This is a genomic window from Fundidesulfovibrio putealis DSM 16056 (genome assembly GCF_000429325.1).
Lineage (GTDB): Bacteria > Desulfobacterota > Desulfovibrionia > Desulfovibrionales > Desulfovibrionaceae > Fundidesulfovibrio > Fundidesulfovibrio putealis.
Genome location: NZ_AUBQ01000004.1, coordinates 171,595 through 228,262 on the forward strand (window position 1 = coordinate 171,595; position 56,668 = coordinate 228,262).

Sequence of the window (56,668 nt, forward strand, 5' to 3'; positions counted from 1 at the left end):
AATTTTTCGGCGACGAGATCGAGGCCATGCTGGAGACCGATCCGCTGACCGGCGAAGTCTTCGGCAAGATGAAGAAGACGGTCATCTTCCCCAACTCGCACTACGTTTCCGACCGCGACAACTTGAGCCGCGCCATGTCCGACATCCGCGACGAACTGCGCGAGCGCCTTGTCTATTTCAAGGACAGGCAGATGCACGTGGAGGCCCAGCGCATCGAGCAGCGCACCCTCTACGACCTGGAGATGATCGAGGAACTGGGCTACTGCAACGGCATCGAGAACTATTCGCGCCACCTGGACGGCAGGAAGCCCGGCATGCCCCCGGCCACGCTCATCGACTATTTCCCCGAGGACTTCATCCTGTTCGTGGACGAATCGCACATCACCGTGCCGCAGATAGGCGGCATGTTCAACGGAGACCGCTCCCGCAAGACCACCCTGGTGGACTACGGCTTCCGCCTGCCCTCCGCCCTGGACAACCGCCCGCTCGATTTCAAGGAATTCCAGGGGCGCATCGGGCAGGCCGTGTACGTGTCGGCCACGCCCGGTCCGTGGGAGATGGAGCGCGCCCAGGGGCTCGTGGTCGAACAGATCATCCGTCCCACGGGCCTTTTGGACCCAATCGTGGAAGTGCGCCCCACCAAGGGCCAGGTGGACGACCTGCTCTCGGAGTGCAAGAAACGCGTGGCAGTGGGCGAGCGCGTGCTGGTCACCACCCTGACCAAGCGCATGGCCGAGGAGCTGACGGATTACCTCAACAAGTTCGGGGTAAGCACCCGCTACCTGCACTCGGACATAGACACCCTGGAGCGCGTGGCCATCATCCAGGCCCTGCGCGCCGGGGAGTTCAACGTGCTGGTGGGCATCAACCTGCTGCGCGAAGGCCTGGACATCCCGGAAGTGTCGCTGGTGACCATCCTGGACGCAGACAAGGAAGGCTTTTTGCGCTCCACCCGCTCGCTCATCCAGACCTTCGGACGCGCCGCGCGAAACGTGGAAGGCCGCGTCATCTTGTATGCGGACAAGATCACCAACTCCATGCACGAGGCCATGGGCGAGACCAGCCGCCGCCGGGAGCGCCAGGAGGCGCACAACCTGGAGCACGGCATCGTCCCCACGACCATCCACAAGGAGATGGACAACGTCCTGGACGCCATCTACGCTCAGGGCAAGTCGGAGAAGGACGCCAAGACCAAGGGCGTGAGCTTCATCGACGAGATCATGCTTCAGGCCCAGGACGCCGAGACTGTGGAAAAATTCGTCAAGCGCCTGGAGCGAGACATGCGCGCCGCCGCCAAGGACATGGCCTTCGAGCGCGCCGCCGAACTGCGCGACGCCATCGTGGCACTGCGCAAGAGGGGCGGCGAGAATGAATAAGTTGAATCCCCGCCGCCATCTGCGTCAACGTCTGAGGCGCATATCCGCCATACGCCGGGGCCTGGGGGTTTTGTGGCCTGTGATGGCGGGCCTTGCCGCCGTGGCGATCATTTTCGTATCCGGCGTTGTCGGCTACATGTGGATCGAAGGCTGGGACTTCTTCGACAGCTTCTACATGGTGGTCATCACCTTGACCACGGTGGGCTACGGCGAAGTCCACCCGCTCACCCGCCCCGGTCGGATTCTCACATCCATAGTGCTGCTCACGGGTGTCGGAACATTTTTCTATCTTGCAGGCGCAATCGTGCAGCTGGTGATTGAAGGCCACATACAAAACATCTTCGGGAGACGCTGGATGCAGCGCGACATTGAAAAAATGATGAATCACACCATCGTCTGCGGCTACGGCCGCATCGGGGCCATTGTGGCACGCGAGATCATCGCGGAAGGGCACGACGTGGTGGTGGTGGAGCGCTCCCAGCCGCTCATCGACGAACTGACCCAGAAAGGCGTCCCATTCGTGGCCGGAGACGCCACCAAGGACGATGTCCTGCTGGCTGCTGGTCTCAATAACGCCAAATCGCTGGTGTCCGCCCTTACCGATGAGGCTGCCAACGTCTACGTGACGCTGACTGCACGCCAGTTGAACCCCGACATCTACATCGTGGCCCGAAGCGACTCGCCGGACCACTCCCAGCGCCTGAACCGGGCCGGGGCCAACCAGGTGCTCTTTCCGCATCTGTACGGCGGAATCCGCATGGCCCAGTCCGTGCTGAGGCCCACGGTGCTCGGATTCATGGACCTGGCCATGCGCGGCGACATCGAGGACCTCCAGATGGAGCAGCTGACCATCTCCACCGAGTCGCCCGTGGCAGGCAAGGATTTGATATCCTCGCAGCTTCGGCAGCGCTTCAACATCATCGTCATCGGCATCAAGAAGCCCGACGGCAAGCTGCTGTTCAACCCGCAGCCCCAGGTGATCCTGGAGGCCGGGGACACGCTCATCCTGGTAGGAGGAAAGCAGAATCTGGCGGCTATGCAGCGGGAGATTTCGTGACTCCGGGGGAGGAGCCGCCTTCGGTCGAGCTGCCGTCCGGGTTGCCGGTTGAGCTGCCAGTCGAATTGGTAATCGCCCGGTACCGGGAGGACGTCGGCTGGCTTCAGGACGTCCCTTTCCCGCACGTGGTGTACGACAAGTCCGGCCAGTCCGGCCCGAACGCGCTTCCCAACATCGGGCGCGAGTCGCACACCTATCTTACCCACATCCTGCGCCGCTACCCGGATTTTCCGGAGTACACGGCGTTTCTGCAGGGCGACCCCTTCGGCCACATGCAGGAAGGCGCGGGGCCTGAGTGGCTCGCGCAGCGCATCGGGCAGAACGTGCGCCTTGGCGTGAAGTTCACCGGATTCGCCTGGTTCAAGCTCAAGTGCGACCGGCTGGGGCGTCCCCACGGCATGGCCGACCCTGAAAAGAAAGGGCGCTGGAAAGGCTGGGGCAAGGACATCCCCGTGGGGGAGGTTTATGGAGAGCTGTTCGCAGGGGACGTGCCGGAATCGTTTCTAGTAACGGCTCCCGCAGGGATGCTCTTCGTGGCTCGCGAGCGAATATTGGCGAGGCCTAAAGACTTCTTTGAGCGTTGCTTGAAACTGATTGAGGCCGACCCGGAAGATGAGTACAACACCGGGCACGCTTTCGAGAGGCTATGGCAGGTTATTTTCGGCGGAAACTCCGCCCTGAACAAAGAGGCCTATTCATGACCGGCACCGGACAGGACAGCGCGACGGCGCGCTCCCGCGCATTGATGCTTCGCGCGCAGCTCGAACACCACAATTATCAATATTACGTCCTCGACGCGCCGGAAATCTCCGACGCCGAGTACGACGTCCTGCTGCGCGAGCTCCAAACCCTGGAAGCCGCGTACCCCGAACTCGCCGATCCCAATTCCCCCACGAAACGCGTGGGCGGGGCCGTGGCCCAGGGATTTACCTCGCGCAGGCACCGCCAGCGCATGTTCAGCCTGGACAACGCCCTTAGCCTCGACGAATGGCGGGCCTTCCTGGAGCGTCTGGCCCGCGTGCTGCCGGAGCGCGATTTCACCTTCTGGGCCGACCCCAAGTTCGACGGTCTGGCCCTGGAGGTCATTTACGAGGACGGGCGCTTCGTCAGCGCCCTCACGCGCGGCGACGGCGAGACCGGCGAGGATGTCACCGACAACATCCGCACGGTGCGAAACCTCCCCCTGGACATCACGGCGCGCGCCGCCAAGGCCCGTCTGCCCGTGCCCAAACTTCTGGAAGTGCGCGGCGAGGTGGTCATCACCAAGGCCGACTTCCACGCCTTGAACGATGCCCAGGACGAGGCCGGAGGCAAGGTGTTCGCCAACCCCCGCAACGCCGCCGCCGGGAGCGTGCGCCAGTTGGATTCGCGCATCACCGCCTCGCGCCCCTTGAAATTTTTCGCTTACGGCATCGGCCAGACTGAGTGGCCCTTGGGCGACCCCTGGCCCACCCAGCGCGCCCTGATGGAGGGGCTGGCCGCTTTCGGCTTCCAGACAGCGAAGCAGGGCAGGGCGGTGGACGCCGCCGGAGTCGAGGCCCTGTACGCCGAGCTGGAAGAGGGTCGCGACAAACTGCCCTTCGAGATCGACGGCATGGTGGTCAAGCTGGACCGCCTGGACTGGCAGCGCGAGGCCGGGTTCACGGCCCGCGCCCCCCGCTGGGCAATCGCCTGGAAGTTTGCGCCGCATCAGGCCGAGACGGTGCTCGAACGCATCGACATCCAGGTGGGGCGTACTGGTGTGCTGACTCCTGTGGCCATTTTGACTCCCGTGCAACTGGCTGGCGTCACCGTGTCGCGGGCCACGCTGCACAACGAGGACGAGATACGCGCCAAGAACCTGCACGAGGGTGACACCGTGGTGGTGCAGCGTGCGGGCGACGTCATTCCCGAGGTGGTGCGCTCCGTGCCGGAGAAGCGCCCTGAAGGCGCGCGCGAGTTCGTCTTCCCGCACATCTGTCCCTCCTGCGGCTCGAAGGCCGAGCGCCTCTCCGGCGAGGCGGCCTGGCGCTGCCTGAACATCTCCTGCCCGGCGGTGCTGCGCCAGGCCATCGTGTTTTTCGTGTCCAAGGCGGGGCTTGATATCGAGGGAGTGGGCAAGCGCTGGATCGAGATCCTGGTGGACAAGGGCATGGTGAAGTCCCCGGCGGATCTCTTCGGGCTGACCATGGACGACCTCATGAAGCTCGACCGCATGGGCGAGAAGCTGGCCGGAAACTTCCTGGCCGCCATCGAGCAGGCGCGGCTGAACACGCCGCTTTTCAAGCTGATCGGGGCGCTGGGCATCCGGCAGGTTGGCGCGCAGACCGCCCGAACGCTGGCCGGGGCCTTTGCCGACCTGGACGCCCTGAGCGAGGCAACCGCCGAGGACTTGCAGGCCCTGCCGGACATCGGGCCGGAGGTGGCCGCGTCCATCCGGGCCTTCTTCGGCAATCCGGCCAACCACGAACTGCTGGCGCGCTTCAAGTCCATCGGCCTGTGGCCGCGCAAGGCCGTGGCCGAAACTGATGGCGATGCCCCCAAGCCCTTCGCGGGCAAGCGGTTCCTGTTCACGGGCGCGCTTTCCGGCATGACCCGCTCCCAGGCAGAGGCGGAAGTGGAGCGCCTGGGCGGCGTTGTGTCCGGTTCCGTCTCCAAGAAGCTCAATTTCCTGGTGGTGGGTCAGGACCCCGGCTCCAAGCTGGATAAAGCCCGCACACTTGGTGTACGGGTGATCTCTCAAGACGATTTTGAACGCCTGACACGGGGCGAAACCGTTTCATCCGAGTGAGGACACTATGAGCGTGTGCGATGTCATCATCATGGGCGCGGGCGGTCGCATGGGCCAGACCCTGGCCGGACTGGCGATCAATGACCCTTCATACAGGCTGGCGGGCGTGGTGGAGCGTCCCCAGAACGCGGCCTCCCTGGACCGTTACGACTGCGTGAAAGGGACCGAGATGGAGAACGTGTTCGCCAAGTGCCCGGGCGCGGTGATCATTGACTTCACCGCCCCGGAAGCGAGCCTCAAGGTGGCCAATCTGGCCGCGCGCATGGGCAATCCGGCGGTCATCGGCACTACCGGGTTCAGTGCGCCCCAGATGCAGGAGCTTGAAGCCGCAGCCAAGCAGGGTCCGCTGTTCTGGGCTCCCAACATGAGCGTTGGCGTCAACTCTCTGCTGCAAGTGCTGCCCAAGCTCGTTGAGGCACTCGGTCCCGGCTACGACCTGGAGATCATGGAGATCCATCACAACAAGAAAGCCGACTCGCCCAGCGGCACCGCCCTGAAGCTCGGACAGGCCATCGCGGCCGCGCGCGGCGAAAAAATTGACGACGTGAAGGTCTGCTCGCGCGACGGCATCATCGGCGCGCGCACCCCCAAGGAAATCGGCATCGTGGCCGTTCGCGGCGGCGACGTGGTCGGCGACCACACCGTGTATTTCCTGGGCCAGGGCGAGCGCATAGAGGTGACCCACCGGGCGCACTCGCGCGAGACCTTCGCCCACGGCGCCATGCGCGCCGCCCTGTGGATGAAGGGACAGAAGGGCGGAAAACTGCTCACCATGTCCGACATGCTGGCATGAAGATCGGTCTTCTCCAGGTGAACACCGTGGTGGGCGACCTGTCCGGCAATGCCGGGCGCGTCGCCCGCGCCGCGCGTCAGGCCGCCGAGGCCGGGGCCAGCCTGTGCATCACGCCGGAGCTGGCCCTGACCGGCTATCCGCCGCGCGACCTGCTGCTGACTCCCGCCTTCGTGGACAAGGCCCGCAAGGAACTGGAGCGCTTGGCCCGCGAATTGCGCGATGGCCCGGTCCTGCTGGTGGGCACCGCCGCTCGCACCGTCAATCCCGGAGGCAGGCCGCTCATCAACTGTGCGGCCCTGTTGTCCGGAGGCGGCGTTGGCGCGCTTCTGCCCAAGAAGCTCCTGCCCACCTACGACGTGTTCGACGAGGACCGCTACTTCGAGCCGGGCGGCTGCCTGGGGTTCATCGAGCTTCACGGCCTGCGCCTGGGCGTGACCATCTGCGAGGACATCTGGAACGACAAGGATTTCTGGCAGCAAAGGCGCTACCCCGAGGACCCCGTGGAGCGTCTGGCCGAAGAGGGCCTGGACGCCATCCTGAACCTCTCCGCCTCGCCGTTCACGCTTGGAAAGCAGGTGCAGCGCGAGAAGATGCTCGCCACCATGGCCCGCAAATACGGCCTGCCCGTGCTCTACTGCAATCAGGTGGGCGGCAACGACGACCTGGTGTTCGACGGGCGTTCCATGGCCCTGGACGCCTCGGGCGCGCTGGTTGCCCGCGCGTCCGGTTTCGAGGAGAGCGTGCTGGTTGTGGACGTGGCCGAACTCGTCGAGACGGTTGGTTCCGCTTCCGGTAATGCCGCCAGCCGTCCGGTTCAGCTGGCGCAGGACGATTATTCCGAAGAGTCCGAGGCGTGGCGCGCCCTGGTGCTTGGCGTGAAGGATTACGCGGCCAAGTGCGGCTTCAAGGGGGCCATCCTGGGCCTCTCCGGCGGCATCGACTCCGCCCTGACCGCCGTGATCGCCGCCGAGGCCCTAGGGGTTGAGAACGTGCTGGGGGTCCTTATGCCAAGCCCTTATTCCAGCCAGGGCAGCGTGAACGACTCGCTGGAGCTGGTGAAGCGCCTGGGCATACGCAGCATGACGACCCCCATCTCGGACATCATGGCCGCCTTCGAAAAGAGCCTCGCCCCGGCCTTCGTTGGCCGCAAGCCGGACGTGACCGAGGAGAACATCCAGTCGCGCATCCGGGGAAACCTGCTCATGGCCATGTCCAACAAGTTCGGGCACGTGCTTTTGACCACGGGCAACAAGTCCGAGCTGGCCGTGGGCTACTGCACCATCTACGGGGATATGTCCGGCGGCCTGGCCGTCATCTCCGACGTGCCGAAGACCATGGTCTACCGTCTGGCCGAGTACGTGAACGCCCAGCGTGGCGAGGTGATCCCGCGCGCCATCATCGACAAGGCTCCCTCGGCGGAACTGCGCCCGGACCAGACCGACCAGGACAGCCTGCCTCCCTACGAGATCCTGGACGCCATCCTGAAGCTTAGGGTGGAGCGCCACCAGTCGGTGGAGGAGATCGCCCACGCCGGGTTCGACAGGGCCATGGTGGAAAAGGTGTGCAAGCTGGTGAAGGGGGCGGAGTTCAAGCGCCGGCAGGCCGCTCCCGGCATCAAGATCACGGATCGTGCCTTCGGAACCGGCTGGCGCATGCCGGTGGCGTGCAGGATCGAATACTGAGGCTCTGCGTGGAGTGCGGAGTTCTCACGATACGTGAGGCTTGCGTCGTTCGCAGCTGGGGCGCAGTTGGGGAACGCCTCCGGCGGCCAAAGGGCTGCGCCCTTTGGGAACCGCAATTATCCCAGATCTTTGCCGACTTGCCCTTCTGCTCGGGTGACGGCTTGCGATGAATATTGAAAATTCCTCTGCCTCACGCCCATACACTGTATGAGCCTGAACCGAGGGAACCATATCTTTTGTCGTTGAAAAACATGGTCGTGTTTTTCAAAAGCGCGTCGCTAGTGCGTCCTGCCGTGCCCGTTCTGCTCTTCCTTCACCGTCTGCTGCGGATGCAGGTGCAGCTTCATCTCCTGTCCGGGGAGCTCTTCCAGCGTGTAGGAGCCTGAAAGCCCCAGGTCCAGTCCGAGTTCCTCGGCGCGGGCATAGAGCGTGAGCGCCGCAAGCGCCGCCTTGTCCGACGGGCACTCCTGGTTGAAGCACAGGAGCAGCAGCCCTTCTTCCTTGGAATCAATGATGATGAAGAGATTGTGCTCCACGAAATAGATGTCCTCGAAGGAATGGGTCACCTTGAGGCCAAGTGTGGAAAGCAGGGAGTTTACTGTGTCGAGGGCGGAAGACATACTCACTCGGGAAGTCCTTGCGAACCGGGAAAGTGAATGGCGGAGAGGGTGGGATTCGAACCCACGTGCAGGCTATTAACCCACAACTCGATTTCGAGTCGAGCCCGTTACGGCCACTTCGGTACCTCTCCGCACCGTTGGGGAAGCGGAACTTAGTTGAATCCGGCCCAGTTGGCAAGTCTTCCTTTATCAGTTTTGTGGGCTTAGTCAGACTTGATGGAACTCAGAAACGTCAGGACATTCGTCTCCGTGGCCGGGCTTTTGAGCTTTCGCCGGGCAGCGGCGGTGCTCAACTACGCTCCGTCCACCGTTTCCGCTCAGATTCAGTCCCTTGAGGACGAATTGCGCCTGAAGCTGTTTGACCGGTTGGAAAAAGGAATCCGGCTCACCGAAGCGGGCGAACGCTTCCTGCCCTACGCCCTGAAACTTCAGGAGTTGGCCGCAGAAAGCGTATCCGCTGCCGCTGGCGAGCACGCCCGCAAGGGCATGCTGACCGTCCGCATGCCGGAGACCCTGGCCGCGTACCGGTTTCCCGGACTGCTCTCCCGCTTCAGGCGAGAGCATCCCAATATCGGTATACGGCTGCGCGGAAGCTCCACCCACAACATTCAGCGCTACCTGGAAAAAGGACTCGATCTGGCCTTTGTCGTTGGCGAGCCCAGGCCGTGGGACAACTGCCACATCGAGCGCATCGGCGCGGAGGCGTTTGTCCTGGTCGGCCATACGTCCGAGTGGGGATCTGGGAGCGTTGCGGTTACAGCCTCGGACTTCGCCGGACGCCTGATCTTGTCCGCAGCGTCCGACTCGTCGAACCGCGTAGTGCTCGAGCGATGCCTCGCCAGACAATACGCGCAGGAGAATGTGTGGATCGACTTCAGCAGTCTCGCTGCGGTCAGGAACTCGCTCCTGGCGGGGAGGGAAGGCTGCGCGCTGCTCCCTCGTTCGGTAGTCCGGCAGGATATTTTGTCGGGCGAGTTGGCGGAACTGATCCTGGACGAGGTGCCGGAAGAGCTTCCGGTACACATGCTGTGGCACAGGGAAAAGTGGATTTCCCCACCACTTGAATCCTTCATGCAGTTGTGCCGCGACATCTGGAAGGAGGCCGTCCCTTCGTAGAAACGGCCCCCGATTGATTGGGCGGTGTTCGTACTCAGGCCGGACAGCGGGTCCGGCCCAGTGTCGGACGGGTGCGCCTTCATCCCGCAAGGATGGCTGAGCATTTACGGCTGGATGTCAGGCGCCCGCCGTGATTGTCCCCGCGAGGTAGCGCGCTGCCAGGACGCAGCTGTCCTTGCAGGGAAGATTGAGCAGGCCTTTGGCCGTGGCTTTGTCGCGGCCCTCCTCAGTGCGCAGGTCGATGCCGATGATGTCCGGGCAGTTGACGCTTCCAAACCGTTTCTGGAATTGCTCGGCCAGTTCCTGCACGTGTATGGCGCAGGGGAAAGGGTCCTGGTCCGGCGTGCTGCGGCCGAACGCGAGACCGAGTGCCAGCACGGCCCCGGTCAGGGCGCCGCAGACGTCGCCCGTGATGCCGATTCCCCCGGCGAGGCCGGTCGCGATCGCCGGGATGCGATCCCAGGAAACGCCCAGGTATTCGGCTGATGCCTTGATTACGCTTTCCGAACATAAAAAACCCTGTTCAAGATTTTCGATCACCATTTCTTCAAGACTTGAGGACATAGCGAACTCCTTGTGGTGTGTCCGGCCAATTGCCGGATTGAGATCGCAGATATCCCTGGAAGTCGTTTTTTGGCGAACGAATTGAATGGAACGGGGTGTTCGGAAGAGTCGATCAGCCGCGCTTTTCCTTGCGTCTGCCCGCAAAGAATCGCGTCAGCGTGGCCCCGCACTCTCCGGCCAGGATGCCGGACAACACCGGGAAGCGGTGGTTGAGAAACGGCAGGGCCAGCCCGTCCATCTGCGAGAACACCGCTCCGGCCTTGGGGTCCGGCGCGCCGATGACCAGGCCCCCGATGCGCGCGTGCACCATGGCTCCCAGGCACATCAGGCACGGCTCCAGAGTAACGGCCAGGATGGCCCCGTTCAGGCGGTAGTTGCCGATGGCCGCACTCGCCTGGCGAAGCGCCAGGATTTCGGCGTGGGCCGTGGGGTCGTTTGCGCCGATGGGGCCGTTGCAGGCTTCGGCCAGTACGCGCCCGGTGGCGGCCTCGATCACCACCGCGCCCACCGGGGCCTCGCCGCGCCGTCCCGCCAACCAGGCCTGCTTCAGGGCTCGCGTCATGACCAGACGCCAGGAGCTCCAGCCCGGAGGCGGCTGGTTGAGAATCGGCGACAGGGGAGGGGAGGCGGCGTTCATCAGGGGCTCGTGGCGTCGGAGTTGAGGTCGAAGTCTTGTTGATGTGCTGGTGGCCGGTCTGGTGATGCGCGGCGGAGAGCCTCCGGCGGCCAAAGGGCTCCGCCCTTATGGAATCCCTTGCAGCGGCTTGGACTTATTTGCACTGGTGCGCGTCGCATTGTCAGTGCGAAGACTTAGTTTGAGATCCGGGTAATAAGAGACCGGTGCAATTGCGCCGTTATCCCCGGAAGCCAGCGCCTTGGAAAAAGAAGGGCAAGAGGGACAGCCCTCTTGCCCGATGACTGCTAACCGTTGGCCTTCAGATACTGGACTGCGTTCTCCAGGATGGAGATGCCCAGTTTGGGCGTTTCGCCACGGGTCCAACCGGGGTGGTTTGTGGGGTCGTTGAAGGCCTCGGGGTGGGGCATGAGCCCAAGGATCCGACCCGTGGGGTCGGTAAGCCCGGCGATGGCCATGGGCGATCCGTTGGGGTTGGCCGGATACTCCATGCTGGGCTTCCCGGTGGCCGGGTCGGCGTATTGCAGCGCGATCAGGTTCTCGGTGACGATGCGCGACAGTGTCGCGTTGTCATGGGGGATGATCATGCCCTCGCCGTGGCGCACGGGCAGGTCCAGGCGGTCGAGCCCCTTGGTGAACACGCAGGGGCTGGCCTGGTTCACACGCACCGTGACCCAGCGGTCCTCGAAACGACCGGAATCGTTGTTGGAGAGCGTGACCTGACGCTCAAAATAATTGTTGTCCAGGGCGGGCAGCAGGCCTAGCTTCACCAGGAGCTGGAAACCGTTGCAGATGCCAAGGATCAGGCCGCCTTCCTCGAAGTAGGTTTTCAGCTGCGCGAGCAGCGATTCACCCTGGGCGCTCTTGGCGTATTTCCAGCGGATTGCCCCCGCCTGGCCTGCGCCGAGATCGTCGCCGTCGAGAAATCCGCCGGGAAAAATCAAAAAGTTGTAGCCGGGAAGACGAACTCTTCCGGCTGTGATGTCGGAAAAGTAGACGATATCGGTCTGGTCTGAACCGGCCAGATTGGCCGCGTGGGCGGACTCCGCCTCGCAATTGGTGCCGTAGCCGGTGATGACCAGAGTCTTGACTTGGGCCATGAACAACGCTCCAGGGGTTTCTTGAAAAAAGTGGGCCAGTCGCTTAGACGTATCCGCAGACATTACGTGCCCCCGCGCGAAGCGTCAACCGGGCGGGGGTTTTCCTTCTATTTTCACAGCCCCCAGGAGGCAGGGCTCTTTTATGAAAACCAAATTTATATTCGTCACCGGAGGCGTGTTGTCCTCCCTGGGCAAGGGACTGGCCGCCGCCTCCATCGGCGCGCTGCTGCAGGCGCGCGGTCTGCGCTGCACCATCATGAAGCTGGACCCCTACATCAACGTGGACCCCGGCACCATGAACCCCTTCCAGCACGGCGAAGTCTACGTCACCAACGACGGGGCCGAGACCGACCTGGATCTGGGCCACTACGAGCGCTACCTGGGCGTGGCCATGTCCCAGAACAACAACGTCACCTCCGGGCGCATCTACAACAACGTCATCCAGAAGGAGCGCCGTGGCGACTATCTGGGCGGCACCGTGCAGGTGATCCCGCACATCACCGACGAGATCAAGCGTTCCATCCTGAACGTCGCCAAGGACGAGGACGTGGCCCTGATCGAGATCGGCGGCACCGTGGGCGACATCGAAGGCCAGCCCTTCCTGGAAGCCATCCGCCAGCTGCGCGGCGACCTGGGCAAGGAGAACGTCCTCTACATCCACCTGACGCTCATCCCCTACATCCGCGTGGCCGGTGAACTCAAAACCAAGCCCACCCAGCACAGCGTCAAGGAGCTCCGGTCCATCGGCATCCAGCCCGACATCATCATCTGCCGCTCCGAGATCGAGCTGGACCAGTCCCTCAAGACCAAGATCGCGCTCTTCTGCAACGTGGACCCGGACGCCGTGTTCAACGCCGTGGACGTGAAGAATATCTATGAGCTGCCCCTGAAGCTCTACGCCGAGGGCGTGGACCAGAAGATAGCCATCCTGCTGCGCCTGCCCGCCAAGAACGCCGAGTTGGAAGCATGGCAGACCCTCACCCACAAGCTGAGCAATCCCCAGGGAGAGGTCAGCATCGCCATCGTGGGCAAGTACGTGGACCTCAAGGAGGCCTACAAGAGCCTGCACGAGGCCCTGGTGCACGCCAGCGTGGCCAACGACGTGAGCGTGAACCTGGTCTACGTGAACTCCGAGGAGATCACCGACGAGAATGTGGCCGAACGCCTGGGCGGCCTGGACGGCATCCTGGTGCCCGGCGGCTTCGGCTCGCGCGGCGTGGAAGGCAAGATCGCGGCCATCAAGTACGCCCGCGAGAACAAGGTGCCCTTCTTCGGCATCTGCCTGGGCATGCAGCTGGCCTGCATCGAGTTCGCCCGCAACGTGCTGGGACTCACCGAGGCCAACTCCGAGGAGTTCAACCGCCTGAGCCCGGACCCCATCATCTACCTGATGCGCGAATGGTACGACTTCCGCACCAAGAAGATCGAACGCCGCGACGCCGACTCTGAAATGGGCGGCACCATGCGTCTGGGCGCGTACCCCTGCGTGGTGAAGACCGAGACCAAGGCCATGGAAGCCTACGCCAAGCCCCAGATCGAGGAGCGCCACCGCCACCGCTACGAGTTTAACAAGGCCTACTACGCCCGCATGGAAGAAAAGGGCATGATGTTCTCCGGCCTGTCGCCCGACGAATCCCTGGTGGAAATGGTGGAGTTGCCCGAGCATCCGTGGTTTTTGGGCTGTCAGTTCCATCCGGAGTTCAACTCCAACCCCATGCGCCCCCACCCCCTGTTCCGCGAGTTCATCAAGGCGTCCAAGGCCGCGCGCGGCAAGAAATAAATGAGGCGTCCCGCCCGAATCGGCTCAAGGCCCGGCATGCGCCGGGCCTTGGCGCTGGCCAGGCCCGTGCGCCTCTTGGTGCTGGACGTGGACGGCGTGCTCACCGACAACGCAGTGAGCCACGACGGCCCCGGCCCCGGCCTCAAGCGTTTCGGCATCCAGGACGGCATGGGCGTGAAGCTCTGCCAGCACGCCGGGATCGAGGTGGCGGTGATCAGCGGCCTGGGCAACATCCAGGCCGAACAGCGCTCGCGGGAACTCGGCATCCGTGAATTCCACGGCGGGCACTTGCGCAAGCTCCCCGTGCTCGAAAAGATCATGGCCGCCAAGTGCCTCGAGTTCTCCCAGGTGGCCTACATGGGCGACGACTGGCTGGACGCGCAGATAATGGCCCGCGTGGGCCTGCCCCTGGCCCCGGTCGACGCGCAGCCGGAAATTCTTCGCATTGCCGCCTGGATTTCCAAAAGGCCCGGCGGATGCGGCGCGGTGCGCGAAGCCATCCGCTTCATACTGCTGGCGCAGGGAAAACTCGATCGAATGTGGCGCGAATGGCGTGACTGATTCCCCCCAAGTCTTGCCACGTGCGAGCTTTTAGTGCATAACCGCGCAGGTTGAACGGGCGCGTCCGGCATTTTTCTTGCTAGCCGCCCAAATTCAAACAAAGGAACGCGCGCGCACGATGGCCCTCGAGCTCAGACAGCAACTTAAGCTTTCGCAGCAGCTGGTGATGACTCCCCAGCTCCAGCAGGCCATCAAGCTGTTGCAGCTTTCCCGGCTTGAGCTGATGGAGACCGTGCAGCAGGAGCTTCTGGAGAACCCGCTGCTGGAAGAGGTCGTGATCGAGGACGAGCGTCCCGCCCCGACCATGGCCGAGGAATCCCGCGCTCCCGACGCCACTCAGGAAGAGGGCGCCATGCAGCGCGAACTCCTGAAGACCGCCGAATGGGACGACTACATCGGCGACTTCGCCTCCACCTCGCGCCAGGCCACCGCCCGCGAATACGAGGCCCCGGAGGAGGGAATGTCTTTCGAGGCCCGTCTTGCCTCGAAAACCTCTCTGGACGGACACCTTTCCTGGCAGATCAACCTTTCCCCCTTCACTGCGGCCCAGCGCGTCATCGCTGCCTCAATCGTTGGCAATCTGGACGGTATGGGGTACCTGCAATCCACGGTGGAGGAAATCGCCGAGGACGCCCAGGCAAGCGTGCCCGAAGTGGAAGCGGTTCTTTACGCCCTGCAGCGCTTCGACCCTGTGGGCGTGGCGGCACGCACCCCGCAGGAGTGCCTGCTGGTGCAGCTGGAATTCTACGGCTACACCGATCCCGTGCTCATCGAGATCGTGCGTGAGCACCTGGAAGACCTGGAAAAGAAGCGCTACAAGCCTCTTGCCAAGAAGTTCAAGATCACCATGGAGGAGATCAAGGAGTACCTGGACATCATCCAGACTCTCGATCCGCTTCCCGGATCGCATTTCAGCTCCTCCGACCCGGTGTACGTCAGCCCCGACGCCTACGTGTACAAGTACGGCGACGACTTCGTCATCGTGCTGAACGAGGACGGCCTGCCCAAACTGCAACTATCGCCGTATTATTCAGGCGACATGTCCCGGGGCAGCGGCGGCAAGGACAAGGACTACTTCCAGGACAAGATGCGCTCTGCGCAGTGGCTCATGAAGAGCCTGTACCAGCGCCAGCGCACCTTGTTCAAGGTCCTGGAATCCATCGTGAAGTTCCAGCGGGATTTCTTCGAGGTGGGCGTTACCAAGCTAAAGCCCCTTATCCTCAAGGACGTTGCCGACGACATCGGCATGCACGAATCCACGGTGAGCCGCATTACCACGAGCAAGTACGTGGCCACCCCCCACGGCATTTACGAGCTCAAATTTTTCTTCAACTCCTCTTTGGAGTTGGACGACGGCACTTCCGTCGGTTCCGAATCGGTGAAGGCGCTCATCAAGCAGCTCATCTCCGGCGAGAACCACAAGAAGCCCGTCAGCGACGAGCAGATCGCGGACATCCTCAAGCAAAAATTGCAGGTCAACATTGCCCGCAGGACCGTGGCCAAGTATCGTATGGCCATGGGTATCGAGTCCTCGTCGAAGCGCAAGGCTGTATTGTAATCACACCGCATCCACCCGCGGACACACATCGGAGGAAGATATGAACATTGCTTTTCACTTCAAGAATTTTGAACCGTCCCCCGGCCTGCGCGAATACGCCAACAAGCGTTTCGACAAGCTGGCGAAATACATGCCTAATTCTGACAATGCCGAAGTGATCGTCACCCTGATGGTGGAGAAGACCCGCCAGATCGCCGACGTGATCATCGACGCCGACACGATCCACATCGCTGCCCACGAGCGCTCCGACGACATGTACTCCACGCTGGACCTGATCACCGACAAGCTCGAGTCCCAGATCCGCAAGATGCGCGAGAAGATGAAGGACCGCCGCAAGGTTGCCGGTTCCGCCGCCGTCACCATGGGCGTGGTCAGCCTCACGGACGAGGGCAAGGTCCACTCCATCGAGGAGTCCGACAAGTACAACCCGAAGCCCATGGGCGTCGAGGAAGCTGCCGAGCAGCTGGAAGCCATGAAGTACGAATTCCTGGTGTTCCTGAACTCCGAGACCGACAGCATCAACGTGATCTACAAGCGCAAGAACGGAGACTTCGGCCTGATCGATCCTGGAGTATCCCGCTGATGCGGCTTGGGGAGTTTCTGCGCAAGGACTTCGTGCTGGACGACCTGAAGTCCGGCGACAAGTCCGAGGTGCTGGCCGAACTGGTGGCCCCGGTTGCGGCGGCCTTCCCGGAAGTGAACGCCGAGAAGGCCCTGCGGGTGCTCATGGAGCGCGAAAACCTGGGCACCACCGGCATTGGCGACGGAGTGGCCATTCCACACGGCAAAATGGACTCCCTCAAGGAGATCGTCATCGTGACCGGGCGCAGCACGTCAGGCGTCGATTTCGAGGCTCTGGACCACAAGCCGTGCCGCATCTTCTTCCTGGTGCTGGCCCCGGAGCATGTGGCCGGCATGCACCTGCGCATCCTTGCCCAGATATCCAGGCTTCTGTCCGACGAGAGCTTCCGGGGAGCATTCCTGGAAGCGCAAGACCGCGAAAGCCTCTGGCGGGTTGTCACCAGCCACGCGTGATACGGTTCGTCATGACGTCGGCCTGATCATTTGTTAGTGAAGTCCCCGCACGCGCCAAATGCGCGAGCGGGGACTTTTCGCTGCTGCCCCGCAGCGAGCGTCCTGCCCCCACACGAAACAAAGGAGCCTTCCCCATGCCGCATCCGGGCGAAAAGCTGCCTGTGGTGGTCATTTCCGGACTATCAGGTTCAGGCAAGTCCACAGCGCTCAATGTCTTCGAGGATCTGGGCTACTTCTGCGTGGACGGTCTGCCCGCGAGCCTCATGGCCAAGCTGGTCAGCCTTTTCCAAGGCCAGGACGCGAACCGCTACCGTGGTCTGGCCTTGGGCATGGACATGCGCCAGGCGGATTTCGACTCCGACTGGGAACCGGCCCTGCAGGAACTGAGGAAGGCGGAGAACCCGCCCCAGGTCGTATTTGTGGAAGCTGACACCAAGGAGATCATGCGCCGCTACGCCACCACGCGCCGTCCCCACCCCTTCGAATCGGAAGGGTACGGGCTGGGCGAGGCCGTGGAGGAAGAGCGACGCCGCATGGCTCCCCTGCGCGAGACCGCCGACATGGTCATGGACACCACCGGCTTCTCCATCCATGACCTGCGCCGCCAGCTCCAGGACAAGTGGAAGTTCCTGGAGGGGAAGGGGCCGGCCATGAAGGTCCACATCATGAGCTTTGGATTCAAGTACGGAATCCCCACCGAATCCGACCTGGTGTTCGACCTGCGCTTTCTGCCCAACCCCTATTTCGATGCTGCCCTGAAACCATTGTCGGGACAGGATAAATCCATAGTTGAGTACGTGCTCGACTCGGAAGAGGGCAGATTCTTCCTCCCCAGGCTTGAAACTTTCCTCACGGAGCTTATCCCTCTGTATACCCGGGAGGGCCGTTACCGCCTGACGATTTCCCTCGGCTGTACCGGCGGCAGGCACCGGTCCGTGGCCACGGCCGAAGCCATCTTTGACACCTTGCGCAGGGCGGGTTACACGGTGTCCTTGGAACACCGTCACATAGAAAAAGGTTGATATTTCAACGATGAACGACAAGAAATCCAGCGCCGCGCCTGTGGGTGTGGTCATCGTGACCCACACCGACTACGCGGACAAGCTGCTCAAGGCCGCCGAGATGATCATCGGTCCGCAGGAGAACACCCGCACCGTCAGCGTGGATGTGGGGGTCGACACCGGCGAGACCGTCAAGGAACTCGGCGAGGCCATCAAGGCCGTGGAACAGGGGGCCGGAGTCATCATCCTCACGGACATGTTCGGCGGCACCCCCACCAACCTGTCATTGTCACTCATCGGTCAGCACCACATCGAGGTGGTCACCGGAGTGAACCTGCCCATGCTCATCAAGATCCTCTCCACGCGCACCAAGGCTCTGGAGCTTCTGGCGGCGGACGCCAAAACTGCGGGAGTGCAGGGCATCGTGGTGGCGGGGGAAGTCCTGCGGAAAAAGGTCGCCGGGGAATAACGCCGTGTTCTGGGTGCGCATCGACAACCGGCTGGTGCACGGCCAGATCATCGAATCCTGGCTCCCTTTCACAGACGCGCGCAACATCGTGGTGGCCAACGACGAGTTGGCCGCAGACGAACTGCGACAGCAGATCATGTCCATCGCCATACCGCTGGGGGTGGACATCACCTTCGTGAAGGTCGCCCTGGTCCAGGAGCATCTTGCCGGGAAGAAACTCCTGGGCAAAGACGTGCTGGTTCTCTTCGCGTCCTGTCCGGATGCGCGTCGGGCTTTCGAATCCGGCCTTGGTTTCTCCCGCCTGAACCTGGGAAACCTGCATTACGGGCCGGGCAAGAAACAGCTCTGCCAGCACATCTCCTTGAGCAAGGAAGATGAATCCTGCCTTGATTTCCTGCGCGGCATGGGAGTGGGCATGGATTACCGGTGCATACCGAGCGACCCGGTGGAACTGAATTAACTGCACTGGCCGACTGCCTAGCCGTCAGGAGCATACGCCGTGCTGCGGATGCGCGGCTGGGATGAGTCGTCCGAAGCGCATTGCCGCAAGAGGAAAGAGAGGCTTTCCTTTTTTCGGCTCCTGGTGCATTCTGCCCGCAAGACAACTTCTCTGGACGCCGCCAATGCAGCTTCACGCAGATACCATCTCCTTCATCCTGGCCAGCAGTTTTTTTTTGCGCTCTTTTCCAGTTTCCGTTTCCTGATCAACCTGCCGCTGCTTGACCGTCCGCTGACCCTGGCCTTCTTCTGGGGGCTCATTACCGGGGACTGGACGCAGAGCCTTGGCGTCGGCATCTTTTTCGAGCTCCTCTGGCTGGACATCTTCCCCGCAGGCACCATCATCCCTCCGAACTCGCTGGCGCCGACGCTTGCAAGCCTGTGCGTCATGCACCTTCTGGGAATATCCAGTCCGGCCATGGCCGTGGTCATCTTATTTGCCTCGCTGCCGTTCGGGCGGCTGTTCGCCCGGCTGGAGCGCTACCACCGGCAGTACGAGAACGATGCCTTCAACAAGCTCATGCTCTGGACCAAGCATCCAGAACGCCAGCGCGGTCCAGTGGCCCTGACACGGTCCTCGATGGCCGTGATGCTTCCCCTTTCCGGCGTGGCGTTCGCGCTGTCGGTCTCCGCGCTGCTGGCGCTCATGCATGTGCTCCTGCCGAGGGTGTCGCCGTTTCTTGGAGACCTGCCCCTGACCTGGACGCATCTGTGGGTGGTGGGCAGCATCGGGGCTCTGTTGTCCCTGCGGCACCGCCCGGCTTATGCCGTCCTGCTCGGGGGAGTGGCCCTGGCCATAGCCAGCCGCCTTATTTCCTGAATCCGCTTGAGCCTTGCAGTACGAACTCTCTTGGCAAACGCGGATACTTGTGATAAATCCCCCAAATTCAATTTGCACTTCACCTCAGGAGGGATTCGAACATGGCAGCATACGTCGTTGGACACAAAAACCCGGACACCGACTCCATCGCCTCGGCCATTGCCGTGGCCGACCTGATGACCAAGCGCGGCATTCCCGCCGTCGCCGCCGCTCAGGGCAAGACCACCCCTGAGACCGACTTCGTTCTCGCCAAGTTCGGCGTGAGCGCCCCCGAGATCGTCACCGACGCCGAAGGCAAGAAGATCTTCCTGGTGGATCACTCCGATCTGGCCCAGAGCCTTGAGAACCTCGGCAAGGCCGAGATCCTGGGCGTCGTCGACCACCACAAGCTGGGCGACGTGACCACCTCCAGCCCCCTGGAAATGTGGGTTTGGCCCGTGGGCTGCACCTGCACCGTGATCGCCAGCATGTACGATTTCTACGGCGTGGAAATCTCCAAGCCCATGGCCGGCATCATGCTGTGCGCCATCCTGTCCGACACCGTCATGTACAAGTCCCCCACCTGCACCCCCGAAGACAAGAAGGCCTGTGAAAAGCTGGCCAAGATCGCGGGCGTGGCCGACATGATGGCTCTGGGCATGGAAATGTTCAAGGTGAAGTCCGCTGTTGACGGCACCCCCATCCGCGACCTGGTCTTCCGCGACTACAAGGACTTCAGCATGTCCGGCACCGGCGTTGGCATCGGCCAGCTGGAAGTCGTGGACCTGGCCATCCTGGACAAGTACAAGGCCGACCTGCAGGCCGACATCGCCAAGGTGAAGTCCGAGAAGGGCCTGCACTCCGTGTTCCTGCTGCTCACCGACATCATGAAGGAAGGCACTGAGATGCTGATCGTCTCCGACGACGCTTCCGTTGTCGAGAAGGCCTTCGGCGTGAAGCCCACCGGCACCTCGGTCTGGCTGCCCGGTGTCATGAGCCGCAAGAAGGACGTGGTTCCCAAGTTCGAGAAGGTCTTCGGCGCCTAGTCGCGACACGACCCTCAAGATGATTCAAGCCCGGAGCGCGAAACCGCTCCGGGCTTTTTTGTATTGATGACTCTGGCTAGTTGTCTTGGGTCGAACGTAACCGCTTGATCAGCTCAAGCGCCTCGGGCTGTTGGCTGGCGTTCGATGCGCCGGTAGACCCGGCCGTCGGGCGTGCGCGAGACCATGCGCCGGTCGAACAGCTCCCTGCGCAACAGGGCGTGGTCTTCAAACAGATGTGCGCCGTTTATATGCCCGTTGATTTCAGGCTCGGACATGTCCTGCCTGGGCGGCAATTTAGACCAGATGACCCAGAGGCACGGCCCCCGGTGGCTGAATTTCCCCGGCCAGCGGGTAAGGCTGCCGCTGGCGTCGAAGTAGCGTGCCGCCCGCAGCACCAGGCCGGTATCGACCATGGCGATTGGGGCAGGGGGCGTATCCAGCCGGGTCTGCGATTCGCATTGCGCCCGGAAGTGCTGGAAATTGCGATATCCGGCGCTGCGGGCCAGCATATTCAGCAGCTCGACATGGCCGGGGGTGTGGTCGCATGAACTGAGTTGCCCACGAAGGGAGCGGGCGAAATCGGAGACGTCCCCAGTGAACAGGGGCAAGGGAGTGCGGGACATGGCTTATCCTCGTACGCGCCAATCCTTGAGAGGATCGCCGGTGGTCGCCGTCTTCCGGCCCGGCACGGGATAAGGTGTCGGTGGAATGGGAATGCGGGCAGGTTTAGCTCCCCTTGCGGGGCGGCGACGCCTTGGTGAACTGCCGACCGGTTTCCTCCTTACGGCAACCCGAAATGAGCCGCAAGCTTAAAAACTGGGTGCGCTATCGCCATAAAAAAGGCGGAGTGTCGCCACTCCGCCTTGTCTCGATCAAGTTCCCACTATTACATGATGCCGGATTTCTTGAGCACCTCGGCGAGCCGGGCGTCGTTCTCTGGGCACATGTTCACCAGCGGCAGGCGCAGTTCAGGCTTCATGCGTCCCATCATCCCAAGGGCGGTCTTGGCCGGGATGGGGTTGGTCTCCATGAACATGGCCCGGCTGATCGGAGCCAGCTTGTAATGAAGCCGCTGGGCCTTCTTGATGTCGCCCTTGCGCCAGGCCTTGCACAGCTTGCGCATCAAGGCCGGGGCAACGTTGGACACCACGGAGATGACGCCGTGTCCGCCGATGGCCAGGGTGGGCAGCACAGTGAAGTCGTCTCCTGAAAGCACGGTGAAGTCCTTGCCGCAGAATTCGATCACCTCGGATATCTGGGTCAGGTTGCCGGTGGCTTCCTTGATGCCCACCACGTCGGCCACTTGCTTCTTCAGGGCGGCAACGGTCTGGGGGAGCAGGTTGACGGAGGTGCGCCCGGGCACGTTGTAGACGATGAAGGGCATGGACACACCGTCGGCGATGGCCTTGAAGTGCGCGATCAGGCCAGCCTGGGTGGGTTTGTTGTAGTAGGGCGTGATGAGCAGCGCGCCGTCGGCTTTGGCGTCCTTGGCGTGGCGGGCGAGTTCCACGGCTTCGGTGGTGTTGTTGGAACCTGCTCCGGCCAGGACGGGAATGCGCCCTTTCACCTGGTCAACGCAGATTTTTATCACCTGGACATGTTCGGCGTGGGAAAGGGTGGCGGATTCTCCCGTGGTTCCACAGGGAACAAGGCCGTCGATGCCTTGTTCGATCTGCCACTCGATGTGCGCGCGATATGCCTCCTCGTCAACCGCCCCGTTCTTGAACGGGGTGACGAGAGCCGTGAACGCTCCAGTAAACTGCATGCTGCCCTCCAGTTAGTTCATTTCAGCGGAAAAGGCCAAGCCCCGAAGGCCTATTTCGCCTGCTTGTCGCCCGGATCGGGAACGTTCTGGAGCATCTGCTCCAGAGCGGGTGTGGGGGTGAAGGTGTCGTCCAACACCACCGCCTGGGTGGTGAAGTTGACTTCCTTCTCCCACTTGAACGATTTTTCGTTGGGCCAGGCGAGCAGGTCAATGGTGTAGATCGCCTTGCCCTTTGTGTACGTGTGCATCCACAGCACGCGTCCGTTGCCCTGGTCCGCCTTGGCCGAGAATCCGACGCCCGTACCCGAGCCGAGCAGCACATCGAGATCCGGCTTCTGCTTCTCGATGAAGTCGGATTCGGTCTGCACGCCCCAGGGGCTCACGCCCACCAGGAGCTTCACCTGCGGGCGCAGCTCCTTGAGCTTGCGCGAGACGGCCTGAAGCTGTTCAGGTGTGGGGTCACCACCGGGCTTTTTGGTCTCCGGGAAGTATACCACGCCAACTTTGCCTTTGGCCGTATCCAGGATGACGCCTTTGGGCTCCTTGGGGTCCAGAACCTGCCACCCCGTCGGCGGCGCAATCCCCAGGGAGGAGAACTGGGCCGCCTCCGCCGGAGAGACTGCTCCGGTGCTGTAGTTCAATGCCTCGTATGCCTTGACCAGGGGCGCGTAGGCCTCCGGCAGGGCATGCTCGACTCCGTCGTCGGAGATGAACTCATAGGGACCGGCGATGAACGCGGTCAGTCCCTTGACGCTCTCCTGGGAGCGAATCTTCTCGAAAGCGCCGGCCCGCCGGGCCAGCCCGCCTATGGTGCGGTTTCCTCAGGTGGGGCAGGGTTTGAGGTAGCCCCAGGAGTTGCCGCTGAATACTATGGACAGAACCGGCTCCGCCTTGGCCTGTTCCGCCAGGAATACAACGGCGAAAACGGCCAGGAGAAGCTTGAAGACAAAGCGCATGTAACAAAACCTACTTGTTAAGATATTCCTTGAGTTCCTTGCCGGGCCTGAAGAAGGGCAGGCGCTTGGGTGCGACGTCGACCACATCCCCGGATTTGGGGTTGCGCCCGGTGTAGCCCTTGTAGCCTTTCACCTTGAAGCTGCCAAATCCCCGTATCTCGACGCGGTCGCCATCAACAAGTGCCTGCTTGATGGAGTCGATGAAGGAATTGACCACGGCAGAGGCTTCGTCCACATGGATTTCACGGCTTTCGGCCAGAGCGTTGATGAGTTCGCTTTTATTCATGACAGCCTCCGTATTGAGGTTCCGGCGTCAAACCGGGTATCCTTGGTTGTCGCAAAACGCACAGACCTTTTTCGCATGTATTGCGGATACCTGGGAAGCCGTCAAGTTAAGCATTCGTTATTTTTTTCAAAATGGACTTTTGGGAGAGCAACGGCTTGGATTCGGCGCGGAATCTGCCGATCTTGATGGCCAGACTCAGGATATCCTGCGAGGCCCGGCACTTGGGGGCGTGCTTGATGAGCGGCACCTGCCTGCGTACGGCGTCAGGCACGTTGGAGTCGGTATGGACGACGCCCAGGTACCGGATATCCAGGTCGAGGAAGCGCTTGCAGGCCCCGTGCAGCCTGTCGAAGGTCAGCTGGCCTTCCTTGGCGTTGGTGGCCTGATTGACGACCACCAGGAAGTCCGTGATGTTGTGCTGGTTTTTCAGCACCTTGATCACCGCGTAGCCGTCGGTGAGCGAAGTGGGTTCCGGAGTGACCACCAGGATGCGCATGCGCGTCATGGAGGCCAGCGACAGGACGGTCTTGCCGATACCCGCGCCCAGGTCGAAGAGAATGTAGTCGTATTCGCCAAGCACCGTGTTCAGCTTGGTGAAGACCGAATCACGCATGTCCTCGTCGAGTTCCAGAAGCTCGGGGACGCCGCTGGCGGCGGGCAGGAAGTCGAAGCCTCCCGGTTCAACCTGGGCGACCACGTCGGCCGGAGTCACGCCGGGTTTCAGCAGGTCCTGGAGGTTCTTCTCCGGCGACACGCCAAGCAGAACGTCCACGTTGGCCAGCCCGACGTCGAAGTCCATGACCAGCATCTTGTGGTTGGCCCGGTACAGGGCGTAGGCCAGGTTCAGGGCCAGGTTTGTCTTGCCGACGCCGCCCTTGCCCGACAGGATGGAGATGCTCAGCGTGGAGAGGGGATTGACGGGTTCGTGGCTCATATATCCGGCCCTGTGAACAGGAATTGTTTTTCCTGGGCATGAACCAGGGTTGCCTGGGGCGTCTCCAGGAGGTCGGGGATCGGCGCCTTGACGATGCGGTCCTTGCCCTGGGCTTTGGCCTCATAGAGCGCCTTGTCGGCCATGTCCATGAAGCGGTCCACGCTCAGCACCACCTTGCCCTTGGTGCACACCAGCCCGACGGAGCAGGTTGCGCTGATCGGGGTTGAGACACCCTCGCACATCACCTTGCGCGTCTTGGCCTCAGCCAGCACCCGCGAAAGCGTGGTCTCGGCCTGCACGAGGCCCGAGCCGGGCAGGATGAGGGCGAACTCCTCGCCTCCGATGCGCGCGGCGAGGTCGTATCCGCGCTTGTGGCTGAGCAGGGTCCCGGCGGTGGCCGCCAGCACCCGGTCGCCGCAGAGGTGGCCGTACGTGTCGTTGACGGCCTTGAAGTCGTCCAGGTCGATGATGGCCAGGGACAGGCTGGAGCCGCTGCGGTAGGCGCGTTCCAATTCCATCTTCAGGTTCTTTTCGAAGGCGCGTCGGTTGGCGAGTCCGGTCAGGGGGTCGTGGCGGGTCTGGTGGGCCAGTTCCTCCAGGGTGTGCTGGATGCGCGCCAGATGCGGCGTGGGGTCGCCTGTGGCAGGCAGCGCCAGCCAGTGCATGAACTGGCCGTCCTTGGTCATCTCGGCCCATTCGTCCAGGGTCAGCCCGGAACACAGGCGCATGAGGATCAGGCCGTCCCGGCACTCTGGGCCCATGGACGCGCGGTTCACCTTGGCCAAGGCTTCCCGCAGCCTGGAGATCTCTTCCAGTATTACGAGCCGTTCCTCGGCGAGAGTGCTTGGGGAGTCGTTATTTTCCGGCATGGAAGTGCAGGAGGTAATCGCGGATGAAGGTGTCGATGTCGCCGTCGAGGACGGCTTCCACGTTGCCCGCCTCGCTGCCGGTGCGGTGGTCCTTGACCAGACGGTAGGGCTGAAGCGTGTAGGTTCGAATCTGGCTGCCGAAGCCGATGGCGTCCTTGGATTCGTACTCGGCCTGGCGCACGGCCTGCTGCTTCTTGAGCTCCAGATCGTAGAGCCTGGCTTTCAGCACCTTCATGGCGGATTCGCGGTTTCGGTGCTGGCTCTTTTCGTTCTGGCACTGCACCACGATGCCAGAGGGCATGTGGGTGATGCGGATGGCGGAGCTGGTCTTGTTGACGTGCTGTCCGCCTGGGCCGCTGGCCCGGAAGACGTCCACGCGGATGTCCTCCTCCTTCACGTCGATCTGGATGTCCGCCCCGGCGTCCGGGTAGACGTCCACGGAGGCGAAGGAGGTGTGCCTGCGCCCGGAGGAGTCGAAAGGGGATATGCGGATCAGGCGGTGGATGCCTTTCTCGGCCTTGAGAAAGCCGTAGGCGTAAGGGCCGTTGATCTGGAGGGTCACGGACTTCACGCCCGCCTCGTCGCCGTCCAGGAAGTCCAGGATGTCCACGCCGAACTGATGGCGTTCGCACCAGCGGCGATAGAGCCGAAGCAGCATTTCGGCCCAGTCCTGGGCTTCGGTGCCGCCTGCTCCGGGGTGGATTTCCAGAATGGCTCCGGAAGCGTCTTCCGCACCGGAGAGCAGGGTGGCCAGTTCTGCGGCCTCGACCTGCTTGGAGAGCGAGTCGAGCTGGTCTGCCAGGGCCTGGAGCACTTCCTGGGAGGACGAATCCTCCTGGGCCATGACCAGCCACTCGTCCAGGTCCTCGCGGGATTTCTGCAGGGCTTCGTAGTTGGCGACCTTGCCGGAGAGGTCGGCCTTTTCGCGCAGAAAAGGCGTGAGCCGTTCCGGGTTCTGCCAGGAGTCGGGCTTGGAGAGTTCTGCCTCTATGGCTTCCAGGCGCGCGCGTTTGCCTTCCAGGTCAAAGTCGCCCCCAGAGGGAATCGAACTGGTCCTGGAGGTCTTTGGCCTGTGTTTTCAAGTCGGGATACTGCAAGAGTGCCATGGTATTATATGCCGTGCGTGCGTTTTGTTGTGAGCGCCGCCCACGAGAGCAACGCCAGGGCGGCCAGGGCAGCGCCTGCCTCGAGCCAGCCGTGGAGGTGATGGTAGGGGGACGTCCTGGTTATCAGTCCCACTCCGGTGACGGCCACAGCGGCCTTCTGGAACAGCGCGGTTTCGCTGCTCACGCGGCCTTTGGGGTCGATGAGCGCGGTGATGCCGGTGTTGGTGGCGCGCAGCACGAAGCGGTTCTGTTCCACTGCGCGCAGCGTCGCCAGTTCCAGATGCTGCCTGGGGGCGGCGGAGTTGCCGAACCAGGCGTCGTTGGAGATGTTCACCAGCACGTTTGCCCCGGCCGAGACGCGCTCCTGGGCCAGTTCCGGAAAGATCGATTCATAGCAGATGAGCATACCCATGGCAAGGCGGCCAGCCAGCAGGGGGGCTATGTTGTGTCCGGGCGTGAAGGCCCCGACCCCCTGGAGCAGGTCGGAGAGCAGGGGGAAATCCTGACCGAAGGGGGCGTATTCCCCGAAGGGGACCAGATGCTGCTTGTCGTAGAAGCGGGGAGCCGCCTGCGGGCTGAAGAGGTACGCCCGGTTGAAGACCGGCGTCGCCCTGCCCACGCGCTCGAACCCCGGAGCGCCCGAGACCAGAGGCACGCCCGTCTTCTTGACGAAGGCGGTCACCAGCGAGGTTTCCGGGCCGGGTTCCTGCACGAAAAAGGTCAGGGCCGTTTCCGGCCAGAGGTAGACGTCCGGCCTGGAGGAGGCCACGGACAGGCTCAGGTCGACGTAGCTCTGCACCGCCGCCGCAAGGGTTTCGGGGTCCCACTTGATGGCCTGTTCGATATTGCCCTGGATCATGGCCGCGTTGAAGCGACCGTCCTCGGCGATGGGGTTGTCCAGGGACCACAGCCCGTAGCCGCACAGGGCTGCGGCCAGCGCCGCCGCCGCCATGCGCGGGGGAAGCCCCGGACCGGCGAGCCATGCGCCGCACGCCGCCAGGAGGCCGGAAAGGCCGTATGCGCCCACCAGCGTCGCCGCCTGGATGGCCAGCGGCCAGGGAGCCAGCGCGGCGGCCAGGGGAAACCAGGGAAACCCCGTGAAGAGCCAGCCTCGCAACGCTTCCATGGCTGTCCAGGCCAGGCCCGCAAACAGCCCGAGGGCCAGCGGGCGCAGCCCGCGTCCGGCAACGTGGAGCCCCGCGCAGAATACGGCGGGATAAAGCCCCAGCACCATGCCCATGAGGATGGGGCAGGGCACGGCCAGTATCCAGGGCAGAGAACCGTAGTCGTGGACGGGAATGGCTATCCAGTACAAGCTGGCCGACGCTCCCAGGGACCCCGCGAACCACCCGTGCCTGAACGCGCGCTTCGGGCCGGATGCCTGCCGGGCCAGGGCCGCCAGAGTCCACGGAACCACCAGCACCAAAAGCGGCAGTCGGGACACGGGGTTGGCGAAGGCCAGGAAGGACGCGGCTGCGCAGGCGAGGATGAGTCCCCAGGCCGAATCAGGCCGGGACTGACGAATCATCGGGCGTGTCCGCGTCTTGGAGAGGCTCGATAAGCACCCAGCGCACCTGCCGCTTGTCCGCCTCGAGGACGGTGAAGCGGTGGTCGTCGATCTCGAAGAAGTCGCCCTGCCTGGGGACGCGACCGGCCTGTTCGCTCAGAAAGCCGCCCACGGTTTCCACCTGTTCGGACTCCAGGGCGATGGAGAAACGCTCGGCCAGCTCTTCCAGGGGGAAGCGTCCGTGCACCTTCAGTTTGCCGTCTTCCAGCTCCTGGAATTCCGCCGGGCGGGTGGGGTCGTGTTCGTCTTCGATCTCCCCGACGATCTCCTCCAGAACGTCCTCGAAGGTTACCAGCCCCGAAGTGCCGCCGTATTCGTCCAGGGCCACGGCGATGTGAATGCGCCCCTTCTGGAATTCGGAGAGCATGTCCTTCAGGTTCTTGGTTTCGGGAATGTACAGGGGCTTTCGAATCACCTTTTCCAGCGGGGGGGCCTCGGTCTTGGGGTTGACCAGGTACGCGAGCAGATCCTTGGCGTGGACCACGCCGAGGATATGGTCGCGGTTTTCCCTGTAGATGGGGATACGCGAATGGCCGTGCTTGATGATGAGGCGGATGACCTCCTGGATGCCGTCATCTTCGTCGGAACAGATGATGTCCGTCCGGGGGATCATTATGTCCGCCACCTGTTTCTTGCCCAGGCGCAGCACCTTGAGCAGCACAGAAGCGTCTTCCGCGCCTACCTCTCCGTCTTCCTTGGCTGCCTGGATGAGTTCCTCCAGGGGCAGGTCGTTGCGCCCCCGGAAGAATTTGTTCACCAGTGTCCAGAATCGTCCTTCCGATCCGTCGTCCAACTTAAGTCCTCCGTGCGCGCGGCCAGCCGGGCCGTGCGGCTGGTATTATGCGATGCCTTTGTTACGGTACAGTTCCAGGTGCAGCTCGTAGGCCCAGTCGTCCAGTTCCCGGATGCCGAAATCCCGGTCAACTGTGCGCCAGCGAAGCCCCGTCAGCGGCGGATCGTAGGGAACGCCCACCGACGTGAAGGTCATGCCCAGGGACAGTTCCGTTTTCGATTCGCAGTCGTCATAGCATTTGCCCACCCGCATGAGCACGTAGTGGGTCGCGTAGCCGTCCAGGTCGGGGTCGGCCAGGGTGAGCTGGCAATAGTATTGCTGGTTCACGGTGATTTTGTTCGTCTTGGCCCGCAACGCTCCGGGGGAGATCTTCACGCGCAGGCCGCCGCCGGACAGGTTCAGCAGTTCGATGTCATGTCCGCCGCCGCCTCCCTCGTAGAGGGGAGGGCCCCAGGTGTCCGGGCTCCTGGGATCGCCGTCGTGGCGCACCTGATCGTCGGTCCACATGGTGAAGGTCTGCACGTACTTGTCCGGAGGCTCAACGCGCAGGTGCTGGCGGTTCTGGTTGAGTTCCAGGCGAAGGGGGCGAGAGATGCGCAGCTGGACGATGCCGGTTTCCAGCACCTCGTAGGAGTCAATCTCGGAGATGAAGGTGAACGTGGATTGCAGCTTGGGCTGCTCCGGCAGGCGCAGCCTGAAATTCAACTCGAGCGTCCGGCCCACCCATGAAGGGTTGATGGATTTCAGCGAGGACATTTCCAGCAGCAGCCCGTCCTTGCCGACCTCCAGAAGGACGCCGTCCGTTGAGCGCGCCGCGCCCAGGTCGCGGTGGAAGCTCACGCGGACCTTGCTGCGCTGCGTGACGGCTGAGTCCAGCAGCTCCATGATGCGACGGTAGTTGGTGACCCAGGTGATGGGCTGGTCCAGCATCCTCATGCGGGGCTTGCCTGCGAAGGTGTAGGCCAATGAGGTCAGCAGCACGAACGTTCCGAAAAACGCCACCACCACCAGCACGGATTCCAGGGTCACACGACCAGCCAGGATGTCCTCGAACACGCCCGTGAAGAACGAGTCGAGTGACGCCTGGAAGAGGATACTATGGGGGAGGTCGTCCATTGTGCCGGGTCCGCTCGCTACGCTAAATGCGGCCTGTTTTCTTCAGGTGAATTTCCAGGCAGGCCAGGGATGCCGGGGTCACGCCGGAAATCCTGGAGGCCTGCCCCAGGGTCGCGGGTCGGGCTCCGCGCAGCTTCTCGACCACCTCGCGCGAGAGCCCGGCGACTTCCTGATACGCCATATCTGGAGGAAGTTCCAGGTATTCCAGCCGGGATAGCTTCTCGGCCAGTTCGGTCTGGCGTTTGAGGTAGCCGTCGTACTTGGCCAGCGATTCGGCCTCCTGAAGAACGTCATGCGGGAAGCGTTCCAGTTCGGGCCACAGGGGGACCAGATCCTGGATCGCCAGCTGGGGTTGACGCAGCACATCCGCAAGGGACACCGCTTTGCCGGGGATGGCCGCACCCACCGAGGCCAGAAGGTCGCGCGTGGGCGCGTCCGGGCGGATGCGCACGGACTCCAGGCCTTCCATGGCCGCAGCCAGGGCGCTCTCCTTGGCGCGGAACATCGCCCAGTGCGAGTCGTCCACCAGCCCCAGCTCGCGCCCGATGGCCGTCAGGCGCGCGTCGGCATTGCCTTCGCGCAGCAGCAGGCGGTGCTCGGCGCGCGATGTGAACATCCGGTAGGGTTCGCTTGTGCCCTTGGTGACCAGATCATCCACCAGCACGGCCATGTAGGCCTGATCGCGCCGCAAGAGAAACGGCGGACGCCCCGTGAGCGCGCAATACACGTTGAGCGCGGCCCAGAGCCCCTGGGCGGCGGCCTCTTCATAGCCGGAGGTGCCGTTCAGCTGGCCTGCCAGATAGAGTCCGGGCAGGGCCTTTGTCTCAAGTGTCGCTTGAAGTTGTCTAGGGTTGGCGTAGTCGTATTCGATGGCGTAGCCGGGCCGGACGATCTGGGCCTTTTCCAAGCCGGGAACCGTGGCCAGCATGGCCTTCTGGACGCAAAGCGGCAGGCTGGTGGGGATGCCGTTGGGGTAGACTTCCGGGCTGGTAAGACCCTCGGGCTCCACGAAAATCTGGTGGCGTTCCTTTTCGGGGAAACGGGCGACCTTGTCCTCAATGGAGGGGCAATAACGCGCTCCCGTGCCGGTTATGACGCCGGTGAACATGGGGGAGCGGTCGAAGCCGGAGCGGATGGCCTCGTGGGTGGCCGCGTTGGTGTATGTCAGCCAGCAGGGCAGCTGTTCCAGCGGCACGCCGGTGGAGCGGAAGCTGAAGGGCGTTGGCGGGTCGTCGCCGGGCTGGATGAGCATCTGGGAAAAATCGATGGAATCCTTCAGCAGGCGCGGCGTGGTGCCGGTCTTCAGACGGCCCAGTTCGATGCCGAAGGAACGCAGGCTGTCCGAAAGGCCCACTGCCGCCGGGTCGCCCAGGCGTCCGCCCGAAAAGCTGGACAGCCCGATGTGGATGAGTCCCTGCAGAAAGGTCCCCGTGGTCAGGAGCACCGCCTGTGACGGATGGACCTCGCCAAGGGCCGTGGCCACGCCGCAGGCCCGGCCGTTCTCGGCCAGCACGCGCACGGCGATGTCCTGTCGGACCCACAGATTCTTCTGGGCGAAAATGTCGCGCTTGACCACGGACAGGTACATGTCCCGGTCGATCTGGGCGCGGGTGGCCCGCACGGCAGGACCCTTGCGGGTGTTGAGCTGGCGGAACTGGATGCCCGAGGCGTCCGCCCACAGGCCCATCATGCCGCCCAGGGCGTCGATCTCCCGGACCATGTGGCCCTTGGCCAGGCCGCCGATGGCCGGATTGCAGGAGAGGTGCCCGATGCGGTCGGCGTTTATGGTGAGGAGCAGGGTGGCAAGACCCAGCCTGGCCGAGGCCATGGCCGCTTCGCAGCCCGCATGCCCCGCGCCCACGACCACCAGGTCGAAGCGTTCGGGGAAGGGCTCCTTGGCCATACCGGGGCCGGGAAGGGGGGGAGGTTGATCGGACATACGTGTGTTGGGTGAAACGGGCTTCTGGAACGGCTTTCGGCACAAGGCCAGGCGGACGGGCTCCAGGTTGTTCGCGGACCTGTCAGCCCGTCGCCTGAAATAACGCCGGACGGACCGCCGGTGGCCTCGTTTTCCTGAAGCTAGGCTCCTTCCCCGACGCCGAAGAGGGCGGCAGCCACAACCTGGGCGTCACCGATGTTGTTCTTGATGAGGGAGCGCTCGTTGGGCTGGTGGGCGTTGGGAACCCAGGCGGCCCACACTGCGGCGTCCATGCCTGCGCGGCGCAGGTACGCGGCCACGGTGCCGCCGCCCACGCCCATGGGGCGCGGATCGCCGCCGTAGACCGAGCGGATGGCCCCGATCAGGCGGGTGACGATCTCGGCGTCCTTGGGCGTTGCCGGAGCGGCCTGCTCCTTCTGCACGATATGGTACTCGGCGGTCACGCCATAGGTGGCGCAGATATCGCGGCCCATCTCCTCGATGGCCTCGAGCACGTCGTCCAGATCGTACTGGGGCAGCACGCGGCAGTCCATATAGAATACGTCCCGGCCGGGGATAGTGTTCACGTTCTCCACGTTGGCCTCTTTCTTGGTGGGCTGGAACGTGGAGTTGGCGGGCTTGAAGAGCGGGTTGACCGCCGGAAAGCGGTCGTGCAGCTTGGTCAGGCGCAGGATGAAGGCCGCCGTGGCCACCAGGGTGTTCACGCCTTCCTCGGGGGAGGACGCGTGGCACTGCTTGCCTGACAGGGTGATGCGCAGCCAGAGCATGCTCTTTTCGGCCACCTCGACCATCTCGGCGGAGGGGATGCCGAAATCCGGGATGAGGTACAGGTCGTTCTTGCCGAAGATCTCGGGGTGGTTCTTCAGGAGCCAGTCCAGGCCGTACTTGGACCCGTTCTCCTCGTCGGCCACCAGCAGCATGCCGAAGTTCATGGGCGGCACGATGCCGCGCTCCTTGAGCGCCTTGCCCACCAGCAGCGCAGCCACTACGCCCTGGTGGTTGTCCTCTACGCCTCGCCCCACCAGAGCCTCGCCCTCGATGGACAGCTCGAACGGGTCGGTGGCCCACAGGGTCAGGTCGCCCACGGGCACCACGTCCAGATGCGCGATGACCCAGAAGGTGCGGGAGGTGTCCCGACCTGGAATGACGGCCTTGATGCTGGGGCGGTGACCGCAGGAAACGCGGGAGTCCGGCGCCTGGTATTCGGTCACGTCGGTGATTCCCTGGGCTTTCAGCCAAGCCAGCATGGCGTCGGCCTTGAGGCGTTCGCCCTGGCCGCCGTTGTCGGGGCCTATGGCAGGGATGGAGACCAGGGTGCGTTGCAGGTCGATGACCGTGTCCCGGTCAGCGGCGATGTGATCAAGTATGCCGGAAAGCATGGAATTCTCCGAGGGCTGTGTCTCACGGCGCGAAAGTCGCACCTATCGGGTGATCCGTAGCCTTTGGACGGGGAGATGGCAAGGACGTCGTAAACGATTGCATGGCGACATGCGGCGTGAACGACATACACCGCTCCGACCGCTCGGGCCGACTTTCGCCAGAAAGACTGCCCGGACACAAAAAGAAAAGGGCGGGAGCGCAGGCTCCCGCCCGGAGAAAGCAAGTAAGGCGCTTAACGACCGCGAGCGGCGCGCTTGGAGGCCTTCAGCGGGTTGACCTTGACCTTGCCGCCGGTGTCCTTCTCAGCCTTGACGTGAGTGGCGAAGTTGCAGACGTTCTGGCCCCATTTGCGCTCGGGCAGGGGGTAGCTGCTGCAATACTTCACACCTTCAACTTCCTTGGTGCGGTCGCATCCTTCGCACTTTTCCACGATGGGATGGCACTCGACGCCGTTTACCATATAGCTCATTGATCTATCCTCCGTTCACGCCCCTGTGGGCGATACGATTCTAGCCGTTTGGAACCGCGATCTCTTTCATCATTAAGCGGCTTCTGTCAAGCCCCGCGCGCCCATTTCCTGACGGAATCCATCTCTTTGACCAGTCCAGGCCAGTCGATGGTGGAAAACCGTCCGTCCCGGTACAGCACGCGCCCCCCGGCCATGGTCATGCGGACCTCACCGCCCGTGGCAGAATAGGCCAGATGCGACACGATGGAGTGGGGCGGTTGGAGGTTGGGGGCGTCCCCGCGCAGGGCGATCATGTCGGCCTTCATGCCGGGCGCGATGCTCCCCACCCCTTGGAGCCCAAGGGCCGCCGCCCCGTCGCGCGTGGCCATGTCCAGCACGGCCTGTGCGGGCAGGGCGGTGGGGTCCAGCCCGCGCACCTTGGCCATGAGGGCAGCAGCGCCCATCTCCGCGAACATGTTCAGGCAGTTGTTGCTGGCCGCGCCATCCGTGCCCAGACCCACGGTGACTCCAGCCGCGCGCATGGCTGCCACGGGAGCCATGCCCGAAGCAAGCTTCATGTTGCTGCGCGGATTGTGGGACACCGCCGCACCGCGTTGGGCCAGAAGCGCGATCTCCGCCTCAGTGACGTCCACGCCGTGGGCGATGAGCAGGCCGGGGCGCAGGAGGTCGAGATCTTCGAGGATCTCCACGGGACGCCTGCCGAAGCGCTCCAGGCACATGGCCGTCTCGACGGCGCTCTCGGCGGCGTGCAGGGTGAGGGTCAGGCCGTTGTCGCACGCCAGCCCGTCCAGTCGCTTCAGCGTCTGTGCGCCCGTGGCATAGACCGAATGGGCCACCAGACATTGGCTCAGAAGCTCCCGCCCGGCGCAGAATTCCCCCAGCGCGGCGACCTTCCCGAAGGCCTGGTCGATGGTCTTGTAGGAGGCGTTGGGGGTGTCGAACACGCCCTCGCCAAGAACCGCCCGCATGCCCACTGTGTCCACGGCGCGGGCCACGGCCTCCTCGAAAACGTAGAGGTCGCAGAAGGTGGTGGTTCCCCCGGCCAGCATCTCCGCGCAGGCCAGTTGCGTCCCCAGGGAAACTATCTCCGGGGTCAGCCGGGCTTCGGCGGGCCAGATGTGCCCGGTCAGCCATTCCATCAGGGGCAGGTCGTCCTCCAGGCCGCGAAACACTGTCATGGCGGCGTGGGTGTGGGTGTTGACCAGCCCGGGAAGCACGATGTCGCCGGAAAGATCGATGGTCTCGTCCGCCTGGATGCGCGGCGTTTCGCTCCAGGGGGCAACAGCGGTGATGACTCCGTCGTCGATGGCCACGGCGGTGTCGGACAGGACGCGCCGGTCGTCGTCCTGGGTGACCAGGGTGCCAGCGCGAAGGAGGGTGCCGCAACGGGCGGGAAAGTTGGTGGGCATGGGCGGGGTCATGCCATGCGGGGCCGGGAAGTCAAGTTCCGACTTGCGGCGCGTCGCAAAAAAAGGAAAACTGATGACTTATGCGTTCAAAATCTCTCGGTCCCTTTCAGTCTCTCGCGACACTGGCCTTGGGAATCGCCCTATTCGATCCGTACCGCTCCAGCCTGCCGGGGTTGAGCATGCCTTTGCTCGCCGTAGCGTTTCTCGCGAATCTGCAACTGGTCAAGATAGTATATTTCAAAGGCCAGCCCGGATCGCTGGCCAGAAAACGCGCTATGGGGCATTTCGACAAGCTTGCTCAAGTTGTGATCCTGATGTGCGTGGCCTTTCTTGTCAGGATGGGCGGAGAGCTCGGAGCGTCGTACTTTCAGCATGCCGCGCAGGCCCTGGCCGACCCGCTGCCCCTGAACGCCATGGAGGGGCGCGAGACGGTCAAAGCCTGGTTCCTGGCCCAGGGCCACAACATCTACCCCTCCATGCAGTCGCATCCGTTCCTGGTCACCATTTATCCTCCGGTGTACCACGCCGCCATCGCGACCATGTCCCTGCTGACAGGCTGGAGTATCGCTGCCGGGCGGCTGGTGAGCCTGGGCAGCTTCCTGGGGCTCTCCCTGCTGGTCGGCTGGTGGACCTATGCGGCCACGCGTTCGCGTCTGGCAGCTGCCGCAATTGTGCTGCTCACGCTGTTCGATCCCGTTCTGGCTGAATGGAGCCTGCACGCGCGGCCAGACATGCTGGCCTGGTTGCTGGCCCTGGCCGGAGCCTGGGCCTTCTGGTCCGCCTTCCGGTGCGAAGACCGCAGCGATCGGTTGGCTCTGGCAGCGGGCGTACTGCTCTGTCTGGCCTGCTTCACCAAGCAGCAGGCCCTTCCGTATCTGCTGGGATGCGCCGTGTGGGGCCTGGGAAAAGGCAGGGCAGGTCTGCGCCCGGTGCTGGCGATGGGCGTCTGCGCGGCAGCGCTCGGAGCCGCGCTGACAGGTCTGCTGGAGTTCTCCAGCGGCGGCCACTTCCTGCGCGACGTGGCCCTGTATCCCAAGCTGATGGGGGCGTTGCCGGGCGTTTCCACCATGGACAACCTGATCACCCGGCTCTTGCAGGTCTGGGACAGGTACGCCGTGCTCTGGACGCTCTTTGCGGCCTACCTGGGCTGGGCGGCCTGGAACCGCCGCTGGGACCTGCCCGCCGTGCTGACGGTGGTGAACGCGGCGTTCATGGTCAAACTGCTGGCCTCCTGGGGCGCGGACGTCAACTACGCCTTCGGGGCCGTCCTCGCGGCCCTGTTGGCCGTGGGGCTTCTGCTGGGGGCGGTCGCCAGATCACGCCCTTACGGAATGGCCGCTGTCTTCGCGCTCCTGTTCCTGTGGTTGCCTAGGCCCTCCGGGCATGCTGAACAGAAGGCGGCGGACCTGTCCGGCCTCATGGGGCTCTCCGGATCGATTCTGGTCAATACCGAGGGCGGGCATCTGTTCCTGAACGAGGCTCCCGGCAGGGACGTGACCTTCTTTGACGGCATCGAGACGCAGCTTTACGAGCAGGCCGGGCTCTGGCGCGCAGGCGAATCCGCCCTGGTCCAGGACATTCGGGACCGCCGCTTCGACCGGCTGGTGTTCTACGGTGACTTCCTGCCGCCGGGAGTGGCCGACTCCGCAACGATTTTCTATGAGACGGTTGGACACCAGAACCACTATGCCGTGTTCAAACCCGCTTCAGCCGGGCTGATCGCCGCGCTCGCCCCTTCCGGCCACAGCCATGTGAGCGGGCAGGGCAGGGCGATGCAGAACGGCCTGTCCACCCTGAACGCCGAGACAGAAGGACTGGCCCCGCTTGACCGCAAGCATCCAGGCGTGCTGCGCTTCAGGCTGGAGGGAGACAGGCCGCTCAGTGCCGTGCAGGCAACGCTTTCGTTGCGTGTGGACCCCAAGGACCCTGCCAGTTCGGCGCGCTGTACGCTCGTGGACGTGGACGGACGCACCCTGGCGGACTCGGTCGCGCCGCGCGAGGGGCGTTCAGAAGTGGAGTTGAAGGCCGACGTGCCCGGCAACGTGGTGGAGCTTCTGATCGAACTCAGCGGCAACGCCTGGGTGGAAACCAAATACGGCATGCTGGCTGTTCTGCGCGCCTCCTACTGAGCCCCGGCCAGCGACCGAGTGCCCCCAGAGAACCATGGGGGCTCATAAGCCTTATGAACGAATTCTGAAGTGGCAACGCTAGAAGAACGCCATTCCATCCCTGACCCAGAGCTGCGCCCACGGGCCTGTGAGCGTCACGCGCAGCATGATGGGCTTGTCGCGGTCCAGGCAGAGCAGCGGCACGGACCAGCGGGCGCTGATGGGAGACCACTCGCCCGCCTTCCCGGCAAGCCTGGCAAGCGGGACGGCCTTGCCCTTTTCGCCCCCCTTGAGCGCCGCAACCTCCACGGAACTGTCCGCCCCGCTGACCCTGGGGAAAAACGTCAGGGACTCGCCGGAAGCCTGCACCTCGAAAATGAACGTCTGGGATGCCATCCCCTCGGCCACGGTGTACAGGCTCCAGCCGGGTGTGTCGGTAGATTCCAGGCGGGGGCCGCCGGGCGAGACGGACAGCAGGCGCTGGGGCGGCGCGCCCTGAAGGAATCCCTGGTCCAGGCCCTGCACCAGGGCGGACTGCCCCCCCACAGGCAGCCCGAGGCAACCCAGCCGCTGGTAGTGGCTGCGCAGCCCCCACCACGCGGGATCTCGCCCCATGAGGTGGATAAGCAGCGCGGCATTTATCAGCAGGGGAAATAAAGCGTATTTCCAAAAGGTTCGCATGCAAATGGACAAGTAAAAATCTCCAGATTTTTCGATATGATGGCTGCACTGCCGCTTGACTCGTGGACAAATATCGCGTAGCGCCGCGACGGTATCGATATCAAATCAGGAGAGAGCTGTCATGGACCTGCGCGCCCTCATTCGCGATATCAAGGATTTCCCCAAGCCCGGCATCGTTTTTCTGGACATCACCCCGCTGCTCGGCGACGGCCCGGCATTCCGGCATGCCATCGACACCATGGCCGAACGCTACAAGGACTGCGGCGCTACCAAGATCGTCTGCGCCGAAGCGCGGGGCTTCATTTTCGGAGCCGCCCTGGCCTACAAGATGGGCCTCGGTTTCGTGCCCGTGCGCAAGCCCGGCAAGCTGCCCTGGAAAACCACCTCCGTCACTTATGACCTGGAGTACGGCACGGACACCCTGTGCATGCACGAAGACGCCCTGCTGAAAGGCGAGAAGGTCCTGGTGATCGATGACGTGCTGGCCACTGGCGGCACGTTGCAGGGGATGCTCAAGCTGATGGAGGTCTTCGGGGCGGAGATCGTGGCCATCGGCGTCCTGATCGAGCTTGGATTCCTCAACGGACGCGACAAGCTGGGCGAGCTGCCCTTCGACAGCATCATTCAGATCAGCTGACGCTTGGGCAGATCAGCTGACGCGTTCGATCCCGCAAGAAATCACCACGAATACGGAACAGACATGAAAATAGGCATCATCGGCGGCAGCGGACTGGATAATCCCGACATCCTGGAAAACCCGGTCGACGGCGAGGTGGATACCCCCTACGGCAAGCCCAACTCCACGCTGCGCCACGGCAAGATCAAGGGGCGCGATGTGGCGCTCCTGGCGCGCCATGGCCGCGCTCACACCTGCCCGCCCACCTGGGTGAACTACCGCGCCAACATCTGGGCGCTCAAGAATGTGGGCTGCACGCACATCCTGGCCACCACTGCGGTCGGCTCCCTCAAGGCTGAGATCGGCAGGGGCGATCTTGTGGTGCTGGACCAGTTCATCGACTTCACGCGCCATCGCCCGGTCACTTTCCACGAGCAGTTCGAGCCCCATTGCCCCGTGCACACCCCCATGGCCGACCCCTTCGACGAAGATCTGCGCCAGCGCCTGATCCAGGCCTGCGCGAAGTTCGGCTATGCCCACCACCCCAAGGGGACCGTCATCACCATCGAGGGGCCGCGCTTCTCCACCAGGGCAGAATCCAACATGTTCCGCATGTGGGGTGCGGATGTCATCAACATGAGTGTGGCCACCGAGGCCATCCTGGCCGCCGAGGCAGGAGTGCCCTACGCGGCCGTGGCCATGTCCACGGATTACGACTGCTGGAAGACCGACGAGCCTCCCGTCACCTGGGAGGACATCCTGCATATCTTCAAGCAGAACGCGGAAAAGGTGACGGACGTGCTCATCGAGGTTATATCCGTCCTGTAGCCGCAAAATCGCGCCGTATCATCGCGCGCATCGATTCGGGACGCCATGCGGCACGGGCAGCATGGCGTCTTTTTTTTCGGCACGCACTTACGGGAGCGTTCGCATGAATACATTCACGAAGAAACCCGCTTGCCTGGTTGTGCACGGTTTCGGGGGAACACCCTTCGAGGTGGCCCCCGTGGCCGAGGCGCTCACGGCGTCCGGCTATCCGGTCCTCATGCCGACCCTGCCGGGCCACGGCACCACAGTGGAAGACTGGAGCCGCACCGGCTGGCAGGATTGGCTTGATTCTCTCAGCGCGGAGTACCGGCAGTTGGAAACGCAGCACGGCAAGGTGTTCGTGATGGGCCTGTCCATGGGGGGGAGCCTGTGCCTGGCACTGGCCCAACGCTTCAAGCCCGCCGGCGTGGTGACCATCGCCTCCCCGGTCTATCTGTATCGGTTCCTGCCGCCCGAAGCCACGGACTGGAGGCTGCCGCTGACCGGACTGCTCCACAAGTTCCGCCCCCTCTGGCCTTCCAAGCCGAAGACCGCAGAATCCAGGCGCATCGCTCCCTGGGAGGGCTATGAAGAGCATGTGGCCCTGGGGCCTTTGGGCAGTTTTCTGACCGGACTGAGGGAGGTGCGGCGCAATCTGGGGAAGATTACCGCGCCGCTTTTGGGGATTCATTCCCCGAAGGATCGGCACGTGCCGCTCGCCAACCTCTGGGAGATAACCGGGAAGGCCGGTTCCTCCGAGCGTCAGGCGGTGCTGCTGGCCATCCGGGAGAACGTCACCAAGCATCATCTGCTGACAACGCATGAGGAAACCCGCGACCGCGTGGCGCAACTGTGCGTGTCCTTCGCGGACAGGTGGGCTTAGCCGCCGGGGTCACTTCTCGTGTTGCGTCCTCAAAATTCGTCCATACGGATTTTCAAGACAAACAGCAAAAACCATTTGTTTTAATTTGAAAAACATATCCATGTTTTTCAAAATCGCGACACTAGCCAAGCCCCAGGACGATCCGGGTCGCGTTGAGCAGGGCCTGTATGTCCAGCGGCTTGGTCACGTATTCGTCCATGCCAGCCTTCAGGCACATCTCCCGGTCGCCCTTCATGGCGTGCGCGGTCATGGCAATGATGATCTGGCGCGGCCTGCCGGGAGATTCCCGCTCCATTTCCCTGACGGCCCTGGTCGCTGAGAGGCCGTCCATCACCGGCATCTGGATGTCCATGAATACGACGTCGAAACCGCCGTTTTCCAGTGCTTCCAGCGCCTGTCGGCCATCAAGCGCGACGCTCACGCTCATGCCGAGCTTTTCCAGCATGAGCTTGGCCGTAAGCCGGTTGATGGAATCGTCCTCCACCAAGAGCGCGCGCAGCGGGGGCAGGGGAGGACCGTCGCATTTCGGCAAGCGCGGGTTGTCAGGCCTTACGATGGGACAGATGTCAGAGACCGGGACGCTGATGGCGAACTGCGATCCTGCTCCCGGCTCGCTGCTGACGCAGATCGATCCGCGCATCATAAGGACCAGCTTCTTCACGATGGAAAGCCCCAGCCCGACGCCTCCGAATTGGCGGGTAAGCGAACCCTCTGCCTGGACGAAAGGTTCGAAGATGCTGCCCTGTTTCTCTTCGGCGATGCCGATGCCCGTGTCCGAAACCATCATCACGAGTTTCTGCTTTCCGGCCGGTCCGCAGAGGAAAGCGCTCAGGCGCACTTCTCCACCGACATTGGTGAACTTGAAGGCATTGCCGATCAGGTTGAAGAGCATCTGGCGCACGCGCACTTCATCAAGCGATACTGCCGTCTGATCGAGCTCCGGGTCGATCTCGACGAGCAGGTGCAGGCCAAGCCCGTCGGCCTCCAGGGCGTAAACGTCCACAGCCTTTCGGAAAAGTTCCGCGACGTTGATATGGCTCGGCTGCACGCGGAGGTTGCCCGCCTCGATGCGGGCCAGGTCCAGAAGATCATTCAGCACGCCAAGGAGCTGTTTTGCCGAATACGCCGCCGTTTCGATGTACTCCGCCTGTTCCACGGAGGGAGCCGCGTGCATCAGCGCGTCGAGCATGCCCATGATGCCGTTCAGGGGGGTGCGAACTTCGTGACTGATGTTGGCCAGAAATTCGCTCTTGGCCATGTCGGCGGCTTCCGCCCTGGTCTTGGCCTCCTGCAGGGCCAGTTGCTGGTTGATGCGCACGGTGATGTCGATGCAGCAGCCGATGTACCCGGCGTATTCTCCCTGAGGACCGCGAAGCGGCCTTCCCAGGTCCGTGACCCAGCGCCACTCGCCGTCGGCGCGCAGCATCCGGTAGGAGATCTCGAAGGGCTGGCGCGCGGCCACTTTTTCGCGGATGCGATCCATGCTGGACGGGAGATCGTCGGGATGGACCCTGTCCATCCAGCCGTCCGAAAGTTCGTTGGCCAGGGATGATCCGGAGAATTCCAGCCAGGTGCGGTTGAAGTAGTCGCGCGTGCCGGTCGTGTCCGCCCGCCATGTCAGCGCGGGGAAATCTTCCAGGACGGCCAGGCGGAAGTCGAGCGGGTCGTGCGACTGTTTGCGGTATTTCCCCAGGTGCTTCTGGGTTTCGCGCCGCTGCGGCGCCTCACGTTCCAGCAATTGGCTGGCCTGGACAAGATCTTCCTCGCGCCGCATCTTCCCGCTGACCTCTTCAGCCATGACCAGATAGGTTTCCCCGCCGGGTGAGGCGTCGGGCAGCCTGGAGAGTGTGAGTTTCAGCCACGGGGGGCACTTGTCACGACCTGGAGCGCATTGCAGGACCACGCTGCGGGATGAGCCCTCCGGGGTGCTGTCCAGCAAGGCGGTTTCCATCGCGAAGAGGGGGATTTCGCTCGGAAGGAGGAGTTCGGTAATGGGAAAACCCTCGGGCAGCGCAATCGGTGAGACGAGTTCCCTGAATTGGCGGTTGACGTGGCGAATGACCCCGGACTTGTCGAGGACGGCGTAGCCCAGCGGGGCATTTTCGAACACGGCGGTGAAGAGCGAGAGGTCGCTTTGAAGTTCGCCGTTTTGTATCTCAAGTTCTTTCTTCATGCCCAATCCACGATTCCGGGTTCCAGTTGCGCCGTATTGATGCTCCGGCAAGGGGGGAGCGGATAAAGAGAGGACATGTAAATATCCCTTCCAGAGCTGAAACTGTCAAGAAACCTTTCCTACAAAACGCAAAGAACCGGCGAAAGCCGGTTCTTTGGTGATCGTGTCACCAAGGAAAAAGAATGATGACAGACAGTTTCAACTGCTTGGCGCATCGCCCGGAGAGCAGCTGCCCCACCCAGATCAACAGGCGGTCTTCTGCTTCTTCTTGTCTTCCATCATGAGCTTGTAGTTCACGGAATCTTCCAGAGCCTGCCAGCTGGCCTGGATGATGTTGTGGGAAACGCCCACGGTGGTCCAGGTATTCAGCTGGTCGCCGGTGGTGAGCAGGACGCGCACGTGCGATGCCGTTCCGGTGTCGTGCTTGGTTTTCGCGTTAAGCACGCGGACCTTGAAGTCCAGCAGGCGCATCTCCGCGATTTTCGGGTAGAAGCGCGAGAGGGCCTTGCGCAAGGCGTTGTCCAGGGCGTTGACCGGGCCAAGTCCGACTGAGGCGGTATGCTCCACGTGTCCGCCTACTTGGACCATGATGGTTGCCTCGGCCAGCGGCTCCTCGCAGTCAGCCTGCTTCCAGTCCAGCACGCGGTACTTCACCAGCGAAAAATAGCGGCGGGACAGGCCCAGCGCGCGGCGCATGAGCAGCTCGAAGGATGCTTCGGCGGCAGAGTACTCGAATCCCTGGGCTTCCTTCTCCTTCACCTCGCGCAGGATCTCCAGCACCTCGGGAGAGCCCTTCTCCATGGCGATGCCGTATTCCTTGGCCTTGAACAGGATGTTGGACTGTCCGGCCATGTCCGAGAGCACCACCTGGCGGACGTTGCCCACCTTCTCGGGCTGGGTGTGCTCGTAGAGCATGGAGTTCTTGGCCACGGCGGCCACGTGCACTCCTGCCTTGTGGGTGAAGGCGGACTCGCCCACATAGGGCTGGCGCGCGAAGGGGACCTTGTTGGCCACCTCGTCGATGAAACGGGAGGCTTCGGTCAGCAGGGCGAGGTTGCCGGGGGGCAGTGCGCGCTTCTTGAGCTTGAGCTCCAGCGTGGGGATGATGGAGCAGAGGTTGGCGTTGCCGCAGCGTTCGCCGAATCCGTTCATGGTGCCCTGAATCTGCACCGCGCCCGCCTGGATGGCCATGAGGGAGTTGGCAACGGCCATGTCCGTGTCGTTGTGGGCGTGGATGCCGATCTTAGCCAGGGGGATGGCCTTCATCACGGCGTCGCAGATCCTGCGGATGTCGCAGGGCAGGGTGCCGCCGTTGGTGTCGCACAGGACCAGGACGTCTGCGCCGCCATGATGGGCGCGCCTGAGCGCTTCCAGGGCGTATTCACGGTTGGCGCGGAAGCCGTCGAAGAAATGTTCCGCGTCGAAGAAGAGCTCCTGGCAGTTGGGCTTGAGAAAGGCCAGGGAGTTCTCGATCAGCTCCAGGTTGCGCGGCGGTTCGATGCGCAAAGCCTCGGTGACGTGGAGATCCCAGGCTTTGCCGAAGATGGTCAGCACCGGGCTGCGGCTGGCCACCAGCCCTTTCAGGTTGGGGTCGGTTTCCGGCGTGTTCTTGGCGTTGTGCGTGGAACCGAAGGCCGCGATGCGCGAGTGCTTGAGGGGGTGCCCCTGGATGTCCTCGAAAAAACGCTTGTCTGTGGGGTTGGAGCCGGGCCAGCCGCCCTCGATGTAGTCAACGCCCAGTTCGTCGAGCTTGAGCGCGATGCGCATCTTGTCCTCGGCCGTGAGGTTGATGTCCACGGCCTGGGCCCCGTCGCGCAGAGTTGTGTCGTATATCTGTACCTTGTCCATATTCTTCCCGGCGTCGCCATGGTGAGGACGGACCAGCGATCCGGCAGGGGCGACGGCTTGCAAGCGGCGGGTTGACGGGGAGGATGCTCGGGCATCCTCCCCTGGCGTCGATTTTGACGGCGCGGCGCGCTAGCAGGCGGCCACGGCCTGCTTGTCCAGGCCGAAGGCGGTGTGCAGGGCGCGCACGGCCAGCTCCACGTACTTCTCGTCGATCAGGCAGGTAATCTTGATCTCCGAGGTGGCGATGAGCTTGATGTTGATGTTTTCGTCGTGCAGGGCCTGGAACATGGTGGAGGCCACGCCCGAGTGGTTGCGCATGCCAACGCCCACCACGGACACCTTGGCAACGTTGGTGTCGTACTGCACGGACTCCGCCCCGATGTCTTCCTTCACCCCGTCCAGGATGGACATGGTCTGCTCCAGGTCGCCCTTGGAGACAGTGAAGGTCATGTCGGTGTAGCCGTCGTGGCTGGTGTTCTGGATGATCATGTCCACAAGGATGCGCTTGGCGGCGATGGAGCCGAAGATGGCTGCGGCAACGCCGGGCTTGTCCTTGACCTTGTACACGGTGACCCGGCACTGATCGCGGTCAAAGGCGATGCCGGAAATCACGAGATCTTCCATCATAGCGTCCTCCTGGGTGACCAGGGTACCCGGGTCGTCGGTAAAGGTGGAGCGCACCCGGACGGGCACGTTGAATTTCTTGGCGAATTCCACGCTCCTGATCTGGAGCACCTTGGAGCCCGAACTGGCAAGCTCCAGCATCTCGTCGTAGGAGATGTGGTCGAGCTTGCGCGCGGCGGAGCACACCCGGGGGTCGGTGGTGAACACGCCGTCCACGTCGGTGTAGATTTCGCAAACATCGGCCTTGATGGCCGCAGCCAGGGCCACGCCGGTGGTGTCGGAGCCGCCGCGCCCGAGGGTGGTGATGCGTCCCTTGCAGTCCACGCCCTGGAATCCGGCGACCACCAGGAGATCATTTTCTTCAAGCATCGCTTTAAGTCTTGCGTCGTCGATGCTGATGATCCGGGCCTTCATGTAGGCGTCTGTGGTGGAGATGGGAATCTGCCACCCTTGCAGGGACTTGGCGCGGATTCCCTCGGCCTTGGCCAGGATGGAGAAGAGCGCGATGGACACGTTCTCGCCGTTGGCCACCAGGGAGTCCATCTCCTCGGAATCGGGGCAGGCAGAGAACTCCTTGGCGAGCGCCAGGAGCTTGTTGGTCTCTCCGGACATTGCCGAGAGGACCACGATCATCTTGTAGCCCTCGCTTATGCCCTTTTTGACTCTCGACAGCACCTTCTGCATCCGTTCCAGTCCGGCAACGGAGGTGCCGCCGTACTTCTGAACCATGATTTTCATGACGTGTCGCTCTGTAAGTAGGTTGTAAGGATCCGTTCAAGCCACTGGGACGCCTGAGGCCCGTGCGGGGTCAGGGTCGCGTCGCGGCCCTCGCCGGATTCGGCCAGTTCCAGTTCCAGCCAGCTGGACGGGCGCAGCGCCTCGGGCAGATACTGCGCCCATTCAACAAGCATCACGCGTCGATCGGAAACGTTTCCGGCATCAAGAAGTTCATCCAGGTCGGCGTCCAGGAAACCCTCGCCCAGGCGGTACAGATCGACGTGCACCACGGGGGGGCTGGTGGGGTAGACGTTGGCCAGATTGAAACTCGGGCTCGCCACCTCGGCGTTCTGCGCCCCGGGGAGCGCGGACACGAACCCTCGCGCCAGCGTGGTTTTGCCTGATCCCAGCGTCGCCCGCAAGAGCGCCACGGGCGCGTCCCAATCCTGCGGCAAGGCCGTTGCCATGGCCCTTCCCAGGGCCAGGGTTGCTGCCTCGTCTGGCAGGAATATCCTCTCCACCGCCTCTTTCTGGCCTATTTCTGGCTTGTGAGAGTGCGCAGCACGTCTTCCATGCCGATCACGCCCGTCACCTTGCCGCCGTCCACCACGGGCAGGGTGTGGAAGCCGCGCTCCACCATCAGGGTCGCGATGTCCTCGATGGGGGTCTCAGAGTCCACGTACTCGGGGTCCTGGCTCATGGCCTGGGACACGGTGATGGCCGCGATCTTTTGCATCTCGCGGTCCAGGTCGGTCATGGAGGTCATGGGCACCAGGCCGTCCAGCAGGGTGAACACCGTGGGCAGCGAGAGCTTCTTCTGCTGGGCCACCAGGTCGGACTGACACAGGATGCCCACCAACGCGCCGCTTGCGTCTACCACGGGGCAGCCGTTGATGTGCTTCTCCAGGAGCGTCTTGGCGGCCTGGGAGATGGGCGTTTCCGGGGTGAACGTGATGACCGAGGGGGTCATGATGTCTTTAGCTTTCAGCATCGAGCCACTCCGTGAGGGCGCGGGGCAGGGCCTGGACGATCTCGGACGCCAGGTTGCCCCGGTAGGGGAATTCACCGGACACGAGACGTCCGGCGAGTCCGTGCCAATACACTCCCAGGCATGCCGCTAGCAAGGGGGAAAGCGCGCGTGCCATCAGGCTGCCGATAACGCCGGAAAGAACGTCTCCGGAACCGCCCACGGCCAGATTGGGTTCCGCGAACGGGGAAACCATGACCGGGGCAGTGTCTCCCTCGGCGTGACAGATGAGGGAGCCCGGCCCTTTCAGGACCGCCGTGGCTCCCGTGCGCCGGGCAAGTTCACGCACCACGCCCAGCCGGTCCGCGCCGATCTCCTGGATGGACAGGCCCATGAGGCGGGCCGCCTCGCCCGGATGCGGCGTTATGACCGCGTTTTTCAGCTTTTGCGGAGCGTCCGCCAGCCAAAAGAGGGCGTCCGCGTCCCAGACGCAGGGCGGAAGGTCCGTGCCCAGTTTCGAGAGGAATATTCCTGCGCCGGGGTCGCGCCCAAGGCCCGGCCCCAGCACCAGCGCGTCGAACTGTGGCAGGCGATCGCGCAGTGACGCAGCCATCTCGGCTGTCCAGGCTTCGCCCTCGCCCAACGGCATGGTCATCACATCTGGATTGCCTGCCTTGATGGTGGGCTCCAGCCCGCGCGGGCAGGCCACGGTCACGAGCCCGGCCCCGGCCCGCAACGCGCCCATGGCGGCCAGAATCGGCGCTCCGGTGAGCCCCGGTGACCCGCCTACGATGAGAAGCTTCCCGGCGGAGCCCTTGTGCATGGACGGGTCCAGCATGGGCAGCAGGAGAGCCAATTCCGGGGTGAGCAGCCCGTGGGACGGGGGGAGCTGCTCGCGCACCGCCCTGGGGATGCCGATCTCGCGCACCACCAGCTCCCCCACGTAGGGCGAGGCTTTGGGCATGGCCAGCCCCAGCTTGGCAGCTTCGAAGGTGATCGTCATGTCCGCCACCACGGTGGAATCGGCAGGCTCGCCGGTAAGACCAGACAGGCCGGAGGGAATGTCCAGCGAGAGCACGAAGGCCCGTTCGCCCAGGCGGTTGACGGTCTCGATGAACCCCACGAAATCCGGGCGCGGCTCTCCGGCCAAGCCGGTGCCCAGGAGTCCGTCCACCACGATGTCGGGCGCGGACTCCCACAGCGGCTGACGTTCGATGTCCGCCTTGGTCAGCTGGCGGATGGCCACTCCGGCGCGTTTGGCCAGGCGCAGATGAAAGCCCGGCGCCCCGGTGTGGGCCGAAGCGGGGCGGGTGAGCAGGATGGTTGTCTCGGCCCCTGCGTCGTGCAGGTGGCGGGCCAGTGCGATGGCGTCGCCGCCGTTGTTGCCGGGACCGGCAAAGCACAATGCGGTCTTGCCGCGCAGTTCAGGCTGGCGCGCGCGCAGGGCGTGCAGGGCCTCTCGGCTGGCGTTCTCCATGAGCATGACAGTGGTCAGGCCCATGTGGGCGGCGGCCTTGTCCCAGGCGTTCATTTCAGCCGGGGTCAGAAGCGGCGAGAAGAAGAGAGAATCGATCATGGCGCCTCCAGCACCACCACGGCAGCGGCCACGTCGCGTCCGTGGGTGAGGCTTATGTGGGCGTGGGTGACGCCGAGCGCTTTCGCCCGTTCGTCGGCCTTGCCCGTGAAGCGGACCAGGGGCTTTCCCAGCTTGTCCGAAAACACTTCTATATCCTTATATGATATGCCGTCGCGAAATCCGGTGCCCAAGGCTTTTACGGAGGCCTCCTTGGCCGCGAATCGGGCCGCCAGGAAGGGCAGGGGGAGCTTGGGCAGCTCTGCGCGCTCCGACGGAGTGAGCAGCTTGTCCAAAAAACGCTCCCCGTGGTTGGCGTACACCTTGCCGATGCGGTCCAGTTCCGCCACGTCCATCCCAAGGCCCACGATCATGAGGACACCGCCCTAATCCGGGAAGGTGCGGACGATGTCCGCCATGCGAGACACCGCCTCGGTCATGCCCGTGAGCACGGCGCGCGACACGATGCTGTGTCCGATGGAGAACTCGCTGACTCCGGACACTTTGGAGAAGGCCCACACGTTCTCGTAGTTGAGCCCGTGTCCCAGGTTGACCTTGAGCCCCAGCTCGCGGCCGATCCGGATGCCCTCCAGCACCTTGTCCAGCTCGCGCTGGCGGTCGGCGGGAGTGGGGGCGTCGGCGTATGCTCCGGTGTGGATCTCGATGTAGTGCGCTCCCGCGTCGCTGGCGGCCTTGATCTGGGCCGCGTCCGGGTCGATGAAGAGGCTTGAGCCTATACCCTCCTCGTGCAAGGGGGCCAGATAATCAGCCAGCTCTTTTTCGCGCCCGATGCAGTTGAGGCCGCCTTCGGTGGTCAGCTCCTGGCGCTTTTCGGGCACCAGGCAGACCATGTCCGGCTTTATGCCCAGAGCCAGGCGGTGCATCTCCTTGGTGGCGGCCATTTCCAGGTGCAGGCGGGTCTTTATCAGTTGGCGCAGAAGGGCCACGTCGCGGTCCTGGATGTGGCGGCGGTCTTCGCGCAGGTGCACGATTATGGCGCTGGCTCCGGCCAGTTCGGCCATGTGGGCGGCGGTGACGGGCTCCGGCTCCTGGCCCAGGCGGGCCTGGCGCAGCGTGGCGATATGGTCGACGTTGACTGCCAGAATGGGCATGGGCAATCTCCTTTTTCTCTGTCGGAAACGTAGCGTATATAGTTTGCGCTTGCCAGCTTCAAGAACTCTGTTGACAAACCCTGGCGTCCCTCGTATCGGGTGCTGCCTCTTGCGTGAGGCCTTAACCTCTACAGAAAATCATGGAGATGCGCGGATGAACCTGTGCATTGTTGGAACTGGCTATGTCGGTCTGGTGAGCGCCGCCTGTTTTGCGGAAATGGGCAACGATGTCTGCTGCGTGGACATCAACCCCAAGGTTGTCGAAAACCTGCGCAACGGAAAAGTTCACATCTACGAGCCCGGCCTTGACGAGATCGTCAAGCGCAACACCGAACAGGGCCGCCTGAAGTTCACCACTTCCATCAAGGAAGGCATGGAAGGCGCGCTGTTCGTGTTCGTGTGCGTGGGCACCCCCTCCAAGGCTGACGGCTCCTGCGACCTGAGCTTCGTGTATCAGGTCGGCAAGGAAATCGGCCAGAACATGACCGATTACAAGATCGTGGTCGACAAATCCACCGTGCCCGTCGGCACCGCCGACAAGATGCGCGCCATCATCGGCGAAGAGCTGAAGGCCCGTGGCCTCGCCATTGAATATGACGTTGTCTCCAACCCCGAGTTCCTGAAGGAAGGCGACGCGGTCAGCGACTTCCTCAAGCCCGACCGCGTGGTCGTGGGCACCGAGAACGTCCGCACCGCAGAACTGCTGAAGGCCCTGTACGGACCCTTCGCCCGCAGCCGCGACAAGGTCATCGTCATGGGCGTGCGTTCCGCCGAGATGACCAAGTATGCCGCCAACTGCATGCTGGCCACCAAGATCTCCTTCATCAACGAGATCTCCAACATCTGCGAGCGCGTGGGCGCCGACGTGCGTGACGTGCGCATGGGCATCGGCTCCGACAGCCGCATCGGCTATCAGTTCATCTACCCCGGCATGGGCTACGGCGGCTCCTGCTTCCCCAAGGACGTGAAGGCGCTGATCGACACGTCGCGTCAGTACGAGTTCGAGCCGCAGCTCTTGGCCTCAGTCGACGAGGTCAACAATCGCCAGAAGCACGTGCTGTCGCGCAAGGTGCTGAACTACTTCGAACCCCAGGGCGGCGTGAAGGGCAAGACCCTGGCCATCTGGGGCCTGGCGTTCAAGGCCAACACCGACGACGTGCGCGAGGCCGCCGCGTTCGAACTGATTCGCGACCTCACCGCCCAGGGCATGAAGATCCGCTGCTTCGACCCCGTTGCCGGACCCAACACCCGTAAGGAGTTTGAGGGCAACGAACTGGTCGAGGTGGTCGACGAGCAGTACGCCGCGCTGGAAGGCGCGAGCGCCCTGGCTCTGGTCACCGAGTGGAACCAGTTCCGCAACCCGGACTTCGACCGCATCAAGAAGTCCCTGACCGCGCCCCTGATCTTCGACGGCCGCAACCTGTACTCGCCCTCCTTCATGGGCGAGATGGGCTTTGCCTACTTCTGCATCGGCCGCAAGGATCCCAAATAACGCCTGAGCGCCGGAACTGCACTCCGGCCTGAGCATCGGTTCGCAATGAGCGGCCCGCCGGATATCCGGCGGGCCGCATTTTTTGTTGCGCGCCGCATCACGATTTGCGAAACGCAGTGGAGGGAAACCCCCCTTTTTTTCAAAACCGGTCGTGTTGATAGCTTTTGGATCAGACCTGTGCCAAGAATGGCCTCTTCGTAAGAAAGGAACTCTGGAGGATGAGCATGGCGCCCAACAAACGCAAACGCAGTCGTGTCAATACTGAAATCGACGCCATGTTGTCCTGCGGGGGGATCACCAAGTACGCAGTCAAGGTGAAGAACTTGAGCCTTAAAGGCATGCTCTGCGAATACGAACCCCAGATTTGCTGCCTGAAGGAATGCTCAGTCACCATAGCGCTCAGCCCCGCTGTGAGTTTCCGCATCGAAGCCCGCATGGTCCGCAATGACGAGCGCGGTCTTGCCCTGGATTTCGAGGGCATGGACGAGAACGCCTTCTTCCATCTGCGAAATCTCGTACGGTTTCACTCCATGGACCCCGACGCCATCGACAAGGAACTCTCCATTCCCGCCTTCAATGCCAAGACGTGATGCTGGCGAGGCCAAGCGCTATCTGCTCGCTGAGCATCTTTGATCGGAGTCAGCCTCCGGCGGCCAAAGGGGTGAGCCCCTTTGGAATCCCTTACCGCTTCGCGCCATTTCCCGGATAGCCCGGTGGAGGGAGTGGATGTCTTGGCGGGGGACGCCCCACTAGTCGCTTTTAGGTGGCTGGGTCTGCTGAAATCGCACTGAAGTGAAAATGACGCTCACTTCGGGGAAAGCCGGAGAGAAAGCGCCCCCGTAGCTGGTGAAGGACTTGTCCGCCACGAACTCGTAGCGCGTGTTTTTTGACGGGGCCAGGGTCATCCTGGTGGGCGTTCCCGAAAAAGACATCTTGCCGGAACTCTTTCCATCCACTGAAATTCGGACATCCAGCGGCACGAAGCTGACCCCTTCCAGGGTCAGGCTCTCGCCCGCGCGCAGGGTCAATGCTCCCGTGCGTCCCATCCAGAGTTCGTTGTTGCCCTGCTGCGTAAAACCCGTCGCGCCAACTGCCCAGGCCAGGGCTTCCTTCTCGCCCGATCTCGCGAACTGCGCCAGGAGTTCGGAGCGGGCCGTCTCCCGGTTTTCAGGAACGGGGAGACAGACGCTGCCGGGCAGGGACGCATCCGCTGAACCCGGCCCGGCCAGCACCAGCCCCGAGAAGAGCGAAACGTCCGAGGCGGTATGGTTGTACAGCATCCAGCGGCGAAGCTCGGTGCAGCCGGAGTCCCAGTAAAAGCCGTAGCCGCGTGGAAACCAGCTGGAATAGGCGTTCACCACAGGGCGCTCCAGGTCCTGCGCCGCCAGCATCGCCGCCACGGTAATGCGGCAGTTGGCTTGCGCGTCCTGCGCAGAGGGAAGATAAGCCAACGCGCCCCCCTGACCCGTGCGGGCAATGGCGGCCTGCATCTCGCCGCGCACCAGCGCCACCTCGCGTTGGCGCTCGGCCTTGTCGTAGCCGTAATGGGCCAGCAGGGTGTTGTGCTGGTCCAGGACAGCCAGCAGACAGAGGCACCCGAAAGCCGCGTTGCGGAGCAGGTCGGTGCGAACCCTGTCCAGTATGTACGTCGCCGCCCAGAGCAGCGCCAGAATCACCAGGAAGGATTCGATGAGCACCACTCGGGTCAGCGCGCGCATGGATTGGAAGGCCGGGAGCAGCTGAATGTACTTGAACAGGCTGAAATCGTCCACGCGAAGGGTCAACGCCGCCAGCAGCAATGCAGTCAGCAGGACGGCGGCAACGCGCTTGTCCAGGCGCTTGCGGATCAAGGCCGCGCAGCAGACCGCCATGCCCAGCCAGGGCAGAAGCCCCAGGTGCATGACGTTGTTGAAGGAACGCACCTGTGACGGGTCGCTGGTCCAGCCCCAGAGGAAATTTCCGGGGCTCGCCCGGAACAGGTCGGCCAGGGTGGGCAGTTGCGGGGCCACGTCCGTCCAGAACCGCTTCAGGCCGTTGGCCTGCGATGTTTCCAGATAGGGGAGCACCAGCGGCAGGAGCGCCAGGGTCGATCCCCCCAGCCAAAAGCCCATTGCCAGCAGATTTGAGCCCTTGCAGCAGCTGTCGGCGCGTCCGAACCCGGCGATGCCCCGGTGCGTGGCCAGCCAGGACACGCCGAGCAGAAACAGTGCGAGCACCAGAAACGAGCCCAGGTAGAACGCGCCGTAAAATTGCAGGACCACGGCGGCGCACATGCCCGCAAAGGCCTTCGTCGAGCCCGTTTCTGCCCAGAGGATGAAGCCGCATACCGCCAGGGGGATGGGGAACAGGTGGAGCAGGGCGGGATGCGTCACCTCTTCCAGCACGGGCGACAGGAACGCGAAGAGGTACGCCCCCAGCGCCGCCAGTCCGGGGGGTTGCTTCAGGCGGGCCAAGGCCCATCTGGCGCACATGAAATTCAATACGAACAGCGACAGGAACCAGAGCTGGTATGCGGTTTCCCGGTCGGCCCCGGCCAGCCGGAAGAACGAGTAGACCGGCAGCGTGGACAGGAAATTGTCCGAGAGGGTGATGGACCCCTTGAAAGGATAGAGAAACGGCGCGTCCAGGTAGGATGCTTCATGGCCGCTGAGCCAACGGAATCCGTGTTCGAGGACAACGCTGGAAAAGCCGGAATCGCAGGCCTCGCCGGGCATGCGCTCGAAGGCGGGGCCGAGTATCGTCAGCGGCGCAAGCCACAGCCCGAGCGCCAGAAAACACGCCGGGACGAGCACTCGCCAGACTGGATGGAAACGGTCGCAAAGGGGAGGGGAGAAGGACATCGGGTACGGGCGCGGTTTAGCGGCCTATGAACTCCTGCATGGCGACGATGGTCTGTTCCAGTTCCGGACCCATGGCATTTATCTCGCGCCCGGCAAGGTCCGCGTCGCCTGCCTTGGCCGCCTTTTCCACTTCATAGGCCCTGTCCTTGAGGACCTCCGCGCCCATGGTGGCAGCACCGCCTTTGAGCGTGTGCGCCATGAAGGCGACCTCCTTCAGGTCGCCCACTGCGATGGCCTCCTGCATCTCGCTTAACTTGCGTGGCTGCTGCTCCACGAAGACGGCAAAGAGTTTCTTGAGGAAATCCCTGTTGCCCCTGGCTTTTTCCAGCAGCCATTGCTCGTTTAGGATGCTTGAACCTTCCATTGTCACCCCATCTTTCACACGTGAAAGTTTTTTGGAAAGCACTTGGTGCAGGGCCGCCTGAATTTCCTCCGACCCTACTGGTTTTGACAGATAGCCGTCCATTCCCGATTGCAGGAAGCGCTCCCGATCGCCCTTGAGCGCGTGCGCTGTCATGGCGATGATGGGCAGATCCACGGGGATGCTTTCATTTTCTCCGGCGCGGATGCGGCGCGTGGCTTCCAGGCCGTCCATCTCCGGCATCTGGATGTCCATGAGCACCACGTCAACCGCCTGCACCGCAAGCGTCTCCAAGGCTATTGCGCCATTGCCCACGGCGATGACCTTGTGCCCGTCCTGCTCCAGAATCTCCGTGGCGAACATCTGGTTGATGAGGTTGTCCTCGGCCAGCAGGATGGTCAGCGGCCCGATTTTGGGTTTGGGCGGCGAGGTGGGCTGCTCTGCGGGCGGCTCTTCGTCCACCACGGGAAGGCGCACCTCGAAGGAAAACTCGCTTCCCCGGCCCTCCTCGCTTTCGACCCTGATGACGCCGTTCATGCGTTCCACAAGGTTCTTGCAAATGGCAAGTCCCAGCCCGGTGCCGTAGTACTTGCGCGTCGAAGAGTTGTCCGCCTGGGTGAAGCTTTCGAAGATCTTGTCCAGTTTGGACTGGTGGATGCCTGGCCCCGTGTCGGTTACGCGGATGCGCACCGTGGCGAAGGAGGGATCATCCTGGACGCGGGGCAGCACGCACTCCGCCAGAAGGCGGACGGCGCCTTCGCTTGTGAATTTGACCGCGTTGCCCACCAGGTTGACGATGACCTGGCGCAGGCGACCGGAGTCGCCGCGCACGCGTTTGGGGACGTCCTCGGCCACGGCGTAGGCCAGGCTCAGACCTTTGTTCTGGGCCTGTGCCGTGAATATGCGAAGCGCGCTGCGGATGGTGGCGTGCAGGTCGAAAATCTGATCTTCCAGGTCCAGCTTTCCGGCCTCGATCTTGGAGAAATCAAGGATGTCGTTCAGGATTTCCATGAGCGAGGATGCGGACTGGCGCACCATGTCCAGGTGGTCGCGCTGCTTGCGGGTGAGCTCCGAGGCCAGCAGGAGCTCGGACATCCCCAGGATGCCGTTCATGGGCGTGCGGATCTCGTGGCTCATGTTGGCCAGGAACTGGCTCTTGGCCCGGTTGGCAGACTCGGCAGCCTCTTTCATGGTGGTCAGGTCGCGCTCCAGGCGCTTTCGGGAGCTGATGTCGCGAAGCGACGCCAGGGAGACGTACTCGCCACCTTCCCAGCGGGATTGCACCACTCGCATCTCCACGGTCTTGAGGATGCCGTCCCGCGAAAGAACCTCGATCTCCATGTTGGTCCCGGGCATCAGGGCGTGTCCGAATGGTTCTCCGGCCAGTTGTTCGGCTGTGGCCCCGAACAGGCGCTCGGCGCTGGGGTTGGCGAAGCGGATGCGTCCGTCCAGGTCCACCACCACGATCCCGTCGGCGTTGTTTATGATGATGTTCTGGAAGCGCTTTTCAGAGGACACCAGGGAGTCTTGTGCGGATTCCAGCTGGCGGCACAGCTTGGACCGGTTTACGGCGCAAAGGATTCCCTGTTCCAGCAGATGGTTGTCCAGCTTGGCCTTGGGCAGCACCAGCACCACGTTTTCGCCAAGCGAGGGGTGCAGGAACAGCCTCGACCCGGTGTCGCTCAGCCCCAGGACCGGCAGGTGCGAAAACACCGTGGCGATTTCGCCCGGCTCCGACCCCGTGGGGGAGGGAAGGGGAAGCCCGGCCAGTATGACGTCGAAGCTTTTCAGCGCCAGGATTTCCCAGGCCTCCGCAACGGTGGCCGCAGTGGTCCACTCGGCCTCGATTTCCTCGAGCCCTTGCAGGCGGTTGGCCAGAGAACGGGTGAAATCCGCAGACGCGTCAATGATGAGCAGTCGGAGCGGGATTTTGGGTGAATGCATCTTTTTCATCACTGGCTGGGTCAGTATCAGCTTTGGGCGCTCTTGCAAACTTTTAACCTTTGACGCAGGCCAGGGGCTTTAATCTGGCAACCCTGGAAGCGAGCCCGGCTCCCACTGCGGAGTCCACCACGGAGTCGATGTCCTTGTATGCGCCGGGGGCTTCCTCGCCCACGCCCTTCAGCCCGTGCGCGCGAACAAGCACGCCCTGGGCGGCCAGGGATTCCAGCACGTCACGCCCTTTGAAGCGCTTCAGGGCCTGGGAGCGCGAGAGGCTCCGGCCCGCCCCGTGGCAGGCAGACCCGAAAGACCGCTCCAGCGAGGCGTCCGCCCCTGCGAGCACATAGGACGCCGTGCCCATGCTGCCGCCCACCAGCATGGGCTGGCCGGTTCCCGTGAGCCAGCCCGGAAGCTCCGGGTGGTTCGGCCCCCAGGCGCGCGTGGCGCCCTTGCGGTGGACAAAGAGCGTGCGTGGTTTGCCGTCCACCAGATGCCTCTCCTGCTTGCAGGTGTTGTGGGAGACGTCGAACAGCAGGCGCGCCCAGGTTCCGGGGAAAAAATCAGACAACACCTCCCGCACCAGATGCGTCAGCACCTGCCGGTTGGCCAGGGCGCAGTTCATTCCCGCTCGCATGGCCGCCAGGTATTCCCGGCCAAGGGGCGAATCGATGGGCGCGCAGGCCAGTTCGGGGTCTGGAAGGTTGAGTCCGTGCCTGGGGGCCTCGCGCAGCATCCGTTCCAGGTAGTCCGTGGCGATCTGGTGGCCGAGCCCGCGCGAGCCGCAATGGATGCTCACCACCACCTCGTCCACTGCCAGTCCGTAGACCCGGGCTGCGGCCTGGTCGTAGATTTTTTCGACCCGCTGCACTTCCAGATA

The 56,668-nt window shown here is 63.2% G+C and carries 53 protein-coding genes and 1 tRNA gene (2 of these 54 running past the window's edge); 23 read left to right on the forward strand and 31 right to left on the reverse strand.

Features of this window, described 5'->3' with window-relative positions; genetic code table 11:
- The 6 genes in view from uvrB to G453_RS0103740 are tightly spaced (at most 7 nt apart) and all read left to right on the forward strand, a layout consistent with a single transcriptional unit that may run on beyond the window.
- A protein-coding gene (gene uvrB, locus G453_RS0103715; protein ID WP_328285385.1) for an excinuclease ABC subunit UvrB crosses the window boundary here: on the forward strand, positions 1-1,376 show its 3' portion. 628 nt of this gene lie to the left of the window's left edge; the window shows 1,376 of its 2,004 coding nt (coding positions 629-2,004); its start codon lies off the left edge, out of view; the stop codon is at positions 1,374-1,376.
- A complete protein-coding gene (locus G453_RS0103720; protein WP_043644338.1) occupies positions 1,369-2,433 on the forward strand; it encodes a potassium channel family protein in 1,065 nt (354 codons plus the stop codon). The genes uvrB and G453_RS0103720 overlap by 8 nt, the downstream gene beginning before the upstream one ends.
- Positions 2,430-3,134, forward strand: a complete 705-nt coding sequence (locus G453_RS0103725) for a DUF3431 domain-containing protein (protein ID WP_235731688.1) — start codon at positions 2,430-2,432, stop codon at positions 3,132-3,134. Before G453_RS0103720 ends, G453_RS0103725 begins: the two co-directional genes overlap by 4 nt.
- Complete coding sequence (gene ligA, locus G453_RS22210) at positions 3,131-5,203, forward strand: NAD-dependent DNA ligase LigA (RefSeq protein WP_043644341.1); 2,073 nt, start codon at positions 3,131-3,133, stop codon at positions 5,201-5,203. The genes G453_RS0103725 and ligA overlap by 4 nt, the downstream gene beginning before the upstream one ends.
- A 7-nt stretch (positions 5,204-5,210) precedes the next feature.
- On the forward strand, positions 5,211-5,996 hold the full coding sequence (dapB, locus tag G453_RS0103735; protein ID WP_027189961.1) for a 4-hydroxy-tetrahydrodipicolinate reductase: 786 nt from the start codon (positions 5,211-5,213) through the stop codon (positions 5,994-5,996).
- Positions 5,993-7,678 (forward strand): NAD+ synthase, encoded by a 1,686-nt coding sequence (locus G453_RS0103740; RefSeq protein ID WP_027189962.1) that lies wholly within the window; start codon positions 5,993-5,995, stop codon positions 7,676-7,678. The genes dapB and G453_RS0103740 overlap by 4 nt, the downstream gene beginning before the upstream one ends.
- 278 nt (positions 7,679-7,956) lie before the next feature.
- Here the strand turns inward: G453_RS0103740 and G453_RS22215 are convergent, their stop codons facing one another.
- Together G453_RS22215 and G453_RS0103750 are read right to left on the reverse strand one after the other, a co-directional pair.
- Complete coding sequence (locus G453_RS22215) at positions 7,957-8,304, reverse strand: hypothetical protein (RefSeq protein WP_156920792.1); 348 nt, start codon at positions 8,302-8,304, stop codon at positions 7,957-7,959.
- 31 nt (positions 8,305-8,335) lie between these two features.
- Positions 8,336-8,429: transfer RNA gene (locus G453_RS0103750), tRNA-Ser, on the reverse strand.
- An 85-nt stretch (positions 8,430-8,514) separates the two neighbouring features.
- Between G453_RS0103750 and G453_RS0103755 the strand changes: the two genes are divergently transcribed.
- A complete protein-coding gene (locus G453_RS0103755) occupies positions 8,515-9,414 on the forward strand; it encodes a LysR family transcriptional regulator (protein WP_084502083.1) in 900 nt (299 codons plus the stop codon).
- A gap of 117 nt (positions 9,415-9,531) precedes the next feature.
- Here the strand turns inward: G453_RS0103755 and G453_RS22220 are convergent, their stop codons facing one another.
- The 3 genes from G453_RS22220 to G453_RS0103770 form a co-directional block, all read right to left on the reverse strand.
- Complete coding sequence (locus G453_RS22220) at positions 9,532-9,978, reverse strand: C-GCAxxG-C-C family protein (protein WP_051271603.1); 447 nt, start codon at positions 9,976-9,978, stop codon at positions 9,532-9,534.
- Positions 9,979-10,090: 112 nt separating this feature from the next.
- Positions 10,091-10,615: a tRNA adenosine(34) deaminase TadA gene (tadA, locus tag G453_RS0103765; RefSeq protein WP_235731689.1), complete on the reverse strand. Its 525-nt coding sequence runs from the start codon at positions 10,613-10,615 to the stop codon at positions 10,091-10,093.
- 284 nt (positions 10,616-10,899) lie between these two features.
- A complete protein-coding gene (locus G453_RS0103770; RefSeq protein WP_027189965.1) occupies positions 10,900-11,712 on the reverse strand; it encodes a phosphoribosylformylglycinamidine synthase subunit PurQ in 813 nt (270 codons plus the stop codon).
- A gap of 142 nt (positions 11,713-11,854) precedes the next feature.
- Between G453_RS0103770 and G453_RS0103775 the strand changes: the two genes are divergently transcribed.
- The 10 genes from G453_RS0103775 (at position 11,855) to G453_RS0103820 (ending at position 20,459) form a co-directional block, all read left to right on the forward strand.
- Entirely contained in the window at positions 11,855-13,492 is a 1,638-nt protein-coding gene (locus G453_RS0103775; protein ID WP_027189966.1) for a CTP synthase, read from the forward strand.
- A complete protein-coding gene (locus G453_RS0103780) occupies positions 13,493-14,053 on the forward strand; it encodes a KdsC family phosphatase (protein ID WP_235731690.1) in 561 nt (186 codons plus the stop codon).
- 118 nt (positions 14,054-14,171) lie between these two features.
- Positions 14,172-15,611, forward strand: coding sequence for an RNA polymerase factor sigma-54 (gene rpoN, locus G453_RS0103785; RefSeq protein WP_027189968.1), 1,440 nt, complete (start codon positions 14,172-14,174; stop codon positions 15,609-15,611).
- Positions 15,612-15,651: 40 nt separating this feature from the next.
- Positions 15,652-16,194 (forward strand): ribosome hibernation-promoting factor, HPF/YfiA family, encoded by a 543-nt coding sequence (gene hpf, locus G453_RS0103790; protein ID WP_027189969.1) that lies wholly within the window; start codon positions 15,652-15,654, stop codon positions 16,192-16,194.
- Positions 16,194-16,646, forward strand: a complete 453-nt coding sequence (locus tag G453_RS0103795; RefSeq protein WP_027189970.1) for a PTS sugar transporter subunit IIA — start codon at positions 16,194-16,196, stop codon at positions 16,644-16,646. Before hpf ends, G453_RS0103795 begins: the two co-directional genes overlap by 1 nt.
- Before the next feature lie 134 nt (positions 16,647-16,780).
- Positions 16,781-17,668, forward strand: coding sequence for an RNase adapter RapZ (rapZ, locus tag G453_RS0103800; protein WP_027189971.1), 888 nt, complete (start codon positions 16,781-16,783; stop codon positions 17,666-17,668).
- 10 nt (positions 17,669-17,678) lie between these two features.
- The gene (locus tag G453_RS0103805) at positions 17,679-18,116 is read left to right on the forward strand and encodes a PTS sugar transporter subunit IIA (RefSeq protein WP_027189972.1); all 438 of its coding nucleotides are present in this window, start codon (positions 17,679-17,681) and stop codon (positions 18,114-18,116) included.
- Positions 18,117-18,120: 4 nt separating this feature from the next.
- Positions 18,121-18,576, forward strand: coding sequence for a PTS sugar transporter subunit IIB (locus G453_RS0103810; RefSeq protein ID WP_027189973.1), 456 nt, complete (start codon positions 18,121-18,123; stop codon positions 18,574-18,576).
- A gap of 48 nt (positions 18,577-18,624) precedes the next feature.
- Complete coding sequence (locus G453_RS0103815) at positions 18,625-19,434, forward strand: PTS sugar transporter subunit IIC (RefSeq protein WP_235731701.1); 810 nt, start codon at positions 18,625-18,627, stop codon at positions 19,432-19,434.
- A gap of 101 nt (positions 19,435-19,535) precedes the next feature.
- On the forward strand, positions 19,536-20,459 hold the full coding sequence (locus G453_RS0103820) for a manganese-dependent inorganic pyrophosphatase (RefSeq protein WP_027189975.1): 924 nt from the start codon (positions 19,536-19,538) through the stop codon (positions 20,457-20,459).
- 113 nt (positions 20,460-20,572) lie between these two features.
- Here G453_RS0103820 and G453_RS0103825 read toward each other — a convergent pair whose 3' ends face one another.
- From G453_RS0103825 to G453_RS0103895, 14 genes are all read right to left on the reverse strand, one after another.
- On the reverse strand, positions 20,573-21,082 hold the full coding sequence (locus G453_RS0103825) for a DUF2087 domain-containing protein (RefSeq protein ID WP_027189976.1): 510 nt from the start codon (positions 21,080-21,082) through the stop codon (positions 20,573-20,575).
- A gap of 263 nt (positions 21,083-21,345) precedes the next feature.
- Positions 21,346-22,224 carry a 4-hydroxy-tetrahydrodipicolinate synthase gene (gene dapA, locus G453_RS0103830; RefSeq protein WP_027189977.1) on the reverse strand — a complete coding sequence of 293 codons (879 nt, stop codon included), beginning with the start codon at positions 22,222-22,224 and terminating at the stop codon, positions 21,346-21,348.
- A gap of 50 nt (positions 22,225-22,274) precedes the next feature.
- On the reverse strand, positions 22,275-23,180 hold the full coding sequence (locus G453_RS0103835; RefSeq protein WP_456071258.1) for a UshA-like (seleno)protein family 2: 906 nt from the start codon (positions 23,178-23,180) through the stop codon (positions 22,275-22,277).
- Positions 23,181-23,190: 10 nt separating this feature from the next.
- Positions 23,191-23,466, reverse strand: coding sequence for an HU family DNA-binding protein (locus G453_RS0103845; RefSeq protein ID WP_027189979.1), 276 nt, complete (start codon positions 23,464-23,466; stop codon positions 23,191-23,193).
- Between the two features lie 106 nt (positions 23,467-23,572).
- On the reverse strand, positions 23,573-24,400 hold the full coding sequence (locus tag G453_RS0103850; RefSeq protein WP_027189980.1) for a MinD/ParA family protein: 828 nt from the start codon (positions 24,398-24,400) through the stop codon (positions 23,573-23,575).
- The gene (locus G453_RS22225; protein WP_043644349.1) at positions 24,397-25,269 is read right to left on the reverse strand and encodes a GGDEF domain-containing protein; all 873 of its coding nucleotides are present in this window, start codon (positions 25,267-25,269) and stop codon (positions 24,397-24,399) included. The genes G453_RS0103850 and G453_RS22225 overlap by 4 nt, the downstream gene beginning before the upstream one ends.
- A protein-coding gene (gene prfB, locus G453_RS0103860; protein ID WP_156920793.1) for a peptide chain release factor 2 occupies positions 25,256-26,375 on the reverse strand; the annotation gives its coding sequence in 2 pieces (ribosomal slippage) (positions 25,256-26,293 and positions 26,295-26,375; 1,119 coding nt in all). Before prfB ends, G453_RS22225 begins: the two co-directional genes overlap by 14 nt.
- 4 nt (positions 26,376-26,379) lie before the next feature.
- Entirely contained in the window at positions 26,380-27,903 is a 1,524-nt protein-coding gene (gene lnt / locus G453_RS0103865) for an apolipoprotein N-acyltransferase (RefSeq protein ID WP_027189982.1), read from the reverse strand.
- Positions 27,881-28,735, reverse strand: coding sequence for a hemolysin family protein (locus G453_RS0103870; RefSeq protein WP_027189983.1), 855 nt, complete (start codon positions 28,733-28,735; stop codon positions 27,881-27,883). Before G453_RS0103870 ends, lnt begins: the two co-directional genes overlap by 23 nt.
- A gap of 45 nt (positions 28,736-28,780) precedes the next feature.
- A complete protein-coding gene (locus tag G453_RS0103875) occupies positions 28,781-29,851 on the reverse strand; it encodes a hypothetical protein (RefSeq protein WP_027189984.1) in 1,071 nt (356 codons plus the stop codon).
- A 22-nt stretch (positions 29,852-29,873) separates the two neighbouring features.
- Positions 29,874-31,754, reverse strand: a complete 1,881-nt coding sequence (mnmG, locus tag G453_RS0103880; RefSeq protein ID WP_027189985.1) for a tRNA uridine-5-carboxymethylaminomethyl(34) synthesis enzyme MnmG — start codon at positions 31,752-31,754, stop codon at positions 29,874-29,876.
- Between the two features lie 176 nt (positions 31,755-31,930).
- Positions 31,931-33,169: a M20 family metallo-hydrolase gene (locus tag G453_RS0103885; RefSeq protein WP_027189986.1), complete on the reverse strand. Its 1,239-nt coding sequence runs from the start codon at positions 33,167-33,169 to the stop codon at positions 31,931-31,933.
- Positions 33,170-33,402: 233 nt separating this feature from the next.
- A complete protein-coding gene (locus tag G453_RS0103890) occupies positions 33,403-33,639 on the reverse strand; it encodes a PxxKW family cysteine-rich protein (RefSeq protein WP_027189987.1) in 237 nt (78 codons plus the stop codon).
- A gap of 86 nt (positions 33,640-33,725) precedes the next feature.
- Entirely contained in the window at positions 33,726-35,048 is a 1,323-nt protein-coding gene (locus tag G453_RS0103895) for an amidohydrolase (protein ID WP_027189988.1), read from the reverse strand.
- A gap of 179 nt (positions 35,049-35,227) precedes the next feature.
- Between G453_RS0103895 and G453_RS0103900 the strand changes: the two genes are divergently transcribed.
- Positions 35,228-37,177 carry a hypothetical protein gene (locus tag G453_RS0103900; RefSeq protein WP_156920794.1) on the forward strand — a complete coding sequence of 650 codons (1,950 nt, stop codon included), beginning with the start codon at positions 35,228-35,230 and terminating at the stop codon, positions 37,175-37,177.
- Positions 37,178-37,255: 78 nt separating this feature from the next.
- Here G453_RS0103900 and G453_RS0103905 read toward each other — a convergent pair whose 3' ends face one another.
- Entirely contained in the window at positions 37,256-37,837 is a 582-nt protein-coding gene (locus G453_RS0103905; RefSeq protein WP_027189990.1) for a hypothetical protein, read from the reverse strand.
- Between the two features lie 121 nt (positions 37,838-37,958).
- Between G453_RS0103905 and G453_RS0103910 the strand changes: the two genes are divergently transcribed.
- From G453_RS0103910 to G453_RS22230, 3 genes are all read left to right on the forward strand, one after another.
- A complete protein-coding gene (locus tag G453_RS0103910) occupies positions 37,959-38,474 on the forward strand; it encodes an adenine phosphoribosyltransferase (RefSeq protein ID WP_027189991.1) in 516 nt (171 codons plus the stop codon).
- Between the two features lie 63 nt (positions 38,475-38,537).
- The gene (gene mtnP, locus G453_RS0103915) at positions 38,538-39,281 is read left to right on the forward strand and encodes an S-methyl-5'-thioadenosine phosphorylase (RefSeq protein ID WP_027189992.1); all 744 of its coding nucleotides are present in this window, start codon (positions 38,538-38,540) and stop codon (positions 39,279-39,281) included.
- 103 nt (positions 39,282-39,384) lie between these two features.
- On the forward strand, positions 39,385-40,143 hold the full coding sequence (locus G453_RS22230) for an alpha/beta hydrolase (RefSeq protein WP_043644352.1): 759 nt from the start codon (positions 39,385-39,387) through the stop codon (positions 40,141-40,143).
- A gap of 121 nt (positions 40,144-40,264) precedes the next feature.
- Here G453_RS22230 and G453_RS22235 read toward each other — a convergent pair whose 3' ends face one another.
- The 8 genes from G453_RS22235 to G453_RS0103960 all read right to left on the reverse strand — a co-directional run bounded on the left by G453_RS22235 (position 40,265) and on the right by G453_RS0103960 (position 49,157).
- On the reverse strand, positions 40,265-42,316 hold the full coding sequence (locus G453_RS22235) for a hybrid sensor histidine kinase/response regulator (RefSeq protein WP_051271608.1): 2,052 nt from the start codon (positions 42,314-42,316) through the stop codon (positions 40,265-40,267).
- Positions 42,317-42,559: 243 nt separating this feature from the next.
- Complete coding sequence (gene cimA / locus G453_RS0103930; RefSeq protein ID WP_027189993.1) at positions 42,560-44,164, reverse strand: citramalate synthase; 1,605 nt, start codon at positions 44,162-44,164, stop codon at positions 42,560-42,562.
- Positions 44,165-44,293: 129 nt separating this feature from the next.
- Positions 44,294-45,526 (reverse strand): aspartate kinase, encoded by a 1,233-nt coding sequence (locus tag G453_RS0103935; protein WP_027189994.1) that lies wholly within the window; start codon positions 45,524-45,526, stop codon positions 44,294-44,296.
- Positions 45,523-46,026: a tRNA (adenosine(37)-N6)-threonylcarbamoyltransferase complex ATPase subunit type 1 TsaE gene (gene tsaE, locus G453_RS0103940; RefSeq protein ID WP_027189995.1), complete on the reverse strand. Its 504-nt coding sequence runs from the start codon at positions 46,024-46,026 to the stop codon at positions 45,523-45,525. Before tsaE ends, G453_RS0103935 begins: the two co-directional genes overlap by 4 nt.
- A 14-nt stretch (positions 46,027-46,040) precedes the next feature.
- On the reverse strand, positions 46,041-46,496 hold the full coding sequence (locus G453_RS0103945) for a CBS domain-containing protein (protein ID WP_027189996.1): 456 nt from the start codon (positions 46,494-46,496) through the stop codon (positions 46,041-46,043).
- Complete coding sequence (locus G453_RS0103950; RefSeq protein WP_027189997.1) at positions 46,483-48,048, reverse strand: bifunctional ADP-dependent NAD(P)H-hydrate dehydratase/NAD(P)H-hydrate epimerase; 1,566 nt, start codon at positions 48,046-48,048, stop codon at positions 46,483-46,485. Before G453_RS0103950 ends, G453_RS0103945 begins: the two co-directional genes overlap by 14 nt.
- Positions 48,045-48,419, reverse strand: a complete 375-nt coding sequence (locus tag G453_RS0103955) for a holo-[acyl-carrier-protein] synthase (protein WP_027189998.1) — start codon at positions 48,417-48,419, stop codon at positions 48,045-48,047. The genes G453_RS0103950 and G453_RS0103955 overlap by 4 nt, the downstream gene beginning before the upstream one ends.
- Before the next feature lie 12 nt (positions 48,420-48,431).
- Positions 48,432-49,157 (reverse strand): pyridoxine 5'-phosphate synthase, encoded by a 726-nt coding sequence (locus G453_RS0103960; protein WP_027189999.1) that lies wholly within the window; start codon positions 49,155-49,157, stop codon positions 48,432-48,434.
- A gap of 154 nt (positions 49,158-49,311) precedes the next feature.
- On the opposite strand from G453_RS0103960, the gene G453_RS0103965 reads away from it, so the two are divergent.
- Positions 49,312-50,649 (forward strand): UDP-glucose dehydrogenase family protein, encoded by a 1,338-nt coding sequence (locus G453_RS0103965; protein ID WP_027190000.1) that lies wholly within the window; start codon positions 49,312-49,314, stop codon positions 50,647-50,649.
- Positions 50,650-50,873: 224 nt separating this feature from the next.
- Entirely contained in the window at positions 50,874-51,239 is a 366-nt protein-coding gene (locus tag G453_RS0103970; RefSeq protein WP_027190001.1) for a PilZ domain-containing protein, read from the forward strand.
- Between the two features lie 159 nt (positions 51,240-51,398).
- Here G453_RS0103970 and G453_RS0103975 read toward each other — a convergent pair whose 3' ends face one another.
- The 3 genes from G453_RS0103975 to G453_RS0103985 form a co-directional block, all read right to left on the reverse strand.
- Entirely contained in the window at positions 51,399-53,441 is a 2,043-nt protein-coding gene (locus G453_RS0103975; RefSeq protein WP_156920796.1) for a hypothetical protein, read from the reverse strand.
- 64 nt (positions 53,442-53,505) lie between these two features.
- Entirely contained in the window at positions 53,506-55,794 is a 2,289-nt protein-coding gene (locus G453_RS0103980; RefSeq protein WP_169725287.1) for a hybrid sensor histidine kinase/response regulator, read from the reverse strand.
- 52 nt (positions 55,795-55,846) lie between these two features.
- Positions 55,847-56,668 carry the 3' portion of an RtcB family protein gene (locus G453_RS0103985; protein ID WP_027190004.1) on the reverse strand. It continues 609 nt past the right edge of the window, so only the last 822 of its 1,431 coding nucleotides appear in the window; its start codon lies off the right edge, out of view — the gene reads right to left on this strand; its stop codon occupies positions 55,847-55,849.

Bases quoted from the DNA above. Each gene is read 5' to 3' on its own strand.
- G453_RS0103845 (WP_027189979.1), bottom strand. From the start codon at position 23,466: ATGAATAAAAGCGAACTCATCAACGCTCTGGCCGAAAGCCGTGAAATC.
- lnt (WP_027189982.1), bottom strand. From the start codon at position 27,903: ATGATTCGTCAGTCCCGGCCTGATTCGGCCTGGGGACTCATCCTCGCC.
- dapB (WP_027189961.1), top strand. From the start codon at position 5,211: ATGAGCGTGTGCGATGTCATCATCATGGGCGCGGGCGGTCGCATGGGC.
- G453_RS0103905 (WP_027189990.1), bottom strand. From the start codon at position 37,837: ATGCGAACCTTTTGGAAATACGCTTTATTTCCCCTGCTGATAAATGCC.
- hpf (WP_027189969.1), top strand. From the start codon at position 15,652: ATGAACATTGCTTTTCACTTCAAGAATTTTGAACCGTCCCCCGGCCTG.
- mnmG (WP_027189985.1), bottom strand. From the start codon at position 31,754: ATGGCCAAGGAGCCCTTCCCCGAACGCTTCGACCTGGTGGTCGTGGGC.
- G453_RS0103965 (WP_027190000.1), top strand. From the start codon at position 49,312: ATGAACCTGTGCATTGTTGGAACTGGCTATGTCGGTCTGGTGAGCGCC.
- G453_RS0103950 (WP_027189997.1), bottom strand. From the start codon at position 48,048: ATGATCGATTCTCTCTTCTTCTCGCCGCTTCTGACCCCGGCTGAAATG.
- G453_RS0103900 (WP_156920794.1), top strand. From the start codon at position 35,228: ATGCCTTTGCTCGCCGTAGCGTTTCTCGCGAATCTGCAACTGGTCAAG.
- G453_RS0103980 (WP_169725287.1), bottom strand. From the start codon at position 55,794: ATGCATTCACCCAAAATCCCGCTCCGACTGCTCATCATTGACGCGTCT.
- G453_RS0103805 (WP_027189972.1), top strand. From the start codon at position 17,679: ATGAACGACAAGAAATCCAGCGCCGCGCCTGTGGGTGTGGTCATCGTG.
- G453_RS0103885 (WP_027189986.1), bottom strand. From the start codon at position 33,169: ATGCTTTCCGGCATACTTGATCACATCGCCGCTGACCGGGACACGGTC.
- G453_RS0103755 (WP_084502083.1), top strand. From the start codon at position 8,515: ATGGAACTCAGAAACGTCAGGACATTCGTCTCCGTGGCCGGGCTTTTG.
- G453_RS0103910 (WP_027189991.1), top strand. From the start codon at position 37,959: ATGGACCTGCGCGCCCTCATTCGCGATATCAAGGATTTCCCCAAGCCC.
- rapZ (WP_027189971.1), top strand. From the start codon at position 16,781: ATGCCGCATCCGGGCGAAAAGCTGCCTGTGGTGGTCATTTCCGGACTA.
- mtnP (WP_027189992.1), top strand. From the start codon at position 38,538: ATGAAAATAGGCATCATCGGCGGCAGCGGACTGGATAATCCCGACATC.
- G453_RS0103935 (WP_027189994.1), bottom strand. From the start codon at position 45,526: ATGAAAATCATGGTTCAGAAGTACGGCGGCACCTCCGTTGCCGGACTG.
- G453_RS0103770 (WP_027189965.1), bottom strand. From the start codon at position 11,712: ATGGCCCAAGTCAAGACTCTGGTCATCACCGGCTACGGCACCAATTGC.
- G453_RS22230 (WP_043644352.1), top strand. From the start codon at position 39,385: ATGAATACATTCACGAAGAAACCCGCTTGCCTGGTTGTGCACGGTTTC.
- ligA (WP_043644341.1), top strand. From the start codon at position 3,131: ATGACCGGCACCGGACAGGACAGCGCGACGGCGCGCTCCCGCGCATTG.
- rpoN (WP_027189968.1), top strand. From the start codon at position 14,172: ATGGCCCTCGAGCTCAGACAGCAACTTAAGCTTTCGCAGCAGCTGGTG.
- G453_RS0103960 (WP_027189999.1), bottom strand. From the start codon at position 49,157: ATGCCCATTCTGGCAGTCAACGTCGACCATATCGCCACGCTGCGCCAG.
- cimA (WP_027189993.1), bottom strand. From the start codon at position 44,164: ATGGACAAGGTACAGATATACGACACAACTCTGCGCGACGGGGCCCAG.
- G453_RS0103955 (WP_027189998.1), bottom strand. From the start codon at position 48,419: ATGATCGTGGGCCTTGGGATGGACGTGGCGGAACTGGACCGCATCGGC.
- G453_RS0103820 (WP_027189975.1), top strand. From the start codon at position 19,536: ATGGCAGCATACGTCGTTGGACACAAAAACCCGGACACCGACTCCATC.
- G453_RS22225 (WP_043644349.1), bottom strand. From the start codon at position 25,269: ATGCCGGAAAATAACGACTCCCCAAGCACTCTCGCCGAGGAACGGCTC.
- G453_RS0103815 (WP_235731701.1), top strand. From the start codon at position 18,625: ATGCGCGGCTGGGATGAGTCGTCCGAAGCGCATTGCCGCAAGAGGAAA.
- G453_RS22235 (WP_051271608.1), bottom strand. From the start codon at position 42,316: ATGAAGAAAGAACTTGAGATACAAAACGGCGAACTTCAAAGCGACCTC.
- G453_RS0103945 (WP_027189996.1), bottom strand. From the start codon at position 46,496: ATGCTGAAAGCTAAAGACATCATGACCCCCTCGGTCATCACGTTCACC.
- G453_RS0103895 (WP_027189988.1), bottom strand. From the start codon at position 35,048: ATGCCCACCAACTTTCCCGCCCGTTGCGGCACCCTCCTTCGCGCTGGC.
- G453_RS0103795 (WP_027189970.1), top strand. From the start codon at position 16,194: ATGCGGCTTGGGGAGTTTCTGCGCAAGGACTTCGTGCTGGACGACCTG.
- G453_RS0103740 (WP_027189962.1), top strand. From the start codon at position 5,993: ATGAAGATCGGTCTTCTCCAGGTGAACACCGTGGTGGGCGACCTGTCC.
- G453_RS0103825 (WP_027189976.1), bottom strand. From the start codon at position 21,082: ATGTCCCGCACTCCCTTGCCCCTGTTCACTGGGGACGTCTCCGATTTC.
- dapA (WP_027189977.1), bottom strand. From the start codon at position 22,224: ATGCAGTTTACTGGAGCGTTCACGGCTCTCGTCACCCCGTTCAAGAAC.
- G453_RS22220 (WP_051271603.1), bottom strand. From the start codon at position 9,978: ATGTCCTCAAGTCTTGAAGAAATGGTGATCGAAAATCTTGAACAGGGT.
- tadA (WP_235731689.1), bottom strand. From the start codon at position 10,615: ATGAACGCCGCCTCCCCTCCCCTGTCGCCGATTCTCAACCAGCCGCCT.
- G453_RS0103970 (WP_027190001.1), top strand. From the start codon at position 50,874: ATGGCGCCCAACAAACGCAAACGCAGTCGTGTCAATACTGAAATCGAC.
- G453_RS0103850 (WP_027189980.1), bottom strand. From the start codon at position 24,400: ATGAGCCACGAACCCGTCAATCCCCTCTCCACGCTGAGCATCTCCATC.
- G453_RS0103775 (WP_027189966.1), top strand. From the start codon at position 11,855: ATGAAAACCAAATTTATATTCGTCACCGGAGGCGTGTTGTCCTCCCTG.
- G453_RS0103720 (WP_043644338.1), top strand. From the start codon at position 1,369: ATGAATAAGTTGAATCCCCGCCGCCATCTGCGTCAACGTCTGAGGCGC.
- G453_RS0103875 (WP_027189984.1), bottom strand. From the start codon at position 29,851: ATGGACGACCTCCCCCATAGTATCCTCTTCCAGGCGTCACTCGACTCG.
- G453_RS0103780 (WP_235731690.1), top strand. From the start codon at position 13,493: ATGAGGCGTCCCGCCCGAATCGGCTCAAGGCCCGGCATGCGCCGGGCC.
- G453_RS0103890 (WP_027189987.1), bottom strand. From the start codon at position 33,639: ATGAGCTATATGGTAAACGGCGTCGAGTGCCATCCCATCGTGGAAAAG.